A 57177-nucleotide genomic window follows, 5' to 3' on the forward strand; every position below is an offset into this window, starting at 1 on the left:
GCACGGTCACCGTCGTGTCGGCGGGCTTCGCAGCAGTCGCCTTCTCGTACGCGCTCGGGGTGCCCATCAGACTCTGGATGAACGCGGGCATCGCCGCCGTGTCCACTTCGACGATCGAGAGGTCCTGGCCGTCGACCGTGATCGTCGGCGTCCCCGAGATCGGAATGGTCGCCGATTGGATCTTGCCGCCCGTGAGCCCCTGCAGCTGTGCCGCGAGCTGCAGGAAGTTGAGCCCGGGGTCCGTCTCGAGCGACCCGCTGACGGCGTCGAGCACGTTCGTCAGCTTGCCGGGGTTGAGGAGCGTGCCGGCGGAGAGGAACTTGTGCGCCTCCACCGAGAGGAAGTACTGCTGGCGCACGACGCGGTCGAGGTCGCCGCGCGGCAGACCGTGGCGCTGACGCACGAACGAGAGCGCCTGCTTGGCGTCGAGGGTCGAGACCCCGGCCGGGAAGTTCGCCCCGGAGTACGGGTCGTCGACCGCTTCGTTGAGGCACACCTGCACCGGCCCGAGCGCCTGGGCGATCGTGTAGAACCCGAGCAGGGAGACGCGGACGTAGTGGTCGATGGAGAGACCGGTGAGGTTCTGGACCGTCTGGATGAGCAGCTTGGCGCCACCGGTGGAGTCCGTGGCCCCGCCGCCGAGGGAGAACGCGGCGTTGAGCTTGTTCATGCCGTGGCCCGGCACGTCGACCCACGAGTCGCGCGGCAGCGAGATGAGCGTCGCCGACTTCCCGTCGGCGGGGATGTGCAGGATCATCATCGTGTCGGTGTTCGTGCCGCCGCCGTCGTCGGTGGTGCTCAACTGATCGAGCTCCGCCTGTGTGGCGCCCTCGGGCCGGTGGTCGTCGCCGACGAGCAGGATGTTCTGATCGGTGCCGTCGACATCCGTGCCCGACTTCGAGATCACGTCGACGTGGGTCACGCCGTTGACGAAACGGAAGTAGCTGTAAGCCGCGTAGCCGCCGAGCACCACCAGCAGCACCGCGAGTGTGCCGGCGGTCCAGGCGATGATCCGCTTGGTGCGCCGGCGCCGCGGGTTGCGCCCACGCTTGCCGGAGCCGCCGGAGCCGCCGGAGCCGCCGGAGCCTCCGGAGCCGCCGTCGCCACCGCTTCCTCCGTCGCCACGGCCGGAGCCGCCGCGACCGCCACCGCTTCCGGAGCCCCCGCTCCCCGCGCCGAACGCGTCGCCGCCGAACGGGTCGAACCCGCCGCCTGCGGCCGCACCGCCGCCTGCTGCGCCCGAGCGCACCTGCGACGCGGGACGCGTCGCGCGCACCGGGCGCCGGGGGTCCGCCGCGGGCACGCGGCCGAAGACCTCGGTGGCCGGCTCGCGGGGTTCACCGCGGTCGCCGGCGCCGGGATTCTCGGGGAGGTTGGGTCGTCGCACACCAGAACGCTAGAGGGCGCCGCCTGAAGAGGGCCTGGTTTCCGCGGCGTTCCCGACGAATCGCCAGGGTTTCGCCTCCCTCCTCCCAGGCGGGCTTCAGGAGGGGCGCGTCTGCCCTGCGAGAACCCTCAGTCCGAGTCGCCGGCCGGGTGCGGCTCTCCGGCGACGTCACCCGCGTCCATCGCCGCCGTCATCCGCTCCGAGATCGCGAGCAGGGACTCCTGCTGCTCGGGCGTGATGGCGTCGTACAGGATGCGGCGGATCGTCGCCGTGTGCTCGGGCAGCGCCCGAACGACCACGCGACGGCCCTCGCCCGTGAGGTGCACCCAGCTGGCCCGGCGGTCCTCCGCGCAGTCCTGGCGTTCGACGAGCCCGCGCCCCTCCATCCGCGTCACCTGATGCGACACGCGGCTCTTCTCCCAGCCCGTGAGGGCGACGAGGTCGCGCACGCGCAGGCGCCGTCCGGGGGAGCGGACGAGGGCCATCAGCACCTCCAGCTCAGAGATCGAGATGCCGTTGTCGTGCTGCAGCTGAACGTCGAGGGTGCGGTCGAATCCGCGTCGCATCAGGTAGAAGGCGTGGAACAGCCGCTCTTCGTCGTCGCTGAGTTTGCGCGGGTCTGGTCGGGTGCGCGCGGTGGCCATACGACATCCTTGCACGGGCGCGCCGGCACGGGACCGCGCGTCCTCGGGTCAGTGGGCGAGCTGCTCCAGGAACACCACGAGCACGCCGAGCGCGACGATCGCGGCCAGCACGATCAGCTGCTTCCAGCCGGCCAGACCGGTGCGCGAGACGCCGATCCGCGCGACGACCGCGAGCGAGGCGATCAGGGCGACGATCGCGACCGTCATCGCCGTGTGCACCTCCACGACGCCGGCGGCCGCCAGAAGCAGCATGATCGCCGGGACGACCAGGACGGCGAGCGCTCGGGAGGCGACGGCCGCCATGTGCCGGAACTCCAGGACTGTCGGCAGCGTGTTGTGCACGATCATGTGCGAGACGAAGTCGGAGGCGAGCCCTGCGAGCAGGACGCCGACCACCGAGATGACCATGGTCCACAGCACGTTGAACGCGTCGAGGTGCTCTCCGTGCCCGTTGAGGGCGACGAGAACGGCCAGTGCCGTGAAGGTCGCGTAGATGCGTTCGCGGAGCCGGTCGCCCGCTTGACGGCGTTCCTCCTCCGTCGCATCGGAGGGCAGACGCGTGTCGTCGGGCCGGTCGTCATCCCGCGGAGGCATGGCAGAAGCCTACGGGACGGCGGGAATGACGGGGGGCTTCGCGCGGTTCGCATTCGGTGACACGTCACCCAAAACGAAGGATGGACCATGACGAAGATCGCGATCATCATCGGAAGCACCCGGCCGGGCCGCAACGGGGAGGCCGTCGCCCGCTGGGTCTACGAGCATGCCGCGAAGCGCGCCGGCGTCGAGTACGAACTCGTCGACCTGGCCGAGTGGAACCTGCCGCACCTCGACGAGGCGATCCCCGCCGCCGCCGGCCAGTACGCGAACGAGCACACCAAGGCGTGGGCTGCGAAGATCGCCGAGTTCGACGGCTACCTGTTCGTCACCCCCGAGTACAACCACAGCACCTCCGGCGCGCTCAAGAACGCGATCGATTACGTTGGCGCCGAGTGGTACAACAAGGCCGCCGGCTTCGTCAGCTACGGCGTCTTCGGCGGGGCCCGTGCCGTCGAGCACCTGCGCCTGGTGCTCTCGCAGTTGCAGGTCGCGACCGTCAGCGCGTTCGTCGGCCTGAGCCTCGCGCATGACTTCGAGAACTGGTCGCTCAAGCCCACCGCCCAGCAGGAGGCCGGCCTGACGCCCCTCTTCGAGCAGCTCGAGTCCTGGTCGACCGCCCTCGAGGCCGTCCGCGCCGATGCCGGCTCCGCCGCCGAGGACGCCGCCGCCTGACCCTCCCTCGCCGAGAGGGCGGACTATCCGCCCTCTCGGCGAGAAAGCGTGCAGTTCGTGCCGCCTCGGCGCCGGCGGTCCAGCACTAGGTCTGGCAGACGGGGCAGTAGTAGGTGACGCGTTCCTCGAGCTCGGTGCGGCCGAGTTCGGTGCGGCGGATGCGCGTCCCGCAGCGCCGGCAGGGCTGCCCGCCGCGGCCGTACACCCAGGTGTTGCGGCCGCGGCGGGTGTCGCCCGTGGTGACCCGCACGGGCCGGTCGCGGTTGGCCGTGATCAGCCGATGGCCCAGGTCGACGGCCGCGGGCACGTCCGCCTCCGCCACAGGACGGGTGGGCAGCATCCCGCGCAGGAAGCAGAGCTCGTTCGCATAGACGTTCCCGAGACCGGCGAGGTTGCGCTGGTCGAGCAGGGCCACGCCGATCGGAGTCCCGGGGTGCGCGGCGATCCGTCGGGCGGCCTCCTCCGCGTCCCAGTCGGGGCCGAGCAGATCAGGCCCCAGATGCCCGACCGCCTCGTCCTCACGTGTTCGCGGGAGCACCTCGAGCATCCCGAGCAGGAATCCGACCGCCTCGACCCCGTCGGCACGCAACACCGCACGGGCCTGGAAGGCGGGATGCCGCCAGCGCTCGCCCTCGCGGTACACCTCCCACGATCCCTCCATCTTCAGGTGGGAGTGGATAGTGTGCTCGCCGACGCGCATGAGCAGGTGCTTGCCGCGGCTCACCACCTCGTCGACCCGCTCGCCTGCGAGGTCCACGGTCGCGTAGGCGGGCACGCGGAAGTCGGAGGCGATGAGCACCCGCCCCGCCAACGCGTCCCGGAGCCGGCGCGCCGCCTGGAAGACGGTGTCACCCTCGGGCACGTGGCCTCGTCGCTTCGCGGTTCATGAGCGCAGGCGCAGTCCGCGCGGGATCGGCAGGAATCCGGCGTCCGCGAGCGCGTCGCCCGTCGGCGTTCCGAGCACGAACCCGCCGTTCACGGTCTCGACGGCGAGCTTGTCGACGCGTCGGGCGGTCACGAGCCCGGCGAGGGCGCGCGCGGCGGCGGTGAGGGCCGGTGCCGCGTCGGCATCCTCCGGGTCGGCGAACGAGAGCAGGCTCTTTCCTCCCCGCTCGACGTACAGGACGAGCTCCCCGTCGACGAGCACGACCAGCGCCCCGGCCTTGCGGCCCGGCCGATGCCCGGTGCCGGTCTCTGCGGGTACTGCCGGCCACGGCAGCGCCGCACCGTACGGGTTCGCCGGATCGGTCGCCGCCAGCGCGAGCGCCCGGTGCTCGCGCGACTGCAGCGGATCGCGGGTGAAACCGCGGAGCCGGTCGACGGTGGCACCCGTTGCGAACTGCGCGGCCCCGAGCGTCTCCACGAAATAGCCGCGTCGGGCGCGCCCCGTCTCCTCGAAGCCGCTGAGCACCTTGTACGCCAGCGCGAACCCGCCCGGCGTCCCCTCGTTCATCACCGAGCCGCGGGTCACCACGCCGTATCGGTCGAGCAGGGTCTCCGCCTGGCCGTGCGCGCGGACCGTGGAGTCGAGATCGCGTTCGGGCAGCAGCGACCAGCGGCCGGCGACGGTCGGCGGTCCCATCCGGGTGACCATCGCGGACCGCGCGGCGGCGCGCCCGCGGTACATGCGCGCCCGCGTCGGCTGCCGGGGCCGCTTGTGCGCGCCGGATCCACCGCCCGTGAGCGTGCGCAGCGGCGCGAGGGTGTCGTTCGTCAGGAGCCCGGCCCAGACCAGATCCCACAGCGCCGTCACCAGAGCGGTGTCGTCGACCGGACCGCCCGCGGCCGCACCCATCGCGTCGGACAGCTGGCGGAAGAAGAAGCCCCCACCCCGGGACAGGGCGTCCAGGACCCCGCGCTGCAGCTCGTCCGGCTCGTGCTCTCCTGGCGGGGCCAGTGTGAGGGGCGCGGAGTCGGCGAGGTGGAGGCTCATCCAGCCGTCCGAGCCGGGCAGCGAGCCGTCGCCCGCCCAGATGACCTCTCCGGTGGCGGTCAGCTCGTCGAGCATCGTCGGACTGTAGTCGGCGACACGGCTCGGCAGGACGAGCGACTCCCACGCCGACGCGGGCACGCGCGCGCCGGCCAGCTGCTCGATCACCGAGGCGACCGCGTCCACGCCGCGCAGCGTGGACCCGACGTGCTGCCAGTCGGGCAGGAACCGCGCGAAGGTCGCGGTGTCGACCGGCTCGACCTCGTGGCGCAGCGCGGCCAGGGACATCCGCCGCAGCCGGCGGAGCACCTCCGCGTCGCTCCATTCGCTGCCGTGGGCGTGCGGACGGAACTCGCCCTCGACGACGCGCCCGTCGTGTGCGAGCCGGCGGAGGGCGTCGTGGACGATGGCGGTGCCGAGGCCGAACCGTGCCGCGACGTCGGCCGTCTCGAAGGGGCCGTGCGTGCGGGCGAACCGGCTGACGAGGTCGCCGAGCGGATCGTCGACGGGCTCGATGAACGCGACCGGCACCCCGATCGGCAGCGGCACGCCGAGGGCGTCGCGCAGCCGGCTCGCGTCCTCGATGGCGGAGAAGCGGTCGACCCCGGCGATCGTGACGGCGAGTGCGCGCTTGGTGTCGACGAGCTGGGCGAGGTGGGTCGCGGCGACGGCGCGGTCCTCGTCCTCCGATCGCGCCGCGACCTCGTCGACGTTCAGCGGGCCGAGCAGCCGCAGCAGGTCGGCCACGCCCTCCAGCCCGTGCACCCGGCGCTCGGGGTCCAGTCGCTGCAACTGGAGTTCAACACGCTCGATGACGGCCGGGTCGAGCAGCTCGCGGAGCTCGGCGCGCCCCAGTAGCTCGGCGAGCAGCCCGGTGTCGAGCGAGAGTGCGGCGGCTCGGCGCTCGGCCAGGGGGCTGTCGCCCTCGTACATGAAGGCGGCGACGTAGCCGAAGAGCAGGGAGCGGGCGAACGGTGAGGCGGTCTCGGTGCTCGCCTCGACGATGCGGATCGTCCGCTGCTCGATCTGCTTGGCGATCTCGTCGAGGGCGGGTAGGTCGTAGACGTCCTGGAGGCATTCGCGGATGGTCTCGAGGATGATCGGGAAGCTGGGGTACTTGCGCGCGACGTCCAGCAGCTGCGACGCCTTCTGCCGCTGCTGCCAGAGCGGCGAACGCTTGCCCGGGTTGTACTTCGGCAGGAGCAGCGCACGGGCGGCGCACTCGCGGAAGCGGGACGCGAAGAGGGCGGAACCGCCGACCTCGTTCGTCACGAGCTCGTCCAGTTCCTGCGGTTCGAAGACGAAGAGCTCGCCGCCGGGCGGCTGGGATTCCGTGTCGGGAATACGAACGATGATGCCGTCGTCCGCCGCCATGGCGCCGGCGTCGATGCCGTAGCGCTCGCGCACGCGTGCCTGCACCGCCAGTGCCCACGGCGAGTGGATCTGCATGCCGTACGGGGAATGCAGGATGACCCGCCAGTCCCCGAGCTCGTCGCGGAAGCGCTCGACGACCAGCGTTCGGTCCGTCGGCACGTAGCCCGTCGCGGTCTTCTGCTCGGCCAGGAACGACAGGAGGTTGTTCGTCGCCCACGCGTCGAGGCCGGCCTCCACACAGCGCAGCTCCGCGTCGGCGGGGGAGGCCGTGCTCACCTCGCGCTGGAACGCGCCGACCGCGCGCCCCAGCTCGACCGGCCGCCCGAGCCCGTCGCCCTTCCAGAACGGCAACCGCCCCGGTTCGCCGAACGCAGGGGTGACCAGCACGCGATCGTGGGTGATCTCTTGAATGCGCCAGCTGGTCGAACCGAGGGCGAAGACGTCGCCGACCCGCGACTCGTAGACCATCTCCTCGTCGAGCTCGCCGACCCGGCTGGCCTTCTCGCCCACCATGTACACGCCGAAGAGCCCGCGGTCGGGGATGGTCCCGCCACTCGTCACCGCGAGGCGCTGCGCACCCGGACGGCCGGTGATCGCGCCCGTGTCGCGGTCCCACACCACGCGCGGCCGCAGCTCGGCGAACTCGTCGGAGGGGTATCGGCCGGCCAGCAGGTCGAGCGTGGCGTCGTATGCGCTGCGGGGGAGGGTCGCGAAGGGGGCGCTGCGGCGCACGGTGTCGAACCAGTCGTCGGCGTCGAGCGGCTCCAGTGCGCAGGCGGCGACGGTCTGCTGGGCGAGGATGTCCAGCGGATTCGCGGGCACCCGCAGCGTCTCGATCAGTCCCGCGGTCATCCGCTCGGTCGCGACGGCCGAGTGGATCAGGTCGGCGCGGTGCTTCGGGAAGACGACGCCGCGGCTGATCTCGCCGACCTGGTGCCCGGCCCGGCCGACGCGCTGCAGACCGCTCGCGACCGACGGGGGAGCCTCCACCTGCACGACGAGGTCCACGGCGCCCATGTCGATGCCGAGCTCGAGGCTGGAGGTCGCGACCACGCAGCGCAGACGCCCGGACTTCAGGTCGTCTTCGATGAGCGCTCGCTGCTCCTTGCTCACCGAGCCGTGGTGGGCCCGCGCGAGCACGAGGGAGTCCGCGTCGTCGGCGACCGCCTGCGTTCCGCGGGTCTGCCCCGAGCCGCCCATGAGCTCGGCCGGAGGCCGCCGCACGGCGCTCCCGTCGAGCGCACCGCCGAGCACCCGCTCCTCATAGATCTCGTTGAGCCGCGCCGTCAGCCGTTCGGCCAGTCGCCGCGAGTTCGTGAAGACGATCGACGACCGGTGCTCGACGACGCGGTCGACGATGGCCTCCTCCACGTGCGGCCAGATCGATCCCGCCTGCGGGGGCGAGCCGTCGTCGTTGCCGCTCGCGAAAGTGGACGTGCCGAGCTCGCTCATGTCCTCCACGGGCACGACGACACGCAGATCGAAACGTTTGCCGGACGGCGGCGCGACGACCTCGACGGGGCCCCGCCCGCCGAGGAAGCGCGCGACCTCCTCGGGCGGGCGCACCGTCGCCGAGAGGCCGATCCGCTGCGCCGGCTTCGGCAGCAGGGCGTCGAGCCGCTCCAAGGACAGGGCGAGGTGCGCCCCGCGCTTCGTCGAGGCGACGGCGTGCACCTCGTCGACGATGACCGTCTCGACCGAGGTCAGCGTCTCCCGCGCCTGGGAGGTGAGCATGAGGAACAGCGACTCGGGAGTCGTGATGAGGATGTCCGGTGGGTTCGTGACCAGCGCACGGCGGTCGGAGGACGGGGTGTCGCCGGAACGCACCCCCACCGTCACGTGCGGGGGTTCGGCGCCGAGCCGCTTCGCGGTCTGGGTCACGCCCACGAGAGGCGCTCGCAGGTTGCGCTCCACGTCGACGCCCAGTGCCTTCAGTGGCGAGATGTAGAGCACGCGCGTGCCCTTCGGCGCGTCCGGCGGGCGCTCGTCGCTCGCGAGCCGGTCGATCGCCCACAGGAACGAGGCCAGGGTCTTGCCCGACCCGGTCGGGGCGATGACGAGCGCGTGCCGGCCGTGCGAGATCGCCTCCCAGGCGCCCTCCTGGGCGGGCGTGGGCGCGGCGAACGCCCCACGGAACCACTCACGGGTCGCGGGGGAGAACCGCTCGAGCACGTCGCCCATCCACCCCATCCTGCCCCCGACCCCTGACAGTGTCAGGTGGGGCTGCTGCCGGCGGCCGGGTCAGCGGGCCAGCCGGGCGCGGATGAAGGTCGAGATGTCGCCGAGCTCCAGGGGGGAGATGCCGTGGCCCATGCCCTCGTAGATCCGCGCGTCGAGCGTCGAATGCCCGGGCAGCCACTCCGCCGTCCGGGCGATGGATGCGGCCGGGATGGTGTCGTCGAGCGTGCCGCGCCCCCAGAACACCGGGACGGGGTCGCGTGTGAGTGCCGTGTCGCCCTCCTGCTCGCCCTGCACGACGAAGCCGGAGAGCTGCACGGCGTAGTCGAAGCGTTCGGGAGCCAGGCGCAGCAGCTGCAGGGCCATCGCCCCGCCCTGCGAGAAGCCCAGGAGCCCGGTCGGGGCCACCGGCTGCTCGTCCAGCCAGTCGAGCACCGCCCGGGCGGCCGCATCGGCATTGCCCGCGAGCGGATCGCTCGGAACGTTCGTGAACCGCGAGAACCACGCGAAACCCGGCCCTTCCGGAATGGGTGCGCGCAGCGAGGCGATCACGGGTTCGAGCGGAAGGTAGGCCGCGATCCCGAAGAGGTCCGCCTCGTCGGACCCGTAGCCGTGCAGGAGCACGAGGAGGGGTCGGTCCGCCCGATCCTTCTCGCCGGCTGACCAGAGCACGGCATCGCGGTCGATGTGGAGGTCGGGTGTGGGAAACGGCACACCGACCATTCTGTCCCCCTTGGTGAACCGCTTCACAGCCCCCGATCGCGTGTCGCCTCTGCACAGATACCCGGTTCTGTGGAGTCACCCGGCTGCGCGTTCCGTACTATCGACCCATGAGCGTGCGCACCCCGGATCCCGATCCGACCCCCGATCCGCTGCCCGGCGACGGCGCGCAGCCGGGCCCGGCCTGGTTGAGCGACATCGAGCTGGAGCAGATCCGGCGGCGGCTGCCGCTCCTATACGTCGAGGCGGTGCCGGTGCGCGTCGACGGCCTCGGTCAGGTGACGCACGTCGGCATCCTGCTGCGCGCGAACGCGATGGGCGAGATCACGCGCACCCTCGTCTCGGGTCGCGTGATGTACGGCGAGACGCTGCGGGAGGCGCTGTTCCGGCACCTCGAGAAGGACCTCGGACCGATGGCGTTCCCGCTGCTGCCGGCCAGCCCGGTGCCCTTCCACGTTGCCGAGTACTTCCCGATGCCGGGGGTCACGGCCTTCACCGACGAACGTCAGCATGCGGTCTCCCTCGCCTATGTGGTCCCGGTCACAGGCACCTGCGAGCCCCGGCAGGATGCGCTCGAGCTCACCTGGATGACACCGGAGGAGGCCGTCTCCCCGACCGTCGCCGAAGAGCTGGAGGGCGGCCGCGGTGCCCTCGTCAAGGCCGCGATGGCGTCCGTGGGGCGCATGGCGCCCTGAGGTTCAGCCCGCTGCGTCCATCCCCGCCAGCAGTGCGGTGAGCACCCGGGTGAGCCGCGGGCCGACATCGACGATCGCGTGCCGGAGGCGCGGGTCGCTGCGGTAGAGCGCCTCGAGCTCCGGGCCCGGTGTCGCCATCTGCCACTGCGCGCCGGCCATGCTGGTCGCTGTGGCGATCACGTCGATCGCCTGCAGTTCGGTGAGGCCCGGTCGCAGCCGGCGCAGCTCCCCGGCGATCGCCTCCACGCGCACGTGGACGTCGAGCTTGAAGTCCCGCACCGTCTCCACCGACACGTTCCGCTCGAGGTTGAGGGGGGTGTGGGCGAGGAGATCACAGAACAGCGGCCGCGACACGAGGGTGTCGCTGAGAGCCGAGGCGAGGCGCAGGGGGGTCGCGCTCCGCCACGACGACAGCAGGGGCAGCAGCCAGCCGGCCCACGATCGCCACTCCTCCGCCGTGAGACGCAGGAAGATCTGCTCGCGCGTCTCGAAATAGCGCAGGAGGCCCGACTTGTGCATGCCCACCGCTTCGGCGATGTCCGTGAGGGTGACCTCGCGCGTGCCCTGGCGCTCCGCCTCGGCACGCGCCGCCTGCAGGATCGCCGCTTCACGGGCGAGTTTGGCGTCGGCGGATCGGGCGCGCTCGAACGACGGGGCTGTCATGGGCCCACTCTAGCGCAACTGAGTTGCGTTATTAACAAAACAGTGTTGTACTAACTCGCATGACTGAGTTCACCTGGTTCATCACCGGTTCATCGCGCGGCTTCGGTCGCGCCCTCGCCGAGGCGGCCCTCCGTCGCGGCGATCGCGTCGCCGCGACGGCGCGCACCCCCGATCAGCTCGCCGACCTCGTCTCCGAATACGGCGACGACCGGGTGATCGCGCTCCCGCTCGACGTCACCGACCCCGTGGCTGCTTCGGCGGCGCTCGCTGCGGCGCGCGAGCGGTTCGGTCGTATCGACGTGCTCGTCAACAACGCCGGCTACGCGAACGTCTCGCCCATCGAGACGGGTTCGCCGAGCGACTTCCGCGCCCAGTTCGAGACCAACTTCTGGGGCGTCTACAACGTCACGACGGCAGCGATCCCGATGCTGCGGGAGCAGGGCGGCGGCCTGGTCGTGCAGTTCTCGTCGGTGGGAGGCCGCGTCGGCGGCTCGGCCGGTATCGGTTCGTACCAGGCCGCCAAGTTCGCGGTCGACGGCTTCAGCCGGGTCCTCGCGGCCGAGACGGCCCCGTTCGGTGTCCGGGTGCTGGTCGTCGAGCCGAGCGGGTTCGCCACCGACTGGGCCGGGTCGTCGATGTCGGTCGGCGAGATCCCGGCCGACTATGCGTCGACGGTGGGCGCGATGGGTATTCTGCGCGAGGGGAGCGTCATGGCCGGCGATCCCGTCCGCGCGGCCGAGATCCTGGTGCGGGTCGCGCATTCCGAGCGGCAGCCATCGCACCTGCTGCTCGGCCGGACCGCGGTGACGATGGCGCTCGCGTACTCCGAGAGCCAGTCGGAGGAGGCGGCCGTCTGGCGCGCGGTGAGCATCTCGGCCGATTCCGGCGAGGAGTACCCGGTGCCGCTCCCGGAGGATCCGGCCTGACGTCGGATTTCAGCGGAAATAGTGCTTGCATTCGATGGCTAATGGTATTAGCTTTACGGCTATGAACACTTCCATCGCCTCGCAGGTCCGCTACCTGCAGCGCCCCGAGGGACGCGTCAGCTACACCGTCGAGGGCTCCGGCCCGCTCGTGGTCGCCGTCCCCGGGATGGGCGACCTCCGCTCCAGCTATCGCGAGCTCGTCGGCCCGCTGGTGGAGGCCGGGTACCGCGTCGCGGTCACCGACCTCCGCTCCCACGGCGACTCCGACACCGGGTTCCGCACCTTCGGCGACATCGCCACCGGGGGCGACCTGCTGGCTCTCATCGAGGAGCTCGGCGGACCCGCGGTCGTCCTCGGCAACTCGATGGGGGCTGCGGCCGCCGCCTGGGCCGCCGCCGAGCGACCCGACGCGATCGTGGGTCTCTCGCTGTACGGCCCCCTCCTGCGCGACCCGGCGGCGAGCCGCGTGACCGCCGCGTTCCAGAAGATGCTGTTCGGCCTGCTCCTCGCCCGGCCCTGGGGCGCGGGATTCTGGGCGGGCTACTACAAGAAGCCGCTCAACAAGGGACATGCTGCACCCTGGCTCAACGAGCACGTCGCGGCCATCCGCGCGAGCCTGCGCGAGCCCGGCCGCCTGCGCGACTTCCGCCGGCTGGCGCTCCAGCTCACGCACTCGGTCGTCGAGCCGCGGCTGCCGGAGGTGCACGCCCCGATGCTCGCGTTCGTCGGCGAGTTCGATCCGGACTTCCCGGACCCCGCCGCAGAGGCCGACTGGATCGAGTCGCTCGGCGCCCGCGTGGTGCGTGTCCCCGACGCTGCCCACTACCCGCATGCGCAGCGGCCGGACGTCACCGTGCCGGCGACCGTGGAGTTCCTGAACGAGCGTCGCGCGGCGGGATGGGCCGGGTCGCGTGCCTAGGGTGGGCCTGAGCCGCGCCGCGGTCACGGCCGTCGCCCTCGATCTCGTCGACGAGGGCGGGGTGGCCGGCTTCGACCGCCTCACCCTGGCCGCCGTCGCCGCGCGGGCCGGCGTCGCCGTCCCCAGCCTCTACAAGCACGTCGCCTCCCTCGGCGACCTGCGCCGACTGGTCGCCACGGACGCCGTGGCCGAACTGACCCGGACGCTCGCGGCGGCCACCATCGGCAGGTCGGGTGTGGAGGCCGTGCGCGCGGCTGCCGTCGCCCTCCGCGGCTACGCGCGCGTGCATCCCGGGCGCTACGCGGCGACGCAGGTCGCTCCGCACCTCGCCGACCCCGCCGACACCGAGCTGGCGGAGCGCGCTGCGGAGACGCTGCAGGTGCTGTCGGCGGCCCTCCGCGCCTTCGGCTTGCCGGACGACGCGAACGTGGACGCCATCCGCATCCTGCGCAGCTCCCTCCACGGCTTCATCAGTCTGGAGCTGGGCGGCGGCTTCGGCCTCCCGGACGACCTCGACCGCACCTTCGACCGCCTGGTCGACGTGGTCGCTACGGGCCTGGAGGCGATGGCGGCGATGAGCGCCGACGACGCTGTGGAGGCTCGTCCGGCCTAGGTCCGCCTGCGGCGGGCGATCTCGTCGGTGAGTCGCTGGACCTCGGCGGGGTCCGCATCCCGGGCGAGCGCGACGCAGTGGTCGAAGACGCCCGGCCGGTAGCGCACGGGCATCGTCTGGCCGGGGGAGAGCCGGGTGAGCTCGGTGACCGTGAAGTCTTCGTCGGCGATGCCGCGGAACGAGACGCCGTCGGCGGTCTCCACGTCGAGCATCAGCACGAGGCGTGGATTGTGATTGACCTCCCGCCAGTCCACGAGGACGCCGAGGGCGAGGGCTCCCGTACGCAGTTCCGCCGTGCGTCTGCGTGCCTCGCCGCTCAGGGCCGGGTTCGGGGCGACGCCCGGAAAGGCGGGTCCGACGCCGAGCGCCTCCCGGCTCAGGTCGGGCCTGAGCTGGGCCATCATCTCTTCGAGGCCGGGCTTCTTCTTCGAACCGAACATCCTGATCTCCCCCTCGCATCAGTGGCGGGCGCATCGGTGGCGGGCACGCCGGCGCCGGGACCGGGACCGCCGCCTCAGCGCTTCGCTCTCACCGCGATCGTACGGGGTGGCCCGGCGAAACGAGAGCGGGGCCGCGACGCGCCCCGGTCGTGATGACCGGACGGCGTGCCGCGGCCCCGCTCCAGCAGAAGTGCCGGTTGCCGGACTCAGCCGCGCGCGCGGCGCGAACCGAGGCCGCGGCTGGTGCTGCCGTTGACCAGGTCGCCCATGCGGATCTGCCCGCCGGAGCGACGGTCGCCGCCGCTGCGCGACGACGACGGCGACTGCTTCGCCGACGAACGCTCGGCACCGTGGCGGCCGCCCTCGACCGCGTCGCGTCCGCGACCGCCGCGAGTGCCGTTGCCGGACTGTCCGCCGCGTCCCTGGCCGTTCTGGCTGCCCTGGCCGCCCTGGCCCTGGCCGCCCTGGCCGCCGCGCCGACGCCCCTGGCCGCTCTGCTGCTGGCCGTCGCGCTGCTGTCCGTCCCGCTGGCCCGCGCCCTGGCCGTCACCGGCCGAGCCGTTCCCGCGTCCGCGACGGCGACGGCCGCCGCCGGCCGACTCGCCGGAGGACGCCTGCGAGCGGCGCTGGCCGCCCGACTTCGGCGCGCCGGATCGTCCGCCGCCGGACTGCGCACCGCCGGGGCGTCCGCCGCCCGACGCCGCGGGGGCGGCGGAGGGTGCGACGCGCTCGGCCGGCTCGCCGACGAGCTGGGTCACGGCCGGGGAGTCGGCGGTCACCTTCTGCGGGGTCACGGTGATGGCTGCGTTGCGCAGGAGGACCTTCACGTCGCCCGCCTGCTCCGAGAGCATCACGGTCACGACGTCGCCCGCGCTGCCCGCGCGAGCGGTGCGGCCTGAGCGGTGGAGGTACGCCTTGTGCTCCGCCGGCGGGTCCACGTGCACGACGAGCTCGACGTCGTCCACGTGCACGCCGCGTGCGGCGACATCCGTGGCGACGAGCACACGCACCTCACCCGAGCCGAATGCGGCCAGGTTGCGGTCGCGGGCGGGCTGGGAGAGGTTGCCGTGCAGGTCGACCGCCGGCACGCCGGACGCCGTCAGCTGCTTCGCGAGGCGCTTGGCCTGGTGCTTGGTGCGGGTGAAGAGGATGCGGCGGCCGCGCCCCGAGGCGAGGGCCGTCACGAGGTCCTTCTTGGCATCGGGGTCGCGGACCTCGAAGACATGGTGCGTCATCGCCGCGACGTGGCTGGTGGCCTCGTCGACGGAGTGCATCGCCTCGTTCTGCAGGAACCGCTTGACGAGCTTGTCCACGCCGTTGTCGAGCGTGGCGGAGAAGAGCATGCGCTGGCCGCCGCTCGGGGTCTTGTCCATGATGCGCGTGACGACGGGCAGGAAGCCGAGGTCGGCCATGTGGTCTGCCTCGTCGAGGACCGTGATCTCGATCCGGTCGAGCGAGATCTCGCCCTGCTTCATCAGGTCGTCGAGGCGGCCCGGGCAGGCGACGACGATGTCGACGCCGGCGCGCAGCGCCGCCACCTGACGGCTCTGCGAGACGCCGCCGAAGATCGTGGTGATCGCGAGGCCCGCGGAGTCGGCGAGCGGCTTCAGGGTCGCCGCGATCTGTGTGGCGAGCTCGCGCGTCGGGGCCAGCACGAGGCCGCGGGGGCGGCTGTTGCGGCCGCGGGTCGGGGCGCCGTCGGAGAGGCGAGCGACGAGGGGCAGGCTGAACGCGATGGTCTTGCCGGAGCCCGTCTTTCCGCGTCCGAGCACGTCGCGGCCGGAGAGGGTGTCGGGGAGGGTGTCGGCCTGGATCGGGAACGGCTCGCTCTTGCCGTCGGCCGCGAGGACGGCGACGAGGGGAGCGGGCACGCCGAGATCGGCGAAGGTCGTGGTGGTCACTGGTGCCTTTCGGGCATAAGGCCCCGGCGCAGGTGTTCTGTCGGACGCACGGGACGAAAAGGGCGAAGGTGCGGGATGCACGTTTCGTTCGCCGTGAGAAAGTGGCGCATGCGGGGCTGGGCCCGTCGCGTGCGCGGTGCGTTCTACGACGCAGGAGCCGTCGGATGGCTCACAGTGACTCCATCTTACAGGACGTGGCTGAGAGCGCAGTCCCGGCTGGAGGTCGTAGACTTTCGGCCCGGAATCGAGAGGCGGTCATCGGGTGCACGAATCGGAGCTCGATCGCGAGCGAGCGGTCGTCGAGGGCCTGTACGAGCGACTGGATGTGCTCCGTGCGGAGACGGCCGATCGACTGACCCGCGTGCGCCGCGAATCCGTCGGGAGCAACCATCAGGCCCGCAGCGAGCGCGACGCGTTCGCGCGGCTATATGAGGATCAACTCACGCAGTTGCGCGAGGTGGATGCCCGCCTCGTGTTCGGGCGGTTGCTCCTCGACGAACTCACGGACGGGTCGGCCCACCGCTACATCGGCCGTATCGGGCTGCGCGACGACGACCAGCGATCTCTGCTGGTCGACTGGCGCGCCCAGCAGGCGGGAGCGTTCTACCAGGCGACGGCGAGCGAGCGGATGGGGGTGCGTGCGCGCCGCCACCTGACGATGACCGGCCGGGAGGTCGTCCGGATCGACGACGAGGTCTTCGACGAGTCCCTGCTGGCGGGGGACCGCGCAGAGGGCGAGTCCGTGCAGGGCGAGGGCGCGCTGCTGGCCGCGCTCACCGCGCAGCGCACGGGCCGGATGGGCGACATCGTCGCGACCATCCAGGCCGAGCAGGACCGCATCATCCGCTCCGATCTGCGCGGCGCGCTCGTCGTGCAGGGCGGTCCGGGCACGGGCAAGACCGCGGTCGCGCTGCATCGCGCCGCGTATCTGCTGTACGCGAACCGTCAGCGGCTGGGCTCCTCCGGCGTGCTGGTCGTGGGGCCGTCGACCGCGTTCCTGCGCTACATCGAGGCCGTGCTGCCGTCGCTCGGCGAGACCGGCGTCGTCCTGCAGACCCTGGGGGAGCTGTTCCCGGGAGTGGAGGCCTCCGCTGACGACGAGGCCGAGGCCGCCCGCCTGAAGGGCTCCGCGCAGATGGCCCGGCTGCTCGCCCGAGCGGTCCGCTCCCGGCAGAAGCCGCCGGAGCAGGAGCAGACCGTCGTCGTCGACAACGAGCGTCTCGTGGTCCGGCCCGACCTCGTCCAGCGCGCGATCGCCAAGGCGCAGCGCACCGGAAAGCCGCACAACATCGCCCGGGTGACGTTCGTGAAGCAGGCGCTCGCCGAGCTGACGGACCAGCTCGCGGCCCAGCTGCGGGCGTCCGGCTCGACGCTCGACGACGCCGACCTGAAAGTGCTGAGGGAGGATCTGCGCAGCTCCTACGACGTGCGGGTGCTGCTCAACACGGCGTGGCTCCCGCTCACGCCGCAGAAGCTCCTGCAAGACCTGTACGCGCGTCCCGCGTGGCTCGCCGAGCTGACCCCGCGCTGGACCGACGCGCAGCGCGCTGCGCTGCTGCGGGAGCGCTCGGCGCCGTTCACCATCTCCGACGTCCCGCTGCTCGACGAGGCCGCGGAGCTGCTCGGCGACTTCCCTGGCCGGCCCGACCCTGCGGGCCGCGAGCGCGACCGCCAGCGCAAGCGCGACCTGGAGAACGCCAAGGCCGCGATCCGCAACATGGGGGTCGAGGGTCTGGTGAGCGCCGAGCAGCTTGCCGACGGCTTCGCCGAGCAGGTGGACCGCGGCACGACGGCCGAGCGGGCCTCCGCCGATCGGTCGTGGACGTACGGCCACGTGGTCGTCGACGAGGCGCAGGAGCTCTCGCCGATGCAGTGGCGCGTGCTGGTGCGGCGCTGCCCGATGAAGTCCTTCACCATCGTCGGCGACATCGCGCAGGTCTCGTCCCCGGCGGGGGCGTCGAGCTGGTCGAGCGCACTCCAGCCGTACTTCAAGGAGGCCTGGCGGCTCGAGGAGCTGACGGTCAACTACCGGACGCCGGCGCAGATCGCGCAGGAGGCGGAGCGCCTGGCGCAGACCGCCGGCCTCCCGATCACGCCGACGCGCTCGGTGCGCGAGGGCGAGTGGCCGATCCGCCGGGTGAGCGCGGACGGCGCCCCGCTCCCCGACGCGGTGGTGGCCGCCGTCGAGCACGATCGCGGCATCGATGCGCAGGGCACGCTCGCTGTGATCGCCCCGGTGCGGGACGTCGATGCCGTGGCCGCCGCCATCGCGGATCGGTACGGCGAGCACGCGGGGCGGGGCGCCGCGGGGCTCACGCGCCCGATCGCGGTGCTCAGCGGCTACGAGGCCAAAGGGCTGGAGTTCGACGCGGTCGTCCTCGCCGACCCCGACGCGCTCGCGGGCGAGTCGGCGCGTGGGGCGGCCACGCTCTACGTCGCGATGACCCGGCCCACCCAGCGCCTCACGCTCGTCGGGCGCTGAGGCCACGCACTCGACTTCCCGGCACTCGGCTTCCCTGCGCGCGTGCTACGCGTACGTCCCGGCGTACCGCTCGCCGACTGGGATCTCCGTCGCGAGCGTGTTGCCGGCCTGAGCGAGCGGGCAGGCCCAGGCCGGGTCGTACGCGCACGACGGGTTGTAGGCGAAGTTGAAGTCGAGCACGATCGTCGCCTCGCCGTCGTCCGCGTCGAGGCCCAGGTCGGCGCCCTTGATCGTGTCGATCAGATAGCGTCCGCCGCCGTAGGTGCCTCCGGGGCGCCCGGCGAGCGCGTCCTTCACGGGGACGAAGATGCCGCCGCCGTACGACGACAGCCGCCACACGTCCAGGGTCCCGGCGAGCGGGACGCGCACGGTGCCCAGCAGCTCGAACGGCACGACGCCGTCGGTGCCGGTCTCGACATCCATCCGGCGCGGCTCGGCCGGAGCGTGTACCGGCAGCTCGAACCGCCACTCGGGGTCGTAAGCGGCGACCGGCAGCCCGGTGAACCGCGCGCGGTCCTCGGGGAGCAGCGGGGACGCGGGATGCGACGAGAACAGATCGTCACGGCACGAGATCCAGTGGGCGTGCGCCGCCATCGGATCCGAGCCGGCCAACCGGCGCACCGACGCGTAGAGGGCGAAGACGCGGCGGCGCCAATCGGCGGTCTGCACCGCGGTGACGGCTCGGGAGGCGGTGGCCGCTCCCGCGGCCGGGTCGTCCTCGACGGTGCTCATGGTGCCTCCTCCGTGCGGTCCGGCTCCTCCGGCCTCCCGGTCACGCTACCGTGCTCGGGATCGAGTTCGGGGTCGTAGGCCCAGGTCGGCGCGAGAGCCCGCAGCCGATGGCCCCGCCACTGCCAGAACGCCCAGAGCGTGTACCAGGCGATCGGCGTCAGCGCCCCCGCCCGTACGATCAGCTGATCGCGGTAGAGCGTGCGCAGCTTTCCGTCCGGCCCGGGCCCGGCCGGGTCGGCGGCGATCGCCATGCGGTGGTCGAGGCGGGGGAGCGCCGACAGCACGCCTCCGGTCCCGCCGCCGCTGTCGCGCAGGATGCGGGTGCCGTGTTCGACGCCGCCGGCCGGCCGCAGGGTGTCGAGGCGGATGGCTTGGGTCCCCACCGTGAACGCCCCGAGCGCACGGACCTTCACCCGGTGCTCGCCCTGACCCCAGACGGTGGGGAACGCCGTCGCGCCGTCGGGGCGGAAGTCGAGCCAGGGGAGGGCGACCTCCCGGAACGCGGTCGGGCTCTGGAGTGCCCGCCAGGCGGCGTCCGGATCGCAGTCGAGGATGAACTTGAGCAGCACGCGCATCTCCCCAGTGTCACCCCGGCGTCGCTCCACGGGACCGTCCGAGGCGCGGTTCCCGGCGCATTCCCGACTCCGCCTCGCACGCCGTGTCGGCGGGATGCGCTACAACGGGAGCATGGCGATCCGCTATTGGCTGGGTGTGGTGCAGCGAGACCACGTCCTCCGCGGTGTCGCCGGCGGGTTCGCGCAAGTGAATCACGGTGCGCGCGGGCCGCTCGAGCAGATGGGCGAGGCCGACGGCTTCGTGTACTACTCGCCCAAGACGGCGTATCCGGACGGGGAGCCGCTCAAGGAGTTCACGGCCGTCGGCCGGGTCGTCGACGCCGCAGCCTTCCAGGTTACGCAGGGGGCGTCGATGCGCGGTCCGGCCGCCGACTTCCGCCCGTGGCGCCGTCGGATCGAATGGGACCACGACGCCGTCCCGACCCCGATCCGTCCCCTGCTCCCGTCCCTCGACTTCACGCGGGACAACCGCGACTGGGGGTACCAGCTGCGCCGCGGGATGATCGAGATCTCCCGACACGACTTCGAGCTGATCCGCCGTCAGATGCGGCCGTCACCCGGCGAAACACGCCCGTCGCGTCCGCTGCCCCGCACTACGATGGCCCGGTGACCGAGCAGAGCACCCTCCCGACCGCTGTTGCCTCCGCTGTTCCGGCAGCCCACCGCCAGGCCAAGTACCAGGTCCGTTTCGACTGGGCGGCTGAGGGGGCGCGTGCAGTGGCGGAGGACGCCGACATCGTCGTCTGGGTGGACGCCCTCGGCGACGGTGCGATCGACGCCTCGGCGCCGGACCTCGCTGCGATCCCCGGATTCGGAGCCGTGATCGCGGCCGGCCTCACCAACCCCGCCGCCGTCGCGGAGTGGGTGCTCGCCGAGCAGGTGCGCCTCGGGCGCCGCGCGATGATCTCGATCGTCGCCGCGGGAGGCGCGACCGCGGGCGGCTCCACGCGCTTCGCGGTCGAAGACCTCCTGGCGGCCGGTGCCGTCGTGGACGCGCTCGCCGTCGTCGGCATCGACTACAGCTCGCCCGAGGCGGCCGCCGCCTGCGCCGCGTTCACCGGCCTGCGCGGCGCCGTCGCCCACTTGCTGACCGCGTCCGCCTCCGGGCAGGACCTCGTCTCCGCAGGCGTCGCTCCGGCCCGGATCGCCTCCGCCGGTCGCGCGGGCACCGTCGACGAGGTGGACGTGCTCCGCGCCGCCACCGCCTGACAGGCGCCGCCACCAGCTGACAGGCATCTTCGCGGTCGGCGGGAGTACGCTGCGCGCAATCGAACTACTGCGCACGGAATGATCGGGCCGGATCGAGCGTTCCGCCCTGCGAGGAGGTTGCATCATGAAAGCAGTCCTGAACGACACCGTCATCGCCGAGGCTCCCGAGGAGGAGCTGATCCGCATCGAGGGCAACTGGTACTTCCCGCCCGCGAGCGTCAAGTCGGAGTACCTCGTCGAGAGCGCCACCCCGTACACCTGTCCGTGGAAGGGCGACTGCCAGTACTTCTCGGTGAAGGACGGCGACGCGCTCCTCCAGGACCGCGCGTGGTCCTACCCCACCCCGTACCCGACCGCGTTCGACCGCGTGGGCAAGGACTTCAGCGACTACGTGGCCTTCTGGAAGGAAGTCCAGGTCGTCGACTGACCTGCCTGGCGTCGGGGTCGCCATGAGCAGGAAGCGCTTGGCGCGTTCGGCGCGCGCGGCGGGAGTAGCGGCGCTGGCCGTCGCGGCGCTCGCTGCGCTGTCTGCCTGCGCCCCGCCCGCCCCGTCGCCGACCACGACGCGCACCGGCAGCCCCGCTCCGCAGCCGCGCCCGACCGGTACGTCGTCGGCCGTCGCGGCGGTGCCACTGCAGCCTGCGGGGGATGCGACCGTGCTGGAGACGGGGCTCGACGCGCCGTGGTCGGTCGTCCCGCTCCCGAGCGGCTCCGCCTTGATCAGCGAGCGCGACTCCGGTCTCGTCCGGGAGCGGTTGCCGCAGGGCGGACTGCGGGATGTCGGCACGATCCCCGGGGTCGTCCACGCCGGCGAGGGCGGGCTGCTGGGCCTCGCCGTCCCGGCCGGATCGGAACCGGCCCAGCTCTACGCGTACGAGACGACCGCCGACGACAACCGGGTGGTGCGTCTGCCTCTGGACGGGGTGCCCGGCAGCTACGCGCTCGGGGCCCCGGAGACCGTCGTCTCGGGGCTCCCGAAAGGGTCGAACCACAACGGGGGCCGCATCGCGTTCGGACCGGACGGGATGCTGTACGTCACCGTCGGCGACGCCGGCGCCACCGCGAACGCCCAGAACCTCGGCTCCCTCGGCGGCAAGATCCTGCGGCTCACCCCGGAGGGCGGGGTGCCCGCCGACAACCCGTTCCCGGGCTCGCCCGTCTGGACGTACGGTCACCGCAACCCGCAGGGCATCGGCTGGGATTCGCGCGGGACGATGTGGGCGAGCGAGTTCGGGCAGAACACCTGGGACGAGCTGAACATCATCCGTCCGGGCGCGAACTACGGCTGGCCGGTCGTGGAGGGCATCGGCGGCGATCCCGCCTACACCGATCCCGTGCAGCAGTGGCGCACCTCCGAGGCCAGTCCGAGCGGGCTCGCCGTGGTCGGGGACACGATCTTCATCGCCGCCCTCCGGGGCGAACGGCTCTGGACCGTGTGGTCGACCGCCGGCGGCGCGCCGGTCACGGCCGAGGCGTTCTACGACGGCACGTTCGGGCGTCTGCGCGACGTCGTGGCGCACGGCGACCGCCTGTGGGTGCTCACGAACAACACCGACGGCCGTGGCGATCCGCGGTCCGGCGACGATCGGCTCCTGGAGGTCGCCCTCGCTCCGGCGGATCCGGCGCGACTCCCGGGCTGAACCGGTCGGTCGTGGCCCGGCGACCGGGCGCGCTGCAGGTAGTCTGGATGCCGAACCGCACGATTCGGGAGCAGAACCCTGAACATCATCCTCGGATACGATCCGTCCACCTTGCGCGAGCGCGTCGACCTGCGCGCCGCCGGCGACCGGCTGGACGAGCTCGGCAACCTGCGCAGCATGAGCGCGCTCAACGAGAAGACCGTGCTGCTGCGCCTTCTCGACCGGCTCGACGAGGCTCTCACGATCGGCACCGAAGCGGTGCGGCAGGCTCGTTTCACCGGGGATCGGGAGCAGCTGATCGGTGCCCGGATCCGTCGCGCGCAGGTGCTCCAGTATCTCGGCAAGTTCGACGACGCCGTCGTCGAGCTGAGCGATTGCGTCATGGAGGCCCGCGGGCGGGAGTGGACCGCGCTCGAGGCGTTCGCGATCCAGAGCCGGGGCAAGGTCTACTTCGATATGAAGGACTACGACAACGCCCTCTCCGACATGACCGCAGCGGTGTTCCTCCGCGAGAAGCTCGGGGCGTCCCCCGCCGAGATCGAGGGCGCGCTCACGGCCGTCGCGGTCGTGCAGTCCTTGTCCGAGGAGCAGCACGCGGCGGGCGGCGATCCGGCGGAATGACCGTCGACGGCCCGGGCGCGTGGCCTGGAAGGCTCGCGCGCGCCCGCGTAGGATTCGTGGCATGACCGGATGCACCGCCCCCCGCGCCGTCGGGACGGCCGTGCGCGCACACGGGGCCGGGCGCTGATGGCGGAGCTGGATCGCGTGCGCCGGTGGGCCGACGCCCTCATCGCCCTCCACCTCGACCCGGCTGCGTGGAGCTTCGGCTTCGACAATGCCAAGACCCGCGCCGGGCTGTGCAACTACACGACGAAGACCATCACCGTGTCACGCTACCTGGCGACCCGCTACGACGACGACGAGATCCACCAGGTGCTCCTGCACGAGGTGGCGCACGCGCTCGCGGGCTCGCGGGCCGGTCACGGGCCGCGGTGGCGCGCGATCGCCCTCGATCTCGGCTACGAGGGTAAGCGGCTGCACGGTGGGGCCATCGCGGACGATCTCGCGCCGTGGGTCGGCACGTGCCCCAACGGCCACACGCACTACCGGTACCGCAAGCCGGCGCGCGCGCTGGCCTGCGGAGCCTGCAGCCGCCGATTCGACGCGGCGAACCTCATCTCGTGGCAGCACCGCGAGGTGACGCCGGCTCAGCGTCGCACGGCGGCCGCCGACGCGCGCGAGGTCGGCGATCCGGCCGCCCGCGCGTGGCGCTAGGTTCCAGGCGCGCTAGGCCGGCTGGGCCGATAGGCGCTCGTCGAGTCGTGCACGCACGTCCGGCCACTCGTCGCTGAGGATCGAGTACACGGCGGTGTCGCGCCAGCTGCCGTCGGCGCGGCGCTGCGTGTGACGCAGCACGCCTTCGAACTGCGCGCCGAGACGGAGGATCGCGTTCCGCGAGCGTTCGTTCAGGACGTCCGCCTGGAGCTTGACCCGCTCGAGGCCGTGGTCGAACGCGGTCCCGAGCAGCAGCCGCTTGGTCTCTGCGTTGACCCGGGTGCCCCAGACCTCCGGGGCATAGGCGGTCCAGCCGATGTGGGTGGAGCCGTTCGCGAGGTCGAAGTCGCCCAGTGTGGTGGTCCCCACGATCCGGTCGCCGTCGCGCAGGGTCACGGCCGTGACGTTCCCGGTCTCCCAGGCGAGGTAGGTCAGGATGAACTCCCGCCACTCCTCGTAGGTGTCGCGGTAGGCGGCGGGTCCGCCGCCCCATCCGCCCGCGAAGACCTCGGGGCGCCCGATGGCGTCGAAGAGGTCGGGCAGGTCGTCGAGCGTGAGCGCGCGGAGGCGGACGGTGGCTCCCTCGAGCACGGCGGTGGGATCGGGGCGGGTCGCGGTCATCCCGTCAGTATCGCAGGGGGCGCGTGCCTCCGCCTCTCCGGTGGCGGGGCGCCGGTGCGGTAGCCTTCTGGAGGCCTCGGCCCGGCGAGAGCCCCCGATGTAACCGGATATATTGGTTACATGGCGACCGATTCCATCCTCCCCCGCGGCACCGGACAGTGGATGGAGGACACCGACGGTCCGCGCTGGTGGTTCGACTCCGGTTCCCTCGCTCTCGACTTCGCCTACACCGGCGGCCTCGACCGCCCCGAGGAGTCGCAGCCCGTTGCCGATTCCGGCGCGTTGAACGACTGGCTCGTCGACCGCTTCCCCGAGGTCGCTCCCACGGCCGCCGAGCGCGAGTTCCGTGACGCGACGGCCTTGCGTTCCGCGATCGGCCGGCTCGCCCGCCTCGCCAGCCGCAGCGAGCCCCTCGCCCCCGACGATGTCGACGTCGTCAACCTCTTCGCCGCGACCCCGGACATCCCTCCCGTGCTCCCCGGCGGCGGTCGGCAGGCCGGCCGCACCAACGCCCGCCCGCACCAGGCCCTCGGCACCGTCGCGCGCGACGCGGTGCGCCTGTTCGGTCCGGAGGCCGACGGCCGCATCCGGGAATGCTCGGCAGACGACTGCGAGCTCGTCTACCTGGACACCTCCCGCAGCGGCAACCGGCGCTGGTGCTCGATGCAGCGCTGCGGCAACCGTGCCAAGGTCCGTGCGCATCGCGCCCGCGCCGGTGCGCGCGCACCGCGGTAGGGCGAGCACGCCACAATAGGGGGATGGCACGCTCCGTCGACCTCAACTGCGACCTCGGCGAGTCGTTCGGCGCCTGGACCATGGGCGACGACGATGCTCTGCTGGACGTCGTCACCAGCGCGAACGTCGCCTGCGGATTCCATGCCGGCGACGCGGCGACGATGCTGGCGACCTGCCGGACGGCCCTCGCCCGCGGCGTCACCGTCGGCGCGCACGTGTCGTACCGCGACCTGGCCGGTTTCGGGCGTCGCTCGATGGATGTCCCTCCCCGCGAACTGCACGCCGAGACCCTCTATCAGCTCGCGGCGCTCGCCGGGATCGCCCGCGTGGCCGGCACCCGGGTCGCCTATGTCAAGCCGCACGGCGCGCTCTACAACCGGATCGTCCGCGACACCGCGCAGGCGCGCGCGGTGGCCGAGGCCGTCGCCGCCTTCGATCCGTCCCTCGCGCTCCTCGGGCTCGCAGGCTCGGAGATCGAGCGCGCAGCCTCCGATGCCGGGCTGCGGTTCGTGCGCGAGGCCTTCGTCGACCGTGCCTACCGGGCGGACGGCACCCTCGTTCCGCGCACGGAACCCGGTGCCGTCCTGCACGGCGACTCCGAGATCGCCCACCGTGCACTGCGGCTGGTCACCGAGGGCCGGGTCGTCGCGGCCGACGGCACGGACATCCCCGTCGAGGTCGACTCCCTCTGCGTCCACGGCGACTCGCCGGGTGCGGTCGAGATGGCGCGCGCCGTGCGGGGCCGGCTGGACGCCGCCGGAGTCGTGGTCGGAGCGTTCGCATGAGCCTGCGCATCCTCCCCTCGGGCGAGCGCGCACTGCTCGCCGAGCTCGACGGGCTCGAAGACGTCCTCGCCCTCTATCGCGCGCTCGACCAGGACCGGCCGGCCGGGGTCATCGACCTCGTCCCGGCCGCACGCACGCTGGGGATCGTCGTCGACCCGCTGATCCTGCCGCTCACCGCGGCGCAGGCCTGGGTGGAGCGCGCTCGTCCGGTCCCGGCTGCGGGGTCGGTGCAGGCCGTCGTCGAGATCCCGGTGCGCTACGACGGCCCGGACATCGCCGAGGCCGCCGCGCTGCTGGACCTCGCGCCGGCGGAGCTGATCGCGCTGCACACCTCCTCGTCCTGGCACGTCGCGTTCGTCGGATTCGCTCCCGGCTTCGGCTACCTGGTGACCGACCACGACCGGCTGCGCATCCCACGCCGGGCGACCCCGCGCACGTCCGTCCCCGCCGGATCGGTCGGCCTCGCAGGTGAGTTCAGCGGTGTCTACCCACGGTCGAGCCCGGGAGGCTGGCAGCTGATCGGCACGACCGACGCGGTGCTGTGGGACGCCGAGGCCGACCCGCCCGCGCTGCTGCGGCCGGGGGTGCCGGTGCGGTTCCGGGAGGTGCCATGAGCCTCCGCGTGCTGGAGAGCGGTCCGCTCGCCCTGATCCAGGACCTCGGCCGCCCGGGCTGGGCGGCGCTCGGCGTCGGCCCGTCGGGGGCGCTGGACCGGGCAGCGCTCCGGCTCGGCAACCGGCTGCTCGGCAACGCGGAGGGCGACGCCGGAGTGGAGGTGCTGCTCGGAGGGTTCAGCGCCCGGTTCGAATCGGAGACCTGGTTCGCGCTGACCGGGGCGGAAGGCGCGATCGAGCTCGACGGCCGCCCGGTCGACCCGCATCTCGCGGTGCACGCGGCGGCGGGGGCGGTGCTCCGCGTCGGCGCCCCGGATCACGGGATGCGGCACTACCTCGCCGTGCGCGGCGGATTCGATGTGCATCCGGTCCTCGGGTCGCGGTCCCGGGACACGCTCGCAGGCCTCGGGCCGGAGCCGTTGCGGTCCGGTGACGTGCTGCCGATCGGCCGCGCACGAGGCGCGGTCGCGCCATTGGACTTCGTGCCGCTCACTGCGCCGACGCGCGGGCCGATCGATCTGCGCGCCCATCGGGGCCCGCGCGCTGACTGGTTCACCGAGGCCGCCTTCGACGCCTTCCACGACGCTGCGTGGACGCTCAGCGCCGAGAGCAGCCGCATCGGCGCGCGGCTGGATCCTCCCGCCGCCGGCCGGCACGCCGCGCCCCTGCTCGAGCGGTGCGTGGCCGCTGAGCTGCCGAGTGAGCCGATGGTCGCCGGTTCGGTGCAGGTCTCGCCGGACGGCCGGCCCACCGTGCTGCTCGCCGACCACCCCGTCACCGGCGGCTACCCCGTCATCGCCGTGGTCGCCGACGCCTCCCTCGACCTCCTGGCGCAGGCACGCCCCGGCCAGGCCGTGACCTTCCGCCGGGCGTGACGCCGCGCTCCATCAGTCGCGCCGGTTGCCGGTCTGGAAGATGCTGCGGGCGGGTGGGGGAGAGGGGACGCTCGTCGCATCCGTGACGATCGGTGCATTCGCCGCGAACGTGCGCAGCTCCTCGCCCGCGACCGCCTTCGCCGGGTGCGGTCCGCTCGCGAGGAGGCGCGGCAGCCATTCCATCGGCAGCGGCGCGTTCGAGCCGACGAGCACGACGTTCCCGAAGCGGCGGCCCTTCAGCACCTGCGTCTCGGCCAGCGCCGCGACGTGACCCACCGCCGCGCCGAGCGTCGACACCTGGCTCCGCGCGAACGCGAGGGGCGGCCCGTCGGCGACGTTCACGAGGACGATCCCGCCCGGTTTCAGCAAGGAGACCGCCGACCGGTAGAACTCGATGCTCGTCACGTGCGCCGGGGTCCTCGCCCCGCTGAAGATGTCGATCACCAGCAGGTCGACCTCGCCGCGCAGCCCGGCGGGCAGCTTGCCGACCACCTCGCGCGCGTCCCCGTGCCGGACGCGGATCTGCGCGTACCGGGGGAGCGGGAGCTCCTGGCGCACCAGGTCCACCAGCTTGCTCTCCAGCTCCACGACCTGCTGCCGCGATCCCGGCCGCGTGTAGGCGACGTAGCGCGGGAGGGTCAGCGCACCGGCTCCCAGGTGCACCGCCGTGATGGGCTCGCCCGGGTCGCCGATGAGGTCGATGACGTTGCCCATCCGCTGCACGTATTCGAAGAACAACTGCGACGGGTCATCGAGATTCACGTGCGACTGGGGCGTCCCGTCGACCACGAGCTGATACGCGCCGGGTACGAACCGGTCCGGCTCCACGCTGGCGGTGTAGCCGCTCTCGGACAGGACGACCGACGGGTTCTCTGGCACGGGCCCAGCGTAGCCGCCTCCCACCTCCACCCGCCGATCTCCACCCGCGTCTCCACCCCAGGGCTGTCCCGCCCGCGGGCGCCGCGCGTCACGCTGGAGGGGTAGGTCGGAGGCTCCGGCCGGGAAGGCTGGTCATGACGGTTCAGACGCTCGGGAACGCGGTGCTCATCCTGCTGCTCATCGGATGGGTGGGATACAAGCAGCTCGTGTGGCGACCCGTCGTGGTGGCGCGCATGTGGCGGGGGCCGGCGATCTTCGCCATCGTGGGCGCCGTGCTGCTGGTGCAGCAGGTGAAGCCGACGCAGCTGACGGCTCTCGACCTCGCGGTGGTCGTCGGCGAGCTGCTGCTGTCGCTGGGCATCGGGGCCTGGATGGGCGCGATCGCCCGGTTCCGCCCTCTCGCCCAGCCGATGGCGACGGGGAAGGACGGGCGCGACATCGCCTTCTACGAGTCGCGGACGGGCGTGCTCGGGCTCGTGCTGTGGGTGGGCGTCATCGCCGTCCGCGTCGGGGTGGATGTCGTGGCCGCGCAGGCGGGCTCGCACCTGGCTGCCGCCACCGGCGTCATCCTGCTGGTGTTCGCGGCGAACCGTGCGGCGCGGACGGCCGTCTTCGCGGCGCGCCTCGATCGTCACCGCGCGCTCGCAGCATGATGGTGCTGTGACCTCTTCGACCTGGCCCGGCTGGCTGGCGCTCACGCTCAACATCGTGGGCGCCGGCTTCGTCGCGTACTCGATCGTCGGCTCCCACTCGGCCGATCGGCCGGTGTGGGTGCTCGTCGTCGGGCTGATCGCCGTCGCCACCTGGATCGCGCGCAGCCTCTGCGCGGTGTTGGACCTACGCCGGACGGCGCTGGTGCTCGCGCTCGTGTCGGCGGCGACGGGCGCGATCGTGACTCCGGCGACGGACGGCATCGCCGTCGTCCCGGTGATCGTCGCGATCCTCGCCCTGGTCGGCGACCTGCGGCGCCCGCTGGCGCTCGGGATCGTCGTGGCCGCGACCTCCATCGCCCTGATCGTCGTGGGGGCGCTGCCGTTCGACACACCGGTCGTGGCCGTCCTCGGCGAGCTCGCAGGTGTGCTTCTCGGCGTGTTCGCCGGCCTCAGCCGCCGGCAGTTCCGCCGCTCGGAGCAGCAGGCCGCCCTCCTGCGCGATCGCGAGGCGGCCATGCGCGAGGAGAACGCCCGGATCGCCCTCGCCCGCGATCTGCACGACCTGCTCGCCCACAGCCTCGGCGGCCTCGTCGTCCAGCTCGACGCGGTGGACGCGGTGCTGGAGGCCGGTGACGTCGAGTCGGCACGGCGCCGGGTGATCGACGCCCGCGGGCTGGCCGTCGACGGCCTGGCCGATGCCCGCCGCGCCGTAGCGGCGCTGCGCGACCCGGACTCCGCCACGGCGGCGGCGCCGGTCGACCCCGGGGCGCTCGCCGCAGACCTGGGCGACCTGATCAGCGCGCACCGGGCTCTCGGCGGCGAGGCGGCGCTGACCGTCCTCGGCCGGCCGAGGCCGCTGTCCGCCCTGCAGGCCGCCGCACTGCGTCGCGCGCTGCAGGAGTCGCTGAGCAACGCCCGCAAACACGCGCCCGGGCAGCCCGTCCGGGCGGAGCTCGCCTGGGAGGATGACCGGGTGACCCTCCACGTCTCGAACCCGCTCGCCGCCGGCGACGACGCTCCACTCGCCCGCAGCGGGGGAGGCCACGGGTTGGCGGGCATGCGCGAACGCTTCGCCGCGCTGCCGCTCGGCGGTTCCGCCACGGCCGGCGCCGACGGCGACCGGTTCGCCGTGACGGCCGAGGCGAGGCTCGCGTGAGCGCGGGCATGGGCGTAGATGCGGGCGCCGGCCAGCAGACGATCCGCGTGATCGTCGCCGACGACCAGGCCATCATCCGGGACGGACTCGTCACGGTCCTCGGGCTGCTGCCGGACGTCGAGGTGGTCGGCGAGGCGTCCGACGGCGAGCAGGCGGTCGCGCTCGCCGTCGCGGAACAGCCGGATGTCGCCCTGATGGACCTGCGGATGCCCGGCGTCGACGGGGTCGCCGCCACCGAGCGGATCTCGCGCGAGGCGCCGGGCACGGCCGTCCTGGTGCTCACCACGTACGCCGACGACGAGTCCATCCTCGCGGCGCTGCGGGCGGGTGCCCGCGGCTACCTGACGAAGGATGCCGGCCGGGCGGAGCTCGCCGCGGCGGTCCGGGCGGTCGCGAGCGGTCAGTCCACCTTCGCGCCGGAGGTCGGGGCGCGCATCGTCAGCTCGCTGACCTCCGCGCCCCCTCCCTCCCGGAAGGCCTCCGCCGGCGCCGCAGTGCACGCACGCTTCCCCGCCCTCACGCCGCGCGAGGCAGAGGTGCTCGCGCTCGTCGGCGACGGCAGGAGCAACCCGGAGATCGCGGCCGCCCTGTTCGTCAGCGTGGCGACGGTCAAGACGCACATCAACGCGATCTTCGCGAAGCTCGCCGTCCGCGACCGCGCCCAGGCGATCGCCCTCGTCCGGTCCTGAGCCCACCGAAGTCCGCCTACCGCACGCCGCCGTCGCGGAGGAGGATGGCGGCATGACGGACCGGGTACTGGTGACGGGCGGATCGGGTTTCGTCGGCGCCCATTGCACGGCCGCCCTCCTGGACGCGGGCTACGACGTGCGCGCCACGGTGCGTTCTCCCGCCCGCGCCGCTGATGTGCGCGCGCAGCTCGCCGTCGCCGGTGTCGACGAGCCCGGCGAGCGTCTGACCTTCGCGATCGCCGACCTCACCGCCGACGAGGGCTGGGCGCAGGCGGTGGACGGCTGCCGCTTCGTGCTGCACGTGGCCTCCCCGTTCCCCGCGCGCCAGCCGAAAGATCCGGACGAGCTGATCGTGCCCGCCCGGGACGGCGCTCTGCGCGTGCTCCGCGCGGCCCGCGACGCGGGCGTGGAACGCGTCGTCCAGACCTCCTCATTCGCGGCGATCGGCTACGGTCACGAGCCGGCCGACCGGGTCTTCACGGAGCGGAACTGGACGGAGCTCGACAGCGGCAGGCCGGTGAGCCCGTACGCGCGCTCCAAGACGATCGCCGAACGCGCCGCCTGGCGGTTCGTCGGCGAGGAGGGCGGCGGGCTGCAGCTGGCCACCGTCAACCCGGTCGGCATCCTCGGACCGGTGCTCGGCCCCGACGTCTCGAGCTCCGTCGAGCTCATCCGGCTGGTGCGCGACGGGCGGCTGCCCCGCCTGCCGGACGTCTGGTTCGGGATCGTGGACGTGCGCGACGTCGCCGCACTGCATCTGCTGGCGATGACCCGGCCCGAGGCGGCCGGCGAGCGGTTCCTCGCGATCGCGGGGGAGGTGATGAGCGCTCAGCAGGTCGCGCGGTTCATCCGGGGGCGGCTGGGCGAGGAGGCGGGGCGGCGTGTGCCGACGAAGGTGATGCCGGAGTGGATGCTGCGCCTCGCCGCTCCGGTCAGCCGGACGGTCCGCGACGCCCTCCCTGACGTCGGCGTGCGCCGGCGCGCGAGCTCCGAGAAAGCCGCGACCGTGCTCGGCTGGGAGCCGCGATCCCGCGAGACGGCGCTCGCCGCGACGATCGACACACTGCCGACACGCCGCTGACAGGCCCGGAATCCCGCGGATCCGAGCGGAATAGGAGAGCCGTGCGCGGGGTTATACAGCACATCCACACTCCCGGTCAAGAAAAGACTGGACACGGCGCGCCCTTTTGACATATAGTTGTTCTTTGCGCTCCCAGTCAGATCTTTCGCCTTCATATTGCGGTCGGCTTCGTCTTTCCCCGTGCGCGTCTGGGCCCGTCAACCGGGTCAGATACGACGCCGCGAATCCCTGGGAGTCGCTGTTTCATCGAACAGCTCGTCCTCACACCGACATCATCACTGACCGACAGTAACGGGCCCGGCGGGGTCCACGGAGGTTATTTCCTTGGCTGCTGCGCGCAACGCAACCAACACTGACAAGACACCCAAGAACGGCCGAGGCGCATCCCGTCTCTCGTTCGCCAAGATCACGGACACCCTGACGGTTCCCGATCTGCTGGCACTGCAGACGGAGAGCTTCGACTGGCTCGTCGGCAACGACGCGTGGAAGGCCCGCGTCGCCGAAGCCGAGGAACAGGGTCGCCAGGATCTGCCCGGTAGCACCGGACTCGAGGAGATCTTCGAGGAGATCTCTCCCATCGAGGACCTCGGCGAGACCATGCAGCTCTCCTTCACCAACCCGTTCCTCGAGGAGAAGAAGTACTCGATCGACGAGTGCAAGGAGAAGGGCAAGACCTACGCCGCCCCGCTCTACGTCGAGGCCGAGTTCATGAACCACCTCACGGGTGAGATCAAGACTCAGACGGTCTTCATGGGCGACTTCCCGCTCATGACCGAGCGAGGCACCTTCATCATCAACGGCACCGAGCGTGTCGTCGTGTCGCAGCTCGTCCGCTCGCCGGGCGTCTACTTCGAGGCCACGGCCGACAAGACCTCCGACAAGGACATCTACTCGGCGCGCATCATCCCGAGCCGTGGTGCCTGGCTCGAGTTCGAGATCGACAAGCGCGACCAGGTGGGCGTGCGCATCGACCGCAAGCGCAAGCAGTCCGTCACCGTCTTCCTCAAGGCGCTCGGCCTGACCAGCGAGGAGATCCTCTCCGAGTTCGCGGGCTTCCAGTCGATCGAGCTGACCCTCGAGAAGGACGCCATCCTCACCAAGGAGGAGGCGCTCAAGGACATCTACCGCAAGCTGCGTCCGGGCGAGCAGGTCGCTGCCGAGGCCGCGCGTGCGCTCCTCGACAACTTCTACTTCAACCCGAAGCGCTACGACCTCGCCAAGGTCGGCCGCTACAAGATCAACCGCAAGCTCGGCCTCGAGGCCCCGCTGACGGACTCGGTGCTGACCGTCCAGGACATCATCGCGACGATCAAGTACCTGGTCTCCCTGCACGACGGCCAGACCACGTTCAAGGGCCTCCGCAACGGTCAGCCGGCCGAGATCCGCCTGGACGTCGACGACATCGACCACTTCGGCAACCGTCGCATCCGTGCTGTCGGCGAGCTCATCCAGAACCAGGTCCGCACCGGTCTGTCCCGCATGGAGCGCGTCGTCCGCGAGCGCATGACCACGCAGGACATCGAGGCGATCACCCCGCAGACCCTGATCAACGTGCGCCCCGTCGTCGCCGCGATCAAGGAGTTCTTCGGCACGTCGCAGCTGTCGCAGTTCATGGACCAGAACAACCCGCTCGCGGGTCTGACGCACAAGCGCCGCCTCTCGGCCCTCGGCCCGGGTGGTCTGAGCCGTGAGCGCGCCGGCGTCGAGGTCCGCGACGTCCACCCGTCGCACTACGGCCGCATGTGCCCGATCGAGACCCCGGAAGGCCCGAACATCGGCCTGATCGGCTCGCTCGCGTCGTTCGCGCGCATCAACTCGTTCGGCTTCATCGAGACGCCGTACCGCAAGGTCGTCGAGGGCCGGGTCTCCGAGCAGATCGACTACCTGACCGCTTCGGAGGAGGACGACTTCGTCGTCGCGCAGGCCAACGCCCCGCTCGACTCGAACGGCCACTTCACCGAGGAGCGCGTCCTCGCCCGTCAGAAGGGCGGCGAGGTCGACCTCGTCCCCGCCGACGAGATCGGCTACATGGACGTCTCCCCGCGCCAGATGGTGTCGGTGGGTACCTCGCTGATCCCGTTCCTCGAGCACGACGACGCCAACCGAGCCCTCATGGGTGCGAACATGCAGCGCCAGGCGGTGCCGCTGCTCCGCTCGGAGAGCCCGGTCGTCGGAACCGGTATGGAGGGCTTCGCGGCCATCGACGCCGGTGACGTGGTCACGGCCGACAAGTCCGGTGTCGTCACCGAGGTCTCGGCCGACGCGGTCACCGTCCAGGCGGACGACGGCACGATCAAGACCTACTACCTGCGCAAGTTCGACCGCTCCAACCAGGGCACGTCGTACAACCACCGCGTGATCGTGGACGAGGGCGACCGCATCGAGGCCGGAGAGGTCGTCGCCGACGGCCCCGCGACCGAGAACGGCGAGCTCGCGCTCGGCAAGAACCTGCTCATCGCGTTCATGCCGTGGGAGGGTCACAACTTCGAGGACGCGATCATCCTCAGCCAGAACCTGGTGAAGGACGACACCCTCTCCTCGATCCACATCGAGGAGTACGAGGTCGACGCCCGCGACACCAAGCTCGGCAAGGAGGAGATCACCCGCGACCTCCCGAACGTCAGCCCGGACCTCCTGGCCGACCTCGACGAGCGCGGCATCATCCGCATCGGCGCCGAGGTGCGCCCCGGCGACATCCTCGTCGGCAAGGTCACGCCGAAGGGCGAGACCGAGCTGTCGGCCGAGGAGCGCCTGCTCCGCGCGATCTTCAACGAGAAGAGCCGCGAGGTGCGCGACACCTCCCTCAAGGTCCCCCACGGCGAAGAGGGCACCATCATCGGTGTCAAGGTCTTCGACTCGCAGGACGGCGATGACGAGCTCGGCTCGGGCGTCAACCAGCGCGTGGTGGTCTACATCGCCCAGAAGCGCAAGATCACCGCGGGCGACAAGCTCGCCGGTCGTCACGGCAACAAGGGCGTCATCTCGAAGATCCTGCCCGTCGAGGACATGCCGTTCCTCGCGGACGGCACCCCGGTCGACGTGATCCTCAACCCGCTGGGCGTGCCCGGTCGAATGAACTTCGGCCAGGTGCTCGAGATCCACCTCGGGTGGATCGCCCAGAACGGCTGGGAGGTCAAGGGCAAGCCCAAGTGGGCCGCCGAGCTGCCCGAGGCCGCGTTCAGCGCAGCCCCCGGCACCAAGGTCGCGACCCCGGTGTTCGACGGCGCGAAGGAGGAGGAGATCGCAGGTCTGCTCGACTCGACCTTCCCGACCCGCGACGGCGACCGCCTGATCGGATCCTCCGGCAAGACGCAGCTCTTCGACGGCCGCTCCGGCGAGCCGTACCCGGACCCGATCTCGGTCGGCTACATGTACATCCTGAAGCTGCACCACCTGGTCGACGACAAGATCCACGCCCGTTCGACCGGCCCGTACTCGATGATCACCCAGCAGCCGCTCGGTGGTAAGGCGCAGTTCGGTGGACAGCGTTTCGGTGAGATGGAGGTGTGGGCCCTCGAGGCCTACGGTGCCGCGTACGCGCTGCAGGAGCTCCTGACCATCAAGTCGGATGACATCCTCGGCCGCGTCAAGGTCTACGAGGCCATCGTCAAGGGTGAGAACATCCAGGAGCCGGGCATCCCGGAGTCCTTCAAGGTCCTCATCAAGGAGATGCAGTCGCTCTGCCTGAACGTCGAGGTGCTCTCGGCCGACGGCCAGCAGGTCAGCCTGCGCGACGCGGACGACGAGGCCTTCCGCGCTGCGGAAGAGCTCGGCATCAACATCTCCTCCCGCTTCGAGTCCTCGTCGATCGACGAGATCTGACCCGCAGCCAGACCCACCTGACGAATTCTTTACAGGAGAGAGTGAACATTGCTCGACGCAACAACTTTTGACGAGCTGCGTATCGGCCTGGCGACCGCTGACGACATCCGTCGTTGGTCCTACGGCGAGGTCAAGAAGCCGGAGACGATCAACTACCGCACGCTGAAGCCGGAGAAGGACGGTCTCTTCGGAGAGCAGATCTTCGGCCCGTCGCGTGACTGGGAGTGCTCGTGCGGCAAGTACAAGCGCGTCCGCTTCAAGGGCATCGTGTGCGAGCGCTGCGGCGTGGAGGTCACCAAGTCCTCCGTCCGTCGTGAGCGCATGGGCCACATCGAGCTCGCGGCCCCGGTCACGCACATCTGGTACTTCAAGGGTGTCCCCAGCCGTCTCGGCTACCTGCTCGACATGGCGCCGAAGGACCTCGAGAAGGTCATCTACTTCGCCGCGTACATGGTGATCAGTGTCGACGAGGACGGCCGTCACTCCGACATGCCCGGACTCGAGAACGAGCTCCGCCTCGAAGTCAAGACGCTGTCCGACCAGCGCGACTCCCGGGTCGCCGAGCGCCTCCAGCGCCTCGAGGTCGACCTCGCAGCGCTCGAGGAGGAGGGCGCCAAGGCCGACCAGAAGCGTCGCGTCAAGGACGCGGCGGAGAAGGAGATGGGCCAGATCCGCAAGTCCTTCGACGAGGACATCGCCCGTCTGGAGCGCGTGTGGGAGTCCTTCCGCACCCTCAAGGTCGGCGACCTCAAGCCGGAGGACGCGGACTTCAACGAGCTCATCGACCGGTACGGCCTGTACTTCGAGGCCTACATGGGCGCCGAGTCGATCAAGCGCCGCCTGCTGGCGTTCGACCTGGCCGCGGAGGCCGAGCTGCTCCGCGAGCAGATCGCCAACGGCAAGGGACAGAAGAAGATCCGCGCGATCAAGCGTCTGCGCGTCGTCTCCTCGTTCCTCGCGACCGGCAACTCGCCCGCCGCGATGGTGCTCGACGTCGTCCCGGTCATCCCGCCGGAGCTGCGCCCGATGGTCCAGCTCGACGGTGGCCGCTTCGCGACCAGCGACCTGAACGACCTCTACCGCCGCGTGATCAACCGCAACAACCGTCTGCGCCGTCTGCTCGACCTCGGGGCTCCCGAGATCATCGTGAACAACGAGAAGCGGATGCTGCAGGAGGCCGTCGACGCACTGTTCGACAACGGCCGCCGCGGTCGCCCCGTGACGGGTACCGGCAACCGCGCCCTCAAGTCCCTGAGCGACATGCTCAAGGGCAAGCAGGGTCGCTTCCGCCAGAACCTGCTCGGAAAGCGCGTCGACTACTCGGGCCGTTCGGTCATCATCGTCGGCCCGCAGCTCAAGCTGCACCAGTGCGGTCTGCCCAAGCAGATGGCGCTGGAGCTGTTCAAGCCGTTCGTGATCAAGCGCCTGATCGACCTGAGCCACGCTCAGAACATCAAGGCCGCCAAGCGCATGGTGGAGCGTTCGCGTCCGCAGGTGTGGGACGTGCTCGAGGAGATCATCCGCGAGCGCCCCGTGCTGCTGAACCGTGCGCCCACGCTGCACCGTCTCGGCATCCAGGCGTTCGAGCCCCAGCTCGTCGAGGGCAAGGCCATCCAGCTGCACCCGCTCGTCTGCGCCGCGTTCAACGCGGACTTCGACGGCGACCAGATGGCCGTCCACCTCCCGCTGTCGGTGGAGGCCCAGGCCGAGGCCCGCATCCTGATGCTCGCCTCGAACAACATCCTGAAGCCGTCCGACGGCCGCCCGGTCACCCTGCCCTCGCAGGACATGATCATCGGTCTGCACCACCTCACCACCGTCCGCGAGGGCGCTGTGGGCGAGGGTCGCGCGTTCTCCTCGGTCTCCGAGGCGATCCTCGCGAAGGACCAGGGTTCGCTGCACCTCAACGCGACCGTGAAGATCCGTCTCGACAACTACGTGCCGTCCGACGCGGCCGACACCGGTGCCGAGCCGATCACCGCGATCGTGGAGACCACGCTGGGCCGCGCCCTCTTCAACGAGGCGCTCCCGGCCGACTACCCCTACGTGGAGGCCGTCGCCGACAAGGGCATGATCTCGTCGATCGTGAACGCCCTCGCCGAGCGGTACCCGAAGGTGGAGGTCGCTGCCGCGCTCGACCGGATCAAGGACGCCGGCTTCTACTGGGGCACCCGTTCCGGTGTGACCGTCGCGCTGAGCGACATCCTCACGCCGCCGAACAAGCCGCAGATCGTGGCGGGCTACGAGAAGAAGGCCGCCAAGATCACGGCGGAGTTCGAGAAGGGTCTCACGACCGACCTCGAGCGCCGTCAGGAACTGGTGAAGCTCTGGACCGAGGCGACCAACGAGGTCGCCGAGGCCATGCGCGCCAACTTCCCGGCCGACAACACCATCAACCGCATGGTCACGTCGGGTGCCCGTGGTAACTGGCTGCAGGTGCGCAACATCGCCGGTATGCGTGGTCTGGTGAACAACCCGAAGGGTGAGATCATCCCGCGCCCGATCATCTCCTCGTACCGCGAGGGTCTGTCGGTGGCGGAGTACTTCATCGCGACGCACGGTGCCCGTAAGGGTCTGGCCGACACGGCTCTCCGTACGGCCGACTCGGGTTACCTGACCCGTCGTCTGGTGGACGTCTCGCAGGATGTCATCATCCGTGAGGACGACTGCGGCACGACCAAGGGCCTCGACCTCCCGATCGCGACGGTCGACGAGGACGGCACGCTCACCCGTGACCCGAACGTGGAGAACTCGGTGTTCGCCCGGACGCTGGCCGCTGACGCGGTCTCGCCCGACGGCACCGTGGTCGCCGCCGCCGGCGACGACGTGGGCGACGTGCTCATCGACAAGCTGGTCGCGGCCGGCGTGGTCGACATCAAGGTCCGCTCGGTCCTGACCTGCGAGTCCGCGGTCGGCGTCTGCGCCGCCTGCTACGGCCGTTCGCTCGCGACCGGCAAGCTCGTGGACATCGGCGAGGCGGTCGGCATCATCGCCGCCCAGTCGATCGGTGAGCCCGGTACCCAGCTGACCATGCGTACCTTCCACACCGGTGGTTCGGCCTCCGCGGACGACATCACCCAGGGTCTGCCGCGCGTCCAGGAGCTGTTCGAGGCCCGTACCCCCAAGGGTGCGTCCCCGATCGCCGAGGCCGCCGGTCGCATCGTCATCGAGGAGACGGACAAGTCCCGCAAGGTCGTCCTGACCCCCGACAACGGCGACGAGCCGCACATCTACCCGGTGCTGCGTCGTTCGACCCTCCTGGTGGAGGACGGACAGCGCGTCGAGCTCGGCCAGCAGCTGATCGTCGGCACCGTCGACCCGAAGGAGGTCCTCCGGGTCAAGGGCGTCCGCGAGGTGCAGAAGCACCTGGTGGGCGGCGTGCAGGGCGTCTACCGCTCGCAGGGTGTGCCGATCCACGACAAGCACATCGAGGTCATCGTCCGCCAGATGCTCCGCAAGGTCACCGTCGTCGACCACGGCGACACCGACTTGCTGCCGGGTGAGCTCGTCGACCGTTCGCGGTACAACGAGATCAACCGCACGGCGCTGCAGGAGGGCAAGAAGACGGCCTCGGCGCGTCAGGAGGTCATGGGTATCACCAAGGCGTCGCTGGCGACCGAGTCGTGGCTGTCGGCCGCGTCCTTCCAGGAGACCACCCGCGTCCTGACGCAGGCGGCCATGGAGGGCAAGTCCGACCCGCTGATCGGCCTCAAGGAGAACGTCATCATCGGTAAGCTCATCCCGGCCGGAACCGGCCTGCAGCGCTACCGGAACGTCACCGTGGAGGCGACGGAGGAGGCCAAGGCGGAGCGGTACCCCAACCGCATCTTCGCCGACGACTCCGCGTTCAGCGAGAACGACCTGAGCTTCGTCGACTTCGACAGCTTCAGCTCGGACGACTACACCCCCGGAACCTACAACTAGGTCCCGTACCCCGGAAGGCCCCTGGCGCACTGCGCCGGGGGCCTTCCGGCGTTTCCGGGGTCGTCTCGCGTGGGGGAGAATGGAGGCATGTGGCGCCAGCTCCTCGAGTACACCGATTCGACCGGTCGCACGATGGTCGGCTGCGCCGGCGTCGTGTTCCTCATTGCCGTGGTCAGCTTCGTGCTCGGTATCGTGCAGGCGACCACCGGCAACGCCGCGGGCTCCCTCCCGTACTGGCTGACGACGATGGGCTGCGCCGTGGTCGCGGGCGTGCTGGTCTACCTGGCGAGCCGACGCGGAGACCTGCGCCGCCGCTGAGCGTCCCGCTAGGGTGGACGCATGCGGGATCGGGTGGGGATTCGAGGACTTGTCGCGGGTGCGATCGCGGTGACGGTGGTGATCGGCGCGGCGGGGTGTACCGGGGGCGGCGCGGCAACCCCGGTTTCGACCGTATCGACGGCGTCCGCGACCCCAACCTCGTCGACGCCTCCGCCGCTGACGTCCACTCCCGGAGCGATGCCGAAGAGTTGCGACGATCTCTTCACGCCCGCCCTCAAGGAGTACATCTCGCCTGACGGCTTCCTCGCGCTCAATCCGGCGTGGCTGCAGGAGCCCGGCAACGAACGCAAGCTCGAGAACGGCTACGGGACGTTCGATCCCGAGCTCGCGAAGATCCTCTCGGCCGATCCTGGAGTGCTGTGCGATTGGAGCAAGGCGTCCGGTCCCGGGGAGGTCTTCCTCATCACTCAGGTGCGGAAGGTGGATGCGGCGACGCAGCAGGCCGCGCTCGCCCGGATGGCAGAGCTGGCATCCGACCCGAACACCGGTTGGACCTGCGTGGACTACTCTGCCGGGCGCTGGTGTCTCGTTAACACGAACGACGGCACCGGCAACGTCCAGGGCGAGTCTCAGTTCTTCCGCGACGGAATCTGGATCGCCTCCGACTGGGTGAACGCAGGCCCGGAGGAGTACACGCCGCGCCTCGTGCAGCGGATCTTCGGCTGAACGTTCACCGTCGCTCGCGGCTCCGCGTGGGTCGCGTCTGCCCCCCGCGCGCGTGGCACCCCTGCGCGGGGCACCTGTAAGCGGAGCTGTCACGCGTGTGACGCACGGGAATACGGTGACATCGCTTCGCCGCCTCCGGATCTCGCCCGGTGGCGGCGCGGTCCGCCGGCACACCCGACCCGGTCGGCGGCAGCCCCCGCACAAGGAGGTCCCCCGTGGCGTCCATGACAGAGATCCTGATCCTCCACGGCCATCTGCCGATCGAGTACCTGGACACGGTGTCCAGCGAGCCCTCCGCCGACGAATCGACGGTGCGCGACCTGCTCGCGCGCGGCGCGGTGACGGCCGGTCAGGTGGCGCGCGCCCGTGCCGCGCAGTCCGGCGTCCCGTTCGTGGAGCTCGCCGACTACCCGGTGGACCGCCTCGCGGTCGGACTCATCCCCGGCCCGCTCTGCCGCCGGCACGTGGTGCTGCCGATCGGCGTGCAGGACGGCACCGTGATCCTCGCGATGGCGGACCCCGGCAACGTGTTCGCCATCGACGACGTGCGCGCGGCGTCCCGGATGAGCGTCGCGCCCGCGGTCGCGGACATCCCCGACCTGCTCGCCGCCATCGACCGCTACGTGCGTGCGGACGACGAGCTCAGCGATCTCACGACGACGCTGGAGGAGGAGAGCGCTCCCGTCCAGGACACGGCGATCGCGGAGTCCGGTGACGACGACGCCCCGATCGTGCGGTTCGTGAACCTGCTCGTCAGCCAGGCCATCCAGGACCATGCGTCGGACATCCACATCGAGCCGGCCGAGCACGACGTGCGCGTGCGCTACCGCATCGACGGCGTGCTCCACGCGATGCAGAGTGCCCCGAAGGCCATCCAGAACGGCGTGATCTCGCGCCTCAAGATCATGAGCGACATCGACATCGCCGAGCGGCGCAAGCCCCAGGACGGTCGCATGTCCGTCGTGCACGGCGGCCGCCAGATCGACCTGCGCGTCGCGACGCTGCCCACGGTGTGGGGCGAGAAGGTCGTCATGCGCATCCTGGACAACACCAACACCGGGATGACGCTGCGCGACCTGAACCTGCTCGAGCGCAACTTCGAGACCTACCGCGCCTCGTACTCCAAGCCGTACGGCATGATTCTGGTCACCGGGCCCACGGGCTCAGGCAAGTCGACCACGCTCTACACGACCCTGAACGCGGTGGCACGCCCCGAGATCAACGTGATCACCGTCGAGGACCCGGTCGAGTACCGGATGCCCGGCATCAACCAGGTGCAGGTCAACCCGAAGGCGGGCCTCACCTTCGCCAGCGCGCTCCGCAGCATCCTGCGCAGCGACCCGGACGTCGTGCTGCTGGGCGAGATCCGCGACCACGAGACCGCTCAGATCGCGATCGAGGCGTCGCTGACCGGCCACCTCGTGCTCTCCACCCTGCACACGAACGACGCCCCCAGCGCCGTCACCCGTCTGACCGAGATGGACATCGAGCCGTTCCTCGTCGGCTCCGCCCTCGACTGCGTCGTCGCTCAGCGGCTCGCGCGCCGGCTCTGCGACCGCTGCAAGCAGCCCGCGAGCTACTCGGCCGACGACCTGCGCCGCCTCCGTTTCGTGGTCCCGGACGACCAGCCGGTGCCGCCGGTGTACATGCCGGTCGGCTGCCCGACCTGCTCCAACACCGGCTACCGCGGACGCATCGCCGTGCACGAGGTCATGGCGGTCACCGAGGACATCGAGCGGCTCGCGGTGCAGCGCGCATCCAGTGCTGAGATCGCCCGGACGGCGCAGGAGCAGGGGATGCTCACGCTGCGTGCGGACGGTTGGGAGAAGGCCAAGCTCGGCCTGACCTCGGTGGAAGAGATCCTGCGAGTGGTCGCCTAGGAGGGCATATGACGATCGACGACAACGCCTGGGGCGGCTACCCCGCACCCACCGTCAAGCCGCTGTACGAGATCCCGGTCGTCCCGCCCGGGGCGACGGCGAACGGCTGGGCGCCCGGCGCGGGCGTGCCCCTGCAGCCGCCGACGTACGTGGCGCCGGTTGAGCAGGTCGCACCGCCGGTCGCGCCGCCGGTGGCCACGCCCGCCACGGAACCTCCCGCGGCCACCGTCTATTCGCTCGACGAGGTGCCGGCCGGACCCCGTCTGGTCCCGGCGGGACGCCGGGCGGCCGTGCTCGCCGAACAGGCGTCGACCGCGCAGACCGCGCCCCTCCCGCATCCCGACATCGACTACGACGCCGAGGTCGCCACCCTCACGGCCACCGAGCGGGACGCCCTCGCGAAGGCCGATCCCGAGCTCGTGGCGGCGCTGCGGGAGGTCGTGCTGCAGCGCGCATCCGACCTCCATGTCACCGTCGGCGCACCCCCGATGGTCCGGATCGACGGAGCCCTGACGCCGGCCGGTAACGCCGAGCCCTGGGGGCACGAGCGCACGCTCGCCGCCCTCACCAGCCTGCTCACCGATCGCCAGGCCGAGCTCTTCAAGCGCGAGCTCGAGCTCGACTTCGCCTTCACCATCTCGGCGAACTCCCGCTTCCGTGTCAACTTCTACCAGCAGCGCGGCTCCGTCGGCGCCGCCTTCCGTCTCATCCCGACCGAGATCAAGCAGCTGCGCGAACTGGGCGTCCCGGAGCAGATCGGCGGCTTCTCGACGCTGCCCCGCGGTCTCGTCCTCGTGACCGGCCCGACGGGCTCCGGCAAGTCGACCACGCTCGCCGCCCTCGTCGACCTCGTGAACTCGACCCGTGCCGATCACATCGTGACGGTCGAGGACCCGATCGAGTTCATGCACACCCACAAGCGCTCGATCGTCAACCAGCGCGAGGTCGGCCACGACACGCACAGCTTCAACAACGCGCTCAAGCACGTGCTCCGCCAGGACCCGGATGTCATCCTCATCGGCGAGCTCCGCGACCTCGAGACGATCTCCGTCGCTCTGACCGCCGCCGAGACCGGCCACCTCGTCTTCGCCACCCTGCACACCCAGGACGCCCCGCAGACGATCGACCGCGTCATCGACGTCTTCCCGCCCCACCAGCAGGACCAGGTGCGCGCCCAGCTCGCCGGAACCTTGCAGGGCGTCGTCTGCCAGACCCTCGTCAAACGCGCCTCCGGCCGCGGCCGCGTCGTCGCGACCGAGGTCCTGATGATGACCCCGGCCATCGCCAACCTCATCCGAGAAGGCAAGACCTACCAGATCGCGTCCGCCATGCAGGCCGGACGCGGGGACGGGATGCACACGATGGACCAGCATCTGGCGGAGCTGGTGAACGCGGGCGCGATCACCCATAAGGCCGCACTCGAGAAGGCTCACGATGTCGAAAGCATCCATCGGCTGATCCAGCGCGTCGAGTCGCCGTCCGAGGCGTCGGGCCGGGCGCTGGCCTCCGGCGGTCCTGATTTCGGCGACAGCTACTCCGGGGTGGTGAAGTGATGTCCAACGCGACCGCGTTCGTCTACAAGGGCAGGAACGCGGACGGCAAGGTCGTGAAAGGCAAGCTCGACGCGCCTGGCGAGGCGGCGGTGGCCACCCGCCTGCGGACGATGGGGCTCTCTCCGATCGCCATAGAACGAGCACCCGAGGCGACGGGGTTGAACAGGGAGATCAACCTCAGCCTCGGTACCGGCGTCAAGCTCAAGGATCTCGCGGTCGCCAGCCGGCAGATGGCTACGATGATCGGTGCCGGCCTCTCGTTGCTCAAGACGCTGAACATCCTGGCCGACCAGACCGAGAACAAGAAGCTGGCCGCCGTGCTGGGACGAGTCCGCGACGACGTCGAGACGGGCGTCTCGGTGGCCGATGCCATGCGCAAGGACGAGGCGATCTTCACACCGCTGATGGTGAACATGGTGCGCGCCGGCGAGACCGGAGGCTTCCTCGACGGGGCGCTGGAATCAGTGGCGGCCAACTTCGAGAAGGAAGTCAAACTCCGGGCGACGATCAAGTCTGCCTTGACCTATCCGATTATCGTCTTCGTCATGTCGATCGTCGCCGTCATCGCGATGCTGATCTTCATCGTGCCGGTGTTCGAGAACATGTTCAAAGGTTTCGGCAAGGATCTGCCGCTCCCCACGCAGATCCTCGTCCTGCTTTCCCACGCGATGGTGTGGGTGGTGCCCGTCCTCGCAGTCGGAGGGATCGCGTTCGCCGTCTGGTGGAACAAGAACAAGAACCTGGAGGCGGTGCGGCGTCGCATCGATCCGATGAAACTCCGCCTGCCCGTTTTCGGGATGCTGCTCAAGAAGATCGCGATCGCACGTTTCGCACGGAACTTCTCGAACATGATCGGCGCCGGTGTGCCGATCTTGAGGGCTCTGCAGATCGTCGGTGAGACGAGTGGCAACTGGGTGATCGAGAACGCGTTGGGGGCCGTCCGGGACGGCGTGCGGCAGGGGGAGGCGATCGCTGCGCCCCTGGCCCAGCAACCGGTCTTCCCTGCCATGGTGACGCAGATGGTGGCTGTCGGTGAGGACTCCGGCTCGTTGGAGACGATGCTCGCGAAGATCGCCGACTTCTACGAGCAGGAGGTGGCTGCCGCGACCGAGCAGCTCACGGCCATGATCGAGCCGCTTGTCGTCGCGTTCCTCGGAGTGATCATCGGAGGCATGGTCGTCGCGCTCTACATGCCGATCTTCCAGATTGCGACGGTCGTCAAGTAGACGTGCCCAACCTGGGGGCCAGTTGCGAAAAAGCTCCCTCTAACTGGGGTGATTCTTGAGTGAAAAACCCCCCAATCGTGGGATTCTGCCGAGAATTTGCTCCGAATTACCATCGAGCCACCGGACGGGGACTCGCACCCTTCCGTACCGAATACCCCGACCGAATGGAAACCGAAATGTACTTCCGACTCATGGGCAAGCTGAACGCTCGCCGCAAGGGCCTGCTCGAGGAGAACGAGAACGGCTTCACTCTCATCGAGCTCCTCGTGGTGGTCATCATCATCGGCGTCCTCGCCGCCATCGCGATCCCGGTCTACCTGGGGGTCCAGAGCGGTGCGAAGGACAACGCAGTCAAGGCCGACCTCACGAACCTCAAGACGGCCGCGGTCGCATACGAGACGGCGAACAGCGGCGCGCTGCCGACGTCCATCACCGACCTCACCAGCTCGGTGACCATCGATGGCGGCAACTACTCCACGACGGGCTCGCCCAAGCTCACCTCGTCGGGCACCGGCGCCACCGCCACCTTCACGATCTGCGCCACCGGCAACAACGGCAACTCGTGGAAGGTCACCGACAAGACGGCCCCGCAGTCCACCCCTTCCTGCTCGTAAAAAGGTGCACGTGCGGTCAGCGGGGCGGGGAGCCTGAATCGCTCTCCGCTCCGCTCCCGTACTTCCGCACCGGCCGTACCCCACCACCCATACCCGAATCAGGGAGGTGACCGATGTCCCGCATTCAGCTCCGCCCCCGCCCCCACTCTTCTTCTGCGGACGCCGGTTTCTCCTTGATCGAGGTCATGGTCGCGATGTTCATCTTCGCCGTCGTCTCCCTCGCATTCGCCTCCGCCCTTCTGACGACGATGCAGGTCTCGAGCGACTCGCTCGCCCGGCAGACCGCGAGCAGCCTGGCTGCCGGCCAAATCGATCAGGTCAGGACCACCACCGACCTGACGGCGCTGGACTCATCGTCGGCGCCAACCGATGTCACCGTCGCGGGACGCAAGTATCACATCTCGACTATCGTCCGGTGGACCGGTGCCGGCTCGGGAACGGACGCGCAGTGCAGCTCCGGATCCGGGCCGCTGCTGAACAAGGCCGTGAAGGTCGTCGTGTCGTGGGACGGCATGGCCACCTCGACCCTCCCCGCAGAAGCGGACACGGTGGTGGCGCCCAAGAGCCGGATCAGCGATGTGAACAAGGGGGTGATCATCGTCTCGGTGAAGAACGCCCAGGGCGCGGGGAACGCCGCTGTGACCATCTTGGTCGTCCCGAACCCGACGGCCCCGAACGGTGCTTCGGCGATCTCGGCCACGATCGATCCGACGGATGCGCAGGGCTGCGGGTACGTCCTCAATGTGACGCCCGGCAAGTACGACGTCTCGATCAGCAAGGCCGGAACCTCCACCCCTTCCGTCGACATCGCGCAATCCACCACGCCCAAGCAGACGGTCGACGTGAGCGCGGGATCCACCGCGACCGCCCCGTTCCAGTTCGATCAGTCCGCGACATACATCCCTCACTACGCCAGCAATGTCGCTGGCGCTGTCGTCCTCCCGCTCACGATGGACACGACTTTCGTCAACACCTACGGCATCTTCACCACGGTCTCCACACCGACGCGCTTGCACCCGTTCACGGCCGGATATGCCGTCCTCGCCGGTTCGCTCGGGGCCAACGGGGGGACTGCCTCCAACTGCCTCGCCGTGGATCCCGGAGCGTGGCCTGTCGCCACGGACGCCACCGGAACGTGGGCGGGCAAACGTCCGGACGCCGTCGCGGCCGCTCCCGGGGGTTCTGCGGATGCGTACGTTCCGATGGGAGCCGTCGCGGTGACCGGTCCTGCGAACGGATATGTCTCCGCCGCCGCGCAGACCACAGGCCCCGCGGGTTCGGGAAATCCGGGGTGCGCCGTGCCAAAGACCTACCTGATCAAGCTTCCTGCGACAGGGACGGCGGTCGTCGCCCTTCCGTTCGGCTCGTGGAAGCTGACCAGCGGGACGACGTCGGGTTCGCAGACCACGAAGGTGACGGCGTCGCAGCTCGCTCTGGTCACACGCGGAACGATGGGGACCGCCAACGGCGATGCCGTCGTCACCCTGGACCCTCGACAGCTGGTGACGCCATGAGCGCGGGCCGTGGCCTCGAGGGCCGTGACGAGGGGATGACTGCGGCCGAGCTGGTGATCGCGGCGTTCGTCACCGCCATCGTCCTCGTGATGGCCTCGAGCTTCTTCTTCCGTGGCACGACGGCGATCATGCAATCACGCAACACCTCGCTCGATGCGGGGACGGTCTCCAGCGCCATGATGGAGGTCTCGAAAGTCATTCGCTCCGGGGCGCCGAACCCGGTGCTCAACAACTCGATCCCCGACCCTGTAGTCCTCGCGGGAACAGCCGAGTCGGTGACGCTGTATTCCTACGCCGACGCTTCGGTGACCAACACCGCTCCGATGATCATGCAGTTCTCGGTCGACCCCACCACTCGACAGCTCGTGGAGAAGCGATGGGCCGCGACAACGAACGCGGGCGGTTACTTCACGTTCCCGAACTACACCACGGCCGTGCCGACGTGGTCCCGCACCATCGCGGGACCGATCGGGACGACGCCGTCGGGGAAGTCGCCACTCTTCGTCTTCAACGCGGCGTCGGGCGGCATGACCCTGGGAGCTTCCGGGCTGAGCGCTCCCCAGCGAAACAGCATCGTCTCCGTGCTCGTCACCATTCGCGTCAACGGCAGCGGGTACGCCGGCGCGAACGGAGTCGAGGAGCAGAACACGGTCGGACTGCCGAATCTCGGATTGGGGACCTGAACGATGTCCATTCTCGGTTTCCGTGCTCTTCGTCTTCGCGCCGCCCGCGACGACCGCGGCGTCGCGCTCGTCAGCGTCCTGGGCATGTCGGCGGTGCTCGTTGTCATGGTGACGATGGGACTCGCCGTCGCGACGACGGCATCGACCAACGCATCGAGCAACGAGAACTGGGATGCCGCCGGAGCGGCCGCGTACGCCGGCATCTCCGACTACCAGAGCAGGCTCACCAACGACAACACGTACCAGAAGTACGGCGACAAGTCCGCGCCGTTCAGCGCGTCGACGGGGAGCACGACTCTCGTGCTCCCCGGCGGGGCACTGACGAATCCTGCGTTCGGCTGGACGGACGGGGGGTCGTGGGCATCGATCCCAGGCTCGACGGGCAACCGCGCCTTCCGCTACGAGATCGACAACTCGAAGTACTCGACCCAGGGAATCATCCGCGTGCTCGCGACGGGGAGGTCCGGGACCGTCACGCGGAGCATCCTCGCCACCGTCCGGCAGAAGGGCTTCATCGACTTCCTCTACTTCACCGACTACGAGGTGCAGGATCCTGCGATCACCGGCTACTCTCAGTCGGCCTGTGAGAAGTACTACCCGGCACGTGTGGACGCCGATTGCGGAGGCGCGATCCAGTTCGGCGCGTCCGAGGTCGTCGACGGACCGCTCCACTCGAACGACGCGCTCTACATCTGCGGCGGCGACTTCAAGGGCAAGGTCACGAGCAATTATCAGACCGCGCCCTACTACCGGAACTGCGGCACGGCGACGTTCGAGCAGGGTGTCCCCGCCCCGGCGGACAAGCTCGTCATGCCGCCGACCAACACTCAGATGAAGCAGGAGACACGAGGCGACCTGACGGCGACGGACGTCCCGCGGCCGGGGTGCCTGTACACGGGCCCGACTTCGATCGTGTTCAACTCCGACGGGACGATGACAGTCCGCTCTCCGTGGACGAAGTTCGTCAACACGAGCGCGACAGGGGGGATGACGAACTCCGCGTGCGGCACTCCGGGGCGTGGGACCAACGACGGGACGACGCTCGGATCCGATGCTGGCCAGAAGGTCACGGTACCGGCCCAGAACCTCATCTACGTCCAGACGGTTCCCGCCGTCTCGACCGATCCCAACTATTGGGCTCCGGGCGCAGTGCCGTATTCCGGATTCTCGTGCCCGGCCAATGGGAACGGCATCGGTTACCCCTACACGACGACCACCGGATCCAGCCCCACGACCAACGGGACGACAACGACCGAGTCGATCACGGCGACGGGCACCGGCACGAACTACTACGGATGCTCCGCGGGCGATGTCTTCGTGAAGGGCCAGCTCAAAGGGCAGGTCACGATCGCGGCGGAGAACTACGTGTGGATCACCGGGAACATCACGTACACGGATCAGGCGAGCGACATCCTCGGCCTCGTCGGTCAGAACGCGATCTGGGTGTGGAACCCGATCATCGCCACGACCACCTGTTCGACCGGTCGATCCGGGACGACGTGCTCCACCGGTAGCTCGTCGAACTACCTGACGGACTCCGCCCGCACGATCAACGCCGCGATGCTCTCCGTCTCGCATACGTTCCAGGTGCAGAACTACGACAAGGGCACGACGCGCGGCAACCTCAACGTCTTGGGCGCGATCGCGCAGAAGTTCCGAGGCACCGTCGGCACGGTGGGCTCGCGCCCGACCGGGTACACCAAGAACTACAAGTACGATGTCCGTCTGCGCAACATCGCGCCGCCGAAGTTCCTCCAGGCGGTCTCGACGACCTACGGAGTGACGCAGTATGCGGAGGTCGCCTCGGCGTTCACCTCCGGAGGAGCGCCCCGATGACCGGCAGTGTCGTGACGGGTGCCGCGTCGACGACCATGATCCTCGCAGCGTCCCTCGCGTGTTTCGGGGTACTCATCGGATCGTTCTTGAACGTCGTCGTCTACCGCGTGCCGCTCGGGCTCTCCGTCGCCCGGCCGCCCAGTTCATGTCCGACCTGCGGGACGGAGATCAAGCGGCGGGACAACGTGCCCATCGTCTCCTGGCTGCTGCTCCGGGGCAGGTGCAGGCATTGCCGGAGTGCGATCTCAGCGCGATACCCGATGGTGGAGCTCGGCACCGGAGTCTTCTTCCTCGCCGTCGCCATCGCATCCTTGGCGCCGATCCTGCGCGCGACGACCCCGGCCGCGATCGTCGGCGGGATCCTGTCCCTGAGCGCTTATCTGTATCTGGCCGCGATCAGCGTCGCCCTCGCCCTCATCGATATCGACACGCACCGGCTTCCGAACGCGATCGTGCTGCCCTCGTACCTCGTCGGGCTCGTGCTGCTTAGCTCCTCGGCGTTGATCTCCGGACAGCCCGCCGTGCTCGTTCCCACGGCGGCGGGTCTGGCGATCGCCTTCGTCGTCTACTTCGTCCTCTGGCTGGTGTATCCGCGTGGAATGGGTTTCGGTGACGTGAAACTCGCCGGGGTGCTCGGAATGTACCTCGGGTTCGCCGGGTGGCCCGCCATCATCGTCGGCCTCTTCGCCGCGTTCGTCCTCGGCGGCGCGTTCGCGATCGGCCTTGTCGTCCTCCGCAAGGTCGATCAAGGTTCGGGGATCGCATTCGGGCCGTGGATGCTCGCCGGCGCATGGGTGGGGATCTTCATCGGCGGCCCGCTCTGGTCGGGATACATGTCGCTCATCGGTTTCGTGCAGTGAGTAGGAGTAGATCATGGTGAACAGCGTCGTCGGCCTGGACATCGGCAGCAGCGTGGTCAGAGCTGTGGAGGTGGTCGACCTGTCGAAAGGGAAACCCCGGCTGGTCCGGTTCCACGAGGCCCCGATTCCGGAGGGCGCGGTGAGGCGGGGCGAGATCCTCGAGCCGAACACCGTCGCCGCGGTTCTGCGGCAGCTCTGGTCCCGTGGGGGCTTCAGGACCAAGGACGTCGCACTCGGCGTCGGCAACCAGAGGGTTCTCGCGCGAGACCTGACGGTGCCGAAGGGGTCGATGCAGCACATCCGGGAGTCGCTTCCCTTCCAGGTCCAGGACCTTCTGCCCGTTCCGGTGGCGGAGGCGCTTCTCGACTTCTATCCGGTCTCCGAGGAGATGACGGAGAACGGTCCTGTGGTGAACGGCCTGCTGGTCGCCGCCGTCAAAGAGGCCGTCCTCGGCAACATCAAGGCTGTCGAACTGGCCGGTCTGCGTCCGGTCGGAGTCGACCTCATCCCGTTCGCGCTGAGCAGACTCCTGGTCGGCGGCAACGGGCCCCGCGAGGCGGTGGCGCTCGTCGATGTCGGGGCGAACACGACGAGCGTTGTCATCGCATCGAAGGGTGCGCCGCAGTTCGTGCGAATCATTCCGACGGGGGGAGCGGAGCTGACGGAGGCTCTTCGGTCGACCCTCGATATCCCGGTGATCGACGCCGAGGCCAGGAAGCGCGCGCTCGGCCTCGCTGCCGAGGCCCGATCGTCGGACGAGCAGCAGGTACTCGAGGTCATCTACCAGGTCACGGGCGAATTGCTCAACAGCCTCCGGAACACGGTCAACTATTACGCCAATACGCGATCGGCCGATCGGATCGCACGCATCGTCCTCACCGGGGGAGGCGCCGACCTTCCCGGTTTCGCAGCGGCACTCGCGGAGATGACCCGGCTGCCCGTCGATCACGGCGATCCGTTCACCTCGATCGGACTCTCCCGAAAAGTCGATGTCGACCAGCTCCGCAACAGCCGGTCCTCGATCGCCGTCGCGCTGGGCCTCGCACTGTGGAGGGCGGCATGAGCACTCCGAAGCCCCGTGCCCTCGTCATCGGCGGCGAACCCAGGGTCGACCTCCTCCCTCCGGAGGTCCGCGCGTCGCAGCGAGGACGTTCCACCCGGCGGATGCTCACCTACGCAGTGATCGCTGTCGCCGTCGTGACGGCGACAGTCGTCGGCGGTGCGTCATTCGTCGCCGCACAGGCGCAGACCGATCTGATCTCCGCCCAAGCGGAGACCGGCAGCATCCTGGCCCAGCAGAAGAGATTCATCGAGGTGAAGAAGGTGCAGGACGACGTAGCGGTGGTCCAGGCGGGCCAGCAGGTCGGCGCCTCGACCGAGATCCAATGGACGGACTATCTGGAGAAAGTCCAAGGGACCTTGCCCTCCGGCGTCGCCATCCAGTCGGTCACCATCGAGTCGTCGACTCCCCTCGCGGTCTTCGCGCAGTCGACCGTCCCGCTCCAGGGACCGCGCGTCGCCACCATCACCTTCGAGGTGACCAGCCCGGTCCTGCCGCAGCTGCCGGCCTGGCTGGCGGCCCTGGCGGCCCTTCCCGGCTTCGCGGACGCCACCCCGGACGCGGTCACCCTGGACAGGACGACCAACCAGTACACGGCGAAGATCACCATGCATGTCAACAGCTCGGCGTTCGATGACCGATTCGCAGGCAAGGGGAAGTAGCCGTGGACAAGAACAGACTCTGGTTGATCGGTGCCGTGCTCGTGATGGTGGTCGTCGTGGCGGGCGGCTGGTTCCTCGGCATTCAGCCGCAGCTCGTCACGGCGGCCACCGCCGAGGCCCAGCGCGCACAGGTCGCGGCGGTCAACGCCCAGCAGACGGCGGCGCTCGAGAAGCTCAAGTCCGACTACGCGCAACTGCCCGACCTGAAGTCCGATCTGGCGACGCTGCGAGCGTCGATCCCGCAAGGCACGGACCTGCCGACGTTCGTCGACCAGGTGACCGAACTCTGTGCATCGACCGGGGCGACGTTCACGGGCTACACCACGGCAGCCTCCTTGCCGTACGCCCTCGCATCGACGACCGGCGCAGCGACGACGAAGACACCCGCCTCGACCTCGACCTCGAGCCCGCAACCCACCGCGGCGGCGACGCCGGCGCCGACGTCCACTCCGGAGCCGGGTGCGCCTCCGGTGACGAACCGTCTCGTCACCGACCAGAACTTCGTCGCGACGCCGCTGACCGTGACGGTGCAGGGCGGCTATGCGAACGTGCTCGCGTTCATGAGGGGTCTCCAGACGGGAAAGCGCCTGTTCCTCGTGACGAACCTGGAGACCTCGGCGTCGACGGAGGAGAACGCCGCGGGGATGTTCGATGCGACGATCTCGGGACTCATCTACTCGATCGCCGATTCGGCGCCCGCCGCCGTGCAGCCGCCGCAGTCGGCATCGCAGGCCGATGCGTCGGCCAGCAAAGGCTGACCGGCCCCCGCTCCGCCTCCCTTCACATCCCGCGCCCCGTTGCTACAGTGGGCACCACGAACGGGCCCGCCGGGCCTCTGGAGGTGCCACGATGAGCGACACGACACCCGATCCCGCGTCCGCGGACACGGGGGAGCAGCGGGCCACGCCCGTCGAGCCCGCGACGGGTGCGGCTTCGTCCGCCGCTGCGGAGGCGCACGACACCGATCCGGAGGTCGTGGATCCGCCGTCGAGCCCGGTCTCGGCCCGTGGTCATGTGAACCGTCCGGCCGCTGAGGCGCCGGCCGACGCCCCGGTCGCACCGCCCGTGGCGGCCGCATCCGCGGCGCCTGCAGCACCGTCGGCGACCCCCGTCACCGAGCCGGAGCCGGTCGTCAGCACGGAGGACGACATCGCCGCCGCCGTCGCACGCACGGCCGCACAGCCGGGGGAGGCCGGGGCGACCGCCGCCGGCACCGCCACCGTCGACACCGCATCGCCCGCCGAGGCGGCCACGCCGGTGGTCCTCGCAGCCGCAGCAGCAGCCGAGACGCAGACGCAGGCGGCCCCCGCCGCGACCGCGGCCTACGGAACGGCCCCCGTCGCGGGCGCGACGTGGGCTCCCGAGCCGACGGGTGCACCCGTTCCGCTCCAGCCGCAGCCGGTCGCCCCGATCTTCCTGCAGCGCCCCGAGCCGCCGAAGCGCAAGAGCAACCGCGGCGTCGGCATCCTGATCGTGCTCGTCGGCACCGTGGCGTTCGCGCTGCTCTGGAGCGTCGCGGTCGTCGTCGTCGATTCTCTGGTGACGCCGCGCAACGACTTGTTGACGGTGCTGCTCCAGTCCTTCACGCAGGTCTACGCCGGCTGGGTGCCGATCCTCGCGTTCTTCGTGGGGATGGTCGTGCTCGTGCAGATCGTGAACCGCGCCCGCTGGTGGGCTTACATCCTCGGCGGCCTCGTCGTAGGGGTCTTCGTCTACTTCGCCTTCATCGGCGCCTACCTCATCGACGCGCAGTACTGGCAGCGCACCCCGGCCGAGTTCGCCATCCTGCTGCGCAGCGCCTGGCTGAACCCGTTCGCCGTGCTCGCCGGTGTCATCGCCCGCGAGATCTCGGTGTGGACCGGCGCGTGGCTCGCCGCGCGCGGACGCAAGCTCAAGGCGCGCAACGCGGAGGCGCAGGCGGACTACGAGCAGCAGCTCGCCGATGCGCAGAACCAGGCCGTCGCCGCCTACGCCACGCAGCAGGGGTACTGATCGGGCGGTCATGCGTGACGAACGCGCGTATGCGACCGTGGTGGCGCTGTTCGCCGCGGGTCTCTACCTCGCGCTGATCGTCGCCGGCTTCGGGCTGCTCTCGCTCGCGACCAACACCGAGGTGATCTCCGACCCCGCGATCGGGTCGCTCGTCGGCCCGGTGATGGTCGGGGCGGCGGTCGTCGCGCTCCTGCTCGCCCTCATCGGGCGGGGGACGCGCGTCCCGGCGGACCGTCAGCGCGTCGCGCCGGGCAGTGCGCTGCTGACCGGCCTCGTCTGCTACCTCGTCTACGTGGTGGCGGGAGCGGTGGCCGGGATCGCCGGGGATCCGTCCCAATCGCTCCGCGCCATCCTGTTCGCCGGGGGCCAGTTCGGGAGCTGGTACGCGGTGCTCGTAGGGATCGCCGCGTTCGTCGTCACCCTGCTGTACCAGCTGGTCCTCGTCGGCCGGTTCAGCCAGCGGGGCCGTCCGCGCTGGCCCTGGGAGGGCGACGACGACGAGTGAACGCCCGGTCGCCGTTTCGCCCTGCGCGGAACCAGGCCTAGCACAGCCCCGCTCATTTGACCGGGAAGGGCGCGGACGATAACATTTATCGGGTGTGCGCTCTGCTGCGCGCTCGTTCCGTGCCCAGAAATGGGACCAGCGATGGAGGAGCGGGCGAGCTGGCACGTACTCATCCGATGGGCAGGGAAACCGCACGGGATCCCGGCCCCCACGGCATATCGGCGGCGGGCTTTCGTTCGCCGGTCGATTCCCCAGACGACTGAGACGCCCGGAGACGGGCTGATCGGTCATGGGACAAGCAACAACTGTCACCGTGCAGTCCATATAAGGAGAAGTAGTGCCTACCATTCAGCAGTTGGTCCGAAAGGGCCGGACGCCGAAGGTCACCAAGACCAAGGCTCCCGCCCTCAAGGCCAACCCCCAGCAGCGCGGTGTTTGCACCCGCGTGTACACCACCACCCCGAAGAAGCCGAACTCGGCGCTCCGCAAGGTCGCGCGTGTCAAGCTCTCCAACGGCACCGAGGTCACCGCGTACATCCCCGGTGAGGGCCACAACCTGCAGGAGCACTCGATGGTGCTCGTCCGCGGCGGTCGTGTGAAGGACCTCCCGGGTGTCCGCTACAAGATCGTCCGTGGCGCCCTGGACACCCAGGCCGTGAAGAACCGCAAGCAGGCTCGCAGCCGCTACGGCGCGAAGATGGAGAAGAAGTAATGCCTCGCAAGGGTCCCGCTCCGAAGCGCCCCGTCGTCGCCGATCCCGTCTACGGTTCGCCGGTCGTCAGCCAGCTCGTCAACAAGATCCTCCTCGACGGCAAGAAGGGCCTCGCCGAGCGCATCGTCTACGACGCGCTCGAAGGTGTCTCCTCCAAGTCGGGCAACGACGCGGTCGTCACGCTCAAGAAGGCGCTCGACAACATCCGCCCGACCCTCGAGGTCCGCAGCCGCCGCGTCGGCGGCTCGACCTACCAGGTGCCGGTCGAGGTCAAGCCGCACCGCGCGAACACCCTCGCGCTGCGCTGGCTCACCAGCTACGCCAAGGGTCGTCGCGAGAAGACGATGACCGAGCGTCTCACCAACGAGATCCTCGACGCCTCGAACGGCCTCGGCGCCGCTGTGAAGCGTCGCGAGGACACCCACAAGATGGCCGAGTCGAACAAGGCCTTCGCGCACTACCGCTGGTAATGATTTCCGTCGTCCGGGCGTTGCACCCTGTGGGGCTGCGCCCGGACGACGCCCCTTCCACTCTCTACTCTTTCGGAGGAACCCTGTGGCACAGGACGTGCTCACCGACCTGACAAAGGTCCGCAACATCGGCATCATGGCCCACATCGATGCCGGCAAGACCACCACGACCGAGCGCATCCTGTTCTACACGGGCGTCAACCACAAGATCGGTGAGACGCACGACGGCGCCTCGACCACCGACTGGATGGAGCAGGAGAAGGAGCGCGGCATCACCATCACGTCCGCGGCCGTGACCTGCTTCTGGAACAAGAACCAGATCAACATCATCGACACGCCTGGACACGTCGACTTCACCGTCGAGGTGGAGCGCTCGCTCCGCGTGCTCGACGGCGCGGTCGCCGTCTTCGACGGCAAGGAGGGCGTCGAGCCCCAGTCCGAGACCGTCTGGCGCCAGGCCGACAAGTACAACGTCCCGCGCATCTGCTTCGTCAACAAGATGGACAAGCTCGGCGCCGACTTCTACTTCACCGTCGACACCATCGTGAAGCGCCTCGGCGCCAAGCCGCTGGTCCTCCAGCTCCCGATCGGCTCCGAGTCCTCCTTCGAGGGCGTCGTCGACCTGGTCGAGATGCGTGCGCTCACCTGGCGCGGAGACGCCAAGGGTGACGTGCAGATGGGTGCCAAGTACGCCATCGAGGAGATCCCCGCGGACCTCGTCGAGAAGGCCGAAGAGTACCGTCAGACGCTCCTCGAGACCGTCGCCGAGACCGACGACGCGCTGCTCGAGAAGTTCTTCGGCGGCGAGGAGCTCACGGTCGCCGAGATCAAGGGCGCCATCCGCAAGCTCACCGTCAACAGCGAGATCTACCCGGTCCTCTGCGGCTCGGCGTTCAAGAACCGCGGCGTCCAGCCGATGCTCGACGCCGTGATCGACTACCTCCCGTCGCCGCTCGACGTGCCGGCCATCGAGGCCCACGACCCGCGCGACGAGGAGAAAGTCATCCTCCGTCACGCCGACGCCACCGAGCCGTTCTCGGCGCTGGCCTTCAAGGTCGCCGTCCACCCGTTCTTCGGTCGTCTGACCTACGTGCGCGTGTACTCGGGCCGTGTCGACTCCGGTGCCGCGGTCGTCAACTCGACCAAGGGCAAGAAGGAGCGCATCGGGAAGATCTTCCAGATGCACGCCAACAAGGAGA

53 protein-coding genes (2 of these 53 only partly in view) are annotated in these 57177 nt (G+C 70.3%); 40 read left to right on the forward strand and 13 right to left on the reverse strand.

Annotated elements, in window-relative coordinates; all coding sequences use genetic code 11:
• The 3 genes from ACFVU2_RS15415 to ACFVU2_RS15425 all read right to left on the reverse strand — a co-directional run.
• Positions 1-1387: the 5' portion of an LCP family protein gene (locus ACFVU2_RS15415; protein WP_387875988.1), read on the reverse strand. The gene continues 374 nt to the left of window position 1, outside the view; the window shows 1387 of its 1761 coding nt (coding positions 1-1387); it begins with the start codon at positions 1385-1387; its stop codon lies off the left edge, out of view.
• Positions 1388-1515: 128 nt separating this feature from the next.
• Positions 1516-2031 carry a MarR family winged helix-turn-helix transcriptional regulator gene (locus ACFVU2_RS15420; protein ID WP_387875991.1) on the reverse strand — a complete coding sequence of 172 codons (516 nt, stop codon included), beginning with the start codon at positions 2029-2031 and terminating at the stop codon, positions 1516-1518.
• A gap of 48 nt (positions 2032-2079) precedes the next feature.
• Positions 2080-2625: a hypothetical protein gene (locus ACFVU2_RS15425; RefSeq protein WP_387875993.1), complete on the reverse strand. Its 546-nt coding sequence runs from the start codon at positions 2623-2625 to the stop codon at positions 2080-2082.
• Between the two features lie 87 nt (positions 2626-2712).
• Between ACFVU2_RS15425 and ACFVU2_RS15430 the strand changes: the two genes are divergently transcribed.
• Positions 2713-3300 (forward strand): NADPH-dependent FMN reductase, encoded by a 588-nt coding sequence (locus ACFVU2_RS15430; protein WP_387875995.1) that lies wholly within the window; start codon positions 2713-2715, stop codon positions 3298-3300.
• Between the two features lie 85 nt (positions 3301-3385).
• On the opposite strand, the gene ACFVU2_RS15435 is transcribed toward ACFVU2_RS15430, so the two are convergent.
• From ACFVU2_RS15435 to ACFVU2_RS15445, 3 genes are read right to left on the reverse strand one after another with little or no spacing between them, the layout of a single operon-like run.
• Positions 3386-4162 carry a DNA-formamidopyrimidine glycosylase family protein gene (locus ACFVU2_RS15435; protein ID WP_387875998.1) on the reverse strand — a complete coding sequence of 259 codons (777 nt, stop codon included), beginning with the start codon at positions 4160-4162 and terminating at the stop codon, positions 3386-3388.
• A gap of 21 nt (positions 4163-4183) precedes the next feature.
• Entirely contained in the window at positions 4184-8785 is a 4602-nt protein-coding gene (locus ACFVU2_RS15440; RefSeq protein ID WP_387876001.1) for an ATP-dependent helicase, read from the reverse strand.
• Positions 8786-8845: 60 nt separating this feature from the next.
• Complete coding sequence (locus ACFVU2_RS15445; protein ID WP_387876003.1) at positions 8846-9496, reverse strand: alpha/beta hydrolase; 651 nt, start codon at positions 9494-9496, stop codon at positions 8846-8848.
• A gap of 116 nt (positions 9497-9612) precedes the next feature.
• On the opposite strand from ACFVU2_RS15445, the gene ACFVU2_RS15450 reads away from it, so the two are divergent.
• On the forward strand, positions 9613-10197 hold the full coding sequence (locus ACFVU2_RS15450; RefSeq protein ID WP_387876006.1) for an NUDIX hydrolase family protein: 585 nt from the start codon (positions 9613-9615) through the stop codon (positions 10195-10197).
• A 3-nt stretch (positions 10198-10200) separates the two neighbouring features.
• Here ACFVU2_RS15450 and ACFVU2_RS15455 read toward each other — a convergent pair whose 3' ends face one another.
• Entirely contained in the window at positions 10201-10860 is a 660-nt protein-coding gene (locus ACFVU2_RS15455; protein ID WP_387876009.1) for a TetR family transcriptional regulator, read from the reverse strand.
• Between the two features lie 59 nt (positions 10861-10919).
• Here ACFVU2_RS15455 and ACFVU2_RS15460 point away from each other — a divergent pair, with 59 nt between their 5' ends.
• The 3 genes from ACFVU2_RS15460 to ACFVU2_RS15470 all read left to right on the forward strand — a co-directional run bounded on the left by ACFVU2_RS15460 (position 10920) and on the right by ACFVU2_RS15470 (position 13318).
• Complete coding sequence (locus ACFVU2_RS15460) at positions 10920-11786, forward strand: SDR family NAD(P)-dependent oxidoreductase (protein ID WP_387876011.1); 867 nt, start codon at positions 10920-10922, stop codon at positions 11784-11786.
• A gap of 61 nt (positions 11787-11847) precedes the next feature.
• Positions 11848-12705, forward strand: a complete 858-nt coding sequence (locus ACFVU2_RS15465; protein WP_387876014.1) for an alpha/beta fold hydrolase — start codon at positions 11848-11850, stop codon at positions 12703-12705.
• Between the two features lies 1 nt (position 12706).
• Complete coding sequence (locus ACFVU2_RS15470) at positions 12707-13318, forward strand: WHG domain-containing protein (protein ID WP_387876016.1); 612 nt, start codon at positions 12707-12709, stop codon at positions 13316-13318.
• On the opposite strand, the gene ACFVU2_RS15475 is transcribed toward ACFVU2_RS15470, so the two are convergent.
• Both ACFVU2_RS15475 and ACFVU2_RS15480 read right to left on the reverse strand, forming a co-directional pair.
• On the reverse strand, positions 13315-13758 hold the full coding sequence (locus ACFVU2_RS15475) for a hypothetical protein (RefSeq protein WP_387876018.1): 444 nt from the start codon (positions 13756-13758) through the stop codon (positions 13315-13317). The two genes, ACFVU2_RS15470 and ACFVU2_RS15475, sit on opposite strands and share 4 nt — an antisense overlap.
• A gap of 206 nt (positions 13759-13964) precedes the next feature.
• Positions 13965-15659 (reverse strand): DEAD/DEAH box helicase, encoded by a 1695-nt coding sequence (locus tag ACFVU2_RS15480; RefSeq protein ID WP_387876020.1) that lies wholly within the window; start codon positions 15657-15659, stop codon positions 13965-13967.
• Between the two features lie 262 nt (positions 15660-15921).
• On the opposite strand from ACFVU2_RS15480, the gene ACFVU2_RS15485 reads away from it, so the two are divergent.
• Positions 15922-18141 carry a HelD family protein gene (locus ACFVU2_RS15485; protein WP_387876023.1) on the forward strand — a complete coding sequence of 740 codons (2220 nt, stop codon included), beginning with the start codon at positions 15922-15924 and terminating at the stop codon, positions 18139-18141.
• A 45-nt stretch (positions 18142-18186) separates the two neighbouring features.
• On the opposite strand, the gene ACFVU2_RS15490 is transcribed toward ACFVU2_RS15485, so the two are convergent.
• Both ACFVU2_RS15490 and ACFVU2_RS15495 read right to left on the reverse strand, forming a co-directional pair.
• Complete coding sequence (locus ACFVU2_RS15490) at positions 18187-18873, reverse strand: DUF1684 domain-containing protein (protein ID WP_387876026.1); 687 nt, start codon at positions 18871-18873, stop codon at positions 18187-18189.
• Entirely contained in the window at positions 18870-19448 is a 579-nt protein-coding gene (locus ACFVU2_RS15495; RefSeq protein WP_387876028.1) for a hypothetical protein, read from the reverse strand. Before ACFVU2_RS15495 ends, ACFVU2_RS15490 begins: the two co-directional genes overlap by 4 nt.
• A 112-nt stretch (positions 19449-19560) precedes the next feature.
• On the opposite strand from ACFVU2_RS15495, the gene ACFVU2_RS15500 reads away from it, so the two are divergent.
• The 6 genes from ACFVU2_RS15500 (at position 19561) to ACFVU2_RS15525 (ending at position 23572) form a co-directional block, all read left to right on the forward strand.
• Positions 19561-20058, forward strand: a complete 498-nt coding sequence (locus ACFVU2_RS15500; RefSeq protein WP_387876030.1) for an EVE domain-containing protein — start codon at positions 19561-19563, stop codon at positions 20056-20058.
• Positions 20055-20657 carry a 2-phosphosulfolactate phosphatase gene (locus ACFVU2_RS15505; protein WP_387876033.1) on the forward strand — a complete coding sequence of 201 codons (603 nt, stop codon included), beginning with the start codon at positions 20055-20057 and terminating at the stop codon, positions 20655-20657. The genes ACFVU2_RS15500 and ACFVU2_RS15505 overlap by 4 nt, the downstream gene beginning before the upstream one ends.
• A gap of 124 nt (positions 20658-20781) precedes the next feature.
• Positions 20782-21084, forward strand: a complete 303-nt coding sequence (locus ACFVU2_RS15510) for a DUF427 domain-containing protein (protein WP_387876035.1) — start codon at positions 20782-20784, stop codon at positions 21082-21084.
• Between the two features lie 22 nt (positions 21085-21106).
• Positions 21107-22297, forward strand: a complete 1191-nt coding sequence (locus ACFVU2_RS15515; protein ID WP_387876037.1) for a PQQ-dependent sugar dehydrogenase — start codon at positions 21107-21109, stop codon at positions 22295-22297.
• A gap of 111 nt (positions 22298-22408) precedes the next feature.
• Positions 22409-22918: a hypothetical protein gene (locus ACFVU2_RS15520; protein WP_387876039.1), complete on the forward strand. Its 510-nt coding sequence runs from the start codon at positions 22409-22411 to the stop codon at positions 22916-22918.
• A gap of 126 nt (positions 22919-23044) precedes the next feature.
• On the forward strand, positions 23045-23572 hold the full coding sequence (locus tag ACFVU2_RS15525) for a SprT-like domain-containing protein (RefSeq protein ID WP_387876040.1): 528 nt from the start codon (positions 23045-23047) through the stop codon (positions 23570-23572).
• A gap of 12 nt (positions 23573-23584) precedes the next feature.
• On the opposite strand, the gene ACFVU2_RS15530 is transcribed toward ACFVU2_RS15525, so the two are convergent.
• Positions 23585-24193 (reverse strand): GNAT family N-acetyltransferase, encoded by a 609-nt coding sequence (locus ACFVU2_RS15530; protein ID WP_387876042.1) that lies wholly within the window; start codon positions 24191-24193, stop codon positions 23585-23587.
• Positions 24194-24313: 120 nt separating this feature from the next.
• On the opposite strand from ACFVU2_RS15530, the gene ACFVU2_RS15535 reads away from it, so the two are divergent.
• From ACFVU2_RS15535 to ACFVU2_RS15550, 4 genes are read left to right on the forward strand one after another with little or no spacing between them, the layout of a single operon-like run.
• A complete protein-coding gene (locus tag ACFVU2_RS15535) occupies positions 24314-24928 on the forward strand; it encodes a CGNR zinc finger domain-containing protein (protein WP_387876045.1) in 615 nt (204 codons plus the stop codon).
• A 23-nt stretch (positions 24929-24951) separates the two neighbouring features.
• Positions 24952-25713, forward strand: a complete 762-nt coding sequence (locus ACFVU2_RS15540) for a LamB/YcsF family protein (RefSeq protein ID WP_387876047.1) — start codon at positions 24952-24954, stop codon at positions 25711-25713.
• A complete protein-coding gene (pxpB, locus tag ACFVU2_RS15545) occupies positions 25710-26327 on the forward strand; it encodes a 5-oxoprolinase subunit PxpB (RefSeq protein WP_387876049.1) in 618 nt (205 codons plus the stop codon). The genes ACFVU2_RS15540 and pxpB overlap by 4 nt, the downstream gene beginning before the upstream one ends.
• The gene (locus ACFVU2_RS15550; protein ID WP_387876051.1) at positions 26324-27202 is read left to right on the forward strand and encodes a biotin-dependent carboxyltransferase family protein; all 879 of its coding nucleotides are present in this window, start codon (positions 26324-26326) and stop codon (positions 27200-27202) included. Before pxpB ends, ACFVU2_RS15550 begins: the two co-directional genes overlap by 4 nt.
• Before the next feature lie 12 nt (positions 27203-27214).
• On the opposite strand, the gene ACFVU2_RS15555 is transcribed toward ACFVU2_RS15550, so the two are convergent.
• Positions 27215-28081: a spermidine synthase gene (locus ACFVU2_RS15555; protein ID WP_387876054.1), complete on the reverse strand. Its 867-nt coding sequence runs from the start codon at positions 28079-28081 to the stop codon at positions 27215-27217.
• Positions 28082-28215: 134 nt separating this feature from the next.
• Here ACFVU2_RS15555 and ACFVU2_RS15560 point away from each other — a divergent pair, with 134 nt between their 5' ends.
• The 24 genes from ACFVU2_RS15560 to fusA form a co-directional block, all read left to right on the forward strand.
• Positions 28216-28734, forward strand: coding sequence for a hypothetical protein (locus ACFVU2_RS15560; protein ID WP_387876056.1), 519 nt, complete (start codon positions 28216-28218; stop codon positions 28732-28734).
• 7 nt (positions 28735-28741) lie between these two features.
• Complete coding sequence (locus tag ACFVU2_RS15565; RefSeq protein WP_387876059.1) at positions 28742-29890, forward strand: sensor histidine kinase; 1149 nt, start codon at positions 28742-28744, stop codon at positions 29888-29890.
• A gap of 8 nt (positions 29891-29898) precedes the next feature.
• A complete protein-coding gene (locus ACFVU2_RS15570) occupies positions 29899-30579 on the forward strand; it encodes a response regulator (RefSeq protein WP_387876830.1) in 681 nt (226 codons plus the stop codon).
• A gap of 52 nt (positions 30580-30631) precedes the next feature.
• Positions 30632-31660, forward strand: a complete 1029-nt coding sequence (locus ACFVU2_RS15575) for an SDR family oxidoreductase (RefSeq protein WP_387876062.1) — start codon at positions 30632-30634, stop codon at positions 31658-31660.
• Positions 31661-31984: 324 nt separating this feature from the next.
• Positions 31985-35482 (forward strand): DNA-directed RNA polymerase subunit beta, encoded by a 3498-nt coding sequence (rpoB, locus tag ACFVU2_RS15580; RefSeq protein ID WP_387876063.1) that lies wholly within the window; start codon positions 31985-31987, stop codon positions 35480-35482.
• 48 nt (positions 35483-35530) lie between these two features.
• On the forward strand, positions 35531-39406 hold the full coding sequence (locus tag ACFVU2_RS15585) for a DNA-directed RNA polymerase subunit beta' (RefSeq protein ID WP_387876066.1): 3876 nt from the start codon (positions 35531-35533) through the stop codon (positions 39404-39406).
• 87 nt (positions 39407-39493) lie between these two features.
• Positions 39494-39724, forward strand: coding sequence for a hypothetical protein (locus ACFVU2_RS15590; RefSeq protein WP_387876068.1), 231 nt, complete (start codon positions 39494-39496; stop codon positions 39722-39724).
• Positions 39725-39922: 198 nt separating this feature from the next.
• The gene (locus ACFVU2_RS15595) at positions 39923-40411 is read left to right on the forward strand and encodes a hypothetical protein (protein ID WP_387876070.1); all 489 of its coding nucleotides are present in this window, start codon (positions 39923-39925) and stop codon (positions 40409-40411) included.
• Between the two features lie 215 nt (positions 40412-40626).
• The gene (locus ACFVU2_RS15600; protein WP_387876072.1) at positions 40627-42291 is read left to right on the forward strand and encodes a GspE/PulE family protein; all 1665 of its coding nucleotides are present in this window, start codon (positions 40627-40629) and stop codon (positions 42289-42291) included.
• A gap of 8 nt (positions 42292-42299) precedes the next feature.
• Complete coding sequence (locus ACFVU2_RS15605) at positions 42300-43844, forward strand: type IV pilus twitching motility protein PilT (protein WP_387876075.1); 1545 nt, start codon at positions 42300-42302, stop codon at positions 43842-43844.
• A 53-nt stretch (positions 43845-43897) separates the two neighbouring features.
• On the forward strand, positions 43898-45070 hold the full coding sequence (locus tag ACFVU2_RS15610) for a type II secretion system F family protein (protein WP_387876076.1): 1173 nt from the start codon (positions 43898-43900) through the stop codon (positions 45068-45070).
• A 176-nt stretch (positions 45071-45246) separates the two neighbouring features.
• On the forward strand, positions 45247-45684 hold the full coding sequence (locus ACFVU2_RS15615; RefSeq protein ID WP_387876078.1) for a type IV pilin protein: 438 nt from the start codon (positions 45247-45249) through the stop codon (positions 45682-45684).
• A gap of 113 nt (positions 45685-45797) precedes the next feature.
• Positions 45798-47198, forward strand: a complete 1401-nt coding sequence (locus ACFVU2_RS15620) for a prepilin-type N-terminal cleavage/methylation domain-containing protein (RefSeq protein WP_387876081.1) — start codon at positions 45798-45800, stop codon at positions 47196-47198.
• Positions 47195-47881, forward strand: a complete 687-nt coding sequence (locus ACFVU2_RS15625) for a hypothetical protein (protein WP_387876083.1) — start codon at positions 47195-47197, stop codon at positions 47879-47881. Before ACFVU2_RS15620 ends, ACFVU2_RS15625 begins: the two co-directional genes overlap by 4 nt.
• Positions 47882-47884: 3 nt before the next feature.
• Positions 47885-49717 carry a hypothetical protein gene (locus ACFVU2_RS15630; RefSeq protein ID WP_387876085.1) on the forward strand — a complete coding sequence of 611 codons (1833 nt, stop codon included), beginning with the start codon at positions 47885-47887 and terminating at the stop codon, positions 49715-49717.
• A complete protein-coding gene (locus tag ACFVU2_RS15635; RefSeq protein WP_387876088.1) occupies positions 49714-50577 on the forward strand; it encodes a prepilin peptidase in 864 nt (287 codons plus the stop codon). The genes ACFVU2_RS15630 and ACFVU2_RS15635 overlap by 4 nt, the downstream gene beginning before the upstream one ends.
• A gap of 13 nt (positions 50578-50590) precedes the next feature.
• Positions 50591-51640 carry a type IV pilus assembly protein PilM gene (gene pilM, locus ACFVU2_RS15640; RefSeq protein WP_387876091.1) on the forward strand — a complete coding sequence of 350 codons (1050 nt, stop codon included), beginning with the start codon at positions 50591-50593 and terminating at the stop codon, positions 51638-51640.
• Positions 51637-52299 carry a hypothetical protein gene (locus tag ACFVU2_RS15645; RefSeq protein WP_387876094.1) on the forward strand — a complete coding sequence of 221 codons (663 nt, stop codon included), beginning with the start codon at positions 51637-51639 and terminating at the stop codon, positions 52297-52299. Before pilM ends, ACFVU2_RS15645 begins: the two co-directional genes overlap by 4 nt.
• 2 nt (positions 52300-52301) lie before the next feature.
• The gene (locus ACFVU2_RS15650) at positions 52302-53057 is read left to right on the forward strand and encodes a hypothetical protein (RefSeq protein WP_387876096.1); all 756 of its coding nucleotides are present in this window, start codon (positions 52302-52304) and stop codon (positions 53055-53057) included.
• 91 nt (positions 53058-53148) lie between these two features.
• Positions 53149-54291: a tripartite tricarboxylate transporter TctB family protein gene (locus ACFVU2_RS15655; protein ID WP_387876098.1), complete on the forward strand. Its 1143-nt coding sequence runs from the start codon at positions 53149-53151 to the stop codon at positions 54289-54291.
• A 10-nt stretch (positions 54292-54301) separates the two neighbouring features.
• Positions 54302-54796 (forward strand): DUF6121 family protein, encoded by a 495-nt coding sequence (locus ACFVU2_RS15660; protein WP_387876100.1) that lies wholly within the window; start codon positions 54302-54304, stop codon positions 54794-54796.
• 337 nt (positions 54797-55133) lie between these two features.
• Positions 55134-55508, forward strand: coding sequence for a 30S ribosomal protein S12 (gene rpsL, locus ACFVU2_RS15665; protein WP_011186743.1), 375 nt, complete (start codon positions 55134-55136; stop codon positions 55506-55508).
• A complete protein-coding gene (rpsG, locus tag ACFVU2_RS15670; RefSeq protein ID WP_387876103.1) occupies positions 55508-55978 on the forward strand; it encodes a 30S ribosomal protein S7 in 471 nt (156 codons plus the stop codon). The genes rpsL and rpsG overlap by 1 nt, the downstream gene beginning before the upstream one ends.
• An 85-nt stretch (positions 55979-56063) precedes the next feature.
• Positions 56064-57177 carry the 5' portion of an elongation factor G gene (gene fusA, locus ACFVU2_RS15675; RefSeq protein ID WP_387876105.1) on the forward strand. 1001 nt of this gene lie beyond the right edge of the window, so the window shows 1114 of its 2115 coding nt (coding positions 1-1114); its start codon is at positions 56064-56066; its stop codon lies beyond the right edge, outside the window.

The sequence above is a fragment of the Leifsonia sp. NPDC058194 genome (genome assembly GCF_042883605.1).
Taxonomy (GTDB): Bacteria; Actinomycetota; Actinomycetes; order Actinomycetales; family Microbacteriaceae; genus Leifsonia.

What these genes read in the sequence shown, in the direction of transcription:
- ACFVU2_RS15420 (WP_387875991.1), bottom strand. Translation starts at nt 2,031, where the DNA reads ATGGCCACCGCGCGCACCCGACCAGACCCGCGCAAACTCAGCGACGAC.
- ACFVU2_RS15425 (WP_387875993.1), bottom strand. Translation starts at nt 2,625, where the DNA reads ATGCCTCCGCGGGATGACGACCGGCCCGACGACACGCGTCTGCCCTCC.
- ACFVU2_RS15430 (WP_387875995.1), top strand. Translation starts at nt 2,713, where the DNA reads ATGACGAAGATCGCGATCATCATCGGAAGCACCCGGCCGGGCCGCAAC.
- ACFVU2_RS15440 (WP_387876001.1), bottom strand. Translation starts at nt 8,785, where the DNA reads ATGGGCGACGTGCTCGAGCGGTTCTCCCCCGCGACCCGTGAGTGGTTC.
- ACFVU2_RS15450 (WP_387876006.1), top strand. Translation starts at nt 9,613, where the DNA reads ATGAGCGTGCGCACCCCGGATCCCGATCCGACCCCCGATCCGCTGCCC.
- ACFVU2_RS15455 (WP_387876009.1), bottom strand. Translation starts at nt 10,860, where the DNA reads ATGACAGCCCCGTCGTTCGAGCGCGCCCGATCCGCCGACGCCAAACTC.
- ACFVU2_RS15460 (WP_387876011.1), top strand. Translation starts at nt 10,920, where the DNA reads ATGACTGAGTTCACCTGGTTCATCACCGGTTCATCGCGCGGCTTCGGT.
- ACFVU2_RS15465 (WP_387876014.1), top strand. Translation starts at nt 11,848, where the DNA reads ATGAACACTTCCATCGCCTCGCAGGTCCGCTACCTGCAGCGCCCCGAG.
- ACFVU2_RS15475 (WP_387876018.1), bottom strand. Translation starts at nt 13,758, where the DNA reads ATGTTCGGTTCGAAGAAGAAGCCCGGCCTCGAAGAGATGATGGCCCAG.
- ACFVU2_RS15490 (WP_387876026.1), bottom strand. Translation starts at nt 18,873, where the DNA reads ATGAGCACCGTCGAGGACGACCCGGCCGCGGGAGCGGCCACCGCCTCC.
- ACFVU2_RS15495 (WP_387876028.1), bottom strand. Translation starts at nt 19,448, where the DNA reads ATGCGCGTGCTGCTCAAGTTCATCCTCGACTGCGATCCGGACGCCGCC.
- ACFVU2_RS15500 (WP_387876030.1), top strand. Translation starts at nt 19,561, where the DNA reads ATGGCGATCCGCTATTGGCTGGGTGTGGTGCAGCGAGACCACGTCCTC.
- ACFVU2_RS15510 (WP_387876035.1), top strand. Translation starts at nt 20,782, where the DNA reads ATGAAAGCAGTCCTGAACGACACCGTCATCGCCGAGGCTCCCGAGGAG.
- ACFVU2_RS15515 (WP_387876037.1), top strand. Translation starts at nt 21,107, where the DNA reads ATGAGCAGGAAGCGCTTGGCGCGTTCGGCGCGCGCGGCGGGAGTAGCG.
- ACFVU2_RS15525 (WP_387876040.1), top strand. Translation starts at nt 23,045, where the DNA reads ATGGCGGAGCTGGATCGCGTGCGCCGGTGGGCCGACGCCCTCATCGCC.
- ACFVU2_RS15530 (WP_387876042.1), bottom strand. Translation starts at nt 24,193, where the DNA reads ATGACCGCGACCCGCCCCGATCCCACCGCCGTGCTCGAGGGAGCCACC.
- ACFVU2_RS15535 (WP_387876045.1), top strand. Translation starts at nt 24,314, where the DNA reads ATGGCGACCGATTCCATCCTCCCCCGCGGCACCGGACAGTGGATGGAG.
- ACFVU2_RS15540 (WP_387876047.1), top strand. Translation starts at nt 24,952, where the DNA reads ATGGCACGCTCCGTCGACCTCAACTGCGACCTCGGCGAGTCGTTCGGC.
- pxpB (WP_387876049.1), top strand. Translation starts at nt 25,710, where the DNA reads ATGAGCCTGCGCATCCTCCCCTCGGGCGAGCGCGCACTGCTCGCCGAG.
- ACFVU2_RS15550 (WP_387876051.1), top strand. Translation starts at nt 26,324, where the DNA reads ATGAGCCTCCGCGTGCTGGAGAGCGGTCCGCTCGCCCTGATCCAGGAC.
- ACFVU2_RS15560 (WP_387876056.1), top strand. Translation starts at nt 28,216, where the DNA reads ATGACGGTTCAGACGCTCGGGAACGCGGTGCTCATCCTGCTGCTCATC.
- ACFVU2_RS15570 (WP_387876830.1), top strand. Translation starts at nt 29,899, where the DNA reads ATGGGCGTAGATGCGGGCGCCGGCCAGCAGACGATCCGCGTGATCGTC.
- ACFVU2_RS15575 (WP_387876062.1), top strand. Translation starts at nt 30,632, where the DNA reads ATGACGGACCGGGTACTGGTGACGGGCGGATCGGGTTTCGTCGGCGCC.
- ACFVU2_RS15590 (WP_387876068.1), top strand. Translation starts at nt 39,494, where the DNA reads ATGTGGCGCCAGCTCCTCGAGTACACCGATTCGACCGGTCGCACGATG.
- ACFVU2_RS15595 (WP_387876070.1), top strand. Translation starts at nt 39,923, where the DNA reads ATGCCGAAGAGTTGCGACGATCTCTTCACGCCCGCCCTCAAGGAGTAC.
- ACFVU2_RS15605 (WP_387876075.1), top strand. Translation starts at nt 42,300, where the DNA reads ATGACGATCGACGACAACGCCTGGGGCGGCTACCCCGCACCCACCGTC.
- ACFVU2_RS15615 (WP_387876078.1), top strand. Translation starts at nt 45,247, where the DNA reads ATGTACTTCCGACTCATGGGCAAGCTGAACGCTCGCCGCAAGGGCCTG.
- ACFVU2_RS15620 (WP_387876081.1), top strand. Translation starts at nt 45,798, where the DNA reads ATGTCCCGCATTCAGCTCCGCCCCCGCCCCCACTCTTCTTCTGCGGAC.
- ACFVU2_RS15625 (WP_387876083.1), top strand. Translation starts at nt 47,195, where the DNA reads ATGAGCGCGGGCCGTGGCCTCGAGGGCCGTGACGAGGGGATGACTGCG.
- ACFVU2_RS15630 (WP_387876085.1), top strand. Translation starts at nt 47,885, where the DNA reads ATGTCCATTCTCGGTTTCCGTGCTCTTCGTCTTCGCGCCGCCCGCGAC.
- ACFVU2_RS15635 (WP_387876088.1), top strand. Translation starts at nt 49,714, where the DNA reads ATGACCGGCAGTGTCGTGACGGGTGCCGCGTCGACGACCATGATCCTC.
- pilM (WP_387876091.1), top strand. Translation starts at nt 50,591, where the DNA reads ATGGTGAACAGCGTCGTCGGCCTGGACATCGGCAGCAGCGTGGTCAGA.
- ACFVU2_RS15645 (WP_387876094.1), top strand. Translation starts at nt 51,637, where the DNA reads ATGAGCACTCCGAAGCCCCGTGCCCTCGTCATCGGCGGCGAACCCAGG.
- ACFVU2_RS15655 (WP_387876098.1), top strand. Translation starts at nt 53,149, where the DNA reads ATGAGCGACACGACACCCGATCCCGCGTCCGCGGACACGGGGGAGCAG.
- ACFVU2_RS15660 (WP_387876100.1), top strand. Translation starts at nt 54,302, where the DNA reads ATGCGTGACGAACGCGCGTATGCGACCGTGGTGGCGCTGTTCGCCGCG.
- rpsG (WP_387876103.1), top strand. Translation starts at nt 55,508, where the DNA reads ATGCCTCGCAAGGGTCCCGCTCCGAAGCGCCCCGTCGTCGCCGATCCC.